Raw genomic sequence first — 55,921 nt, forward strand, 5'->3', positions numbered from 1 at the left:
GGGACACCCGGCGGATGAGCTCAGGGCCTTCGAGACGGATCCGGCGGACGGGGTAGCCGGGCCGGTCGGGCACGAGGTCCGGCACCAGAGCCACCCCCCACCCGAGCGACACCAGCCCCAGGGCGGCCTGCATGTCGCCGGTGTCCGCCACCACGTCCGGGGCGAACCCTGCCGCGGCGCAGGCGTGCAGCGCCAGCTTGCCGAGCCCCGAATCCCGGTCGAGGATCCAGGACCGGTCCGCGAATTCGCCGAGCTTCCGCTCCACGGCGCCGGACCCGCCGGCGGTCGGCGAGACGTCTTCCGGGGCGACCGCCAGCCGGACGCGGTCGTTCGCCAGCGGTTCCTCGTGCAGCCCCGGCACCCGGGGTTCCGGCACCTGGTCGTACTGGGCCGCCATGACCATGTCGAGCCGCCCCAGCCGGACCGCCTGCTGGCTCTCGGAGGCCGCGGCGCGGTGCAGGGTGATCCGCAGCTCCGGATGGGCGGCCCGGAGCCGGGTGAGCGCGGGGACGAGCAGCGCGGGGCCCTCGTGGTACGGCACGCCCACCCGCAGCTCCCCATGGACCCTGCCGGTCGCGGCGAGCAGTTCGGACTCGGCCGTCTCCAGGCCGTCCAGGATCCTCTCGGTGTGCTCGACGAGCGCCCTGCCCACCACCGTCAGCCCGGCCCGCCGGCTGCCCCGGTCGACCAGCGCGACGCCCGTCTCGGCCTCCAGCGCGGAGAGCTGCTGCGAGACCGCGGAACGCGTGTAGTTGAGGGCCTGGGCCGCCGCCGCGATCGAACCACGCGCCTCCACCTCGCGGAGCAGCACCAGTTTCCGTATGTCGAGCACGTATCTACCGTTTCTACCGTCACTCCGGCTTACGTCGACTGTCGTCGACCGTCACGCCAACATACGGGACACACAAAGGTGTTGACCGGTTGAATAGGAAGCCCTCCCAACAATCCTCCACAGAGGGGTTCAGAATGCCCACACTGCTCCACCTCGACGCCAGCGCCCGTCCCGAATCCGTCTCCCGTCAGGTATCCACCGAGTTCGCCGTGGCCTGGAAGGCGGCACATCCACAGGGCACCTATATTCACCGCGACCTGACGGCCCGTCCGATTCCGCATGTCGACGCGGCGCAGATCGAGATCGTGACCCGCCTGGAGACCGCGGGCATTCGCGATCTCTCCGAGGCGCGCAACGCCGCGCAGAGTGCCGAGGAGAAAGCCAGCTGGTCCCTCAGCTGGGAGCTGATCGAGGAGGTACTGGTCGCCGACACCCTGGTGATCGGCCTGCCCATGTACAACTTCTCCGTACCGTCCGCGTTCAAGGCCTGGTTCGACCGGATCGCCATTCCACCGCTGATCGTGGACCTCACCACCGGGAAGGGCCCGCTCTCCGGCAAGCGGACCATCGTGGCCACGGCCCGCGGCGGCGCGTACGGGCCCGGGACGCCCAGGCACGGCTCCGACTTCCAGGAGCCCTATCTGCGCGCCGCGTTCGGCATGGTGGCGCTCGCGGACAACCTGGAGTTCCTGCACTCCGAGATGACGAAGTCCGGCCATGTGCCGCGGCTGGTCCAGTTCCGGGACATCGCCGCCGGTTCCCTGAAGGAGTCGGTGGAGAGCGCCCGCGAGTCCGCCCGCCGCTGACGGGGCGGGACTCGATCTCGGGGCGGGCCCCCGGCACCCGCCCCTTCGGGCTCACCCGCCCGCGAGATCCCGAATGCTGATGTTGTCGTGCTGCACGACTCGCGTCGGAACGTCTCCGTTCTCGATGCTCTGGCCGGGCCGGTAGAGGCCCCACTTGATGTAGCCGAGATTCGTGGGGTTCTTGGGGTGGAAGGTCTGCACGTTCTCGTACGTCTTCCGCAGGGCGAAGTCCGATTCTCCGGGCATCCGGCTGGAGATCCTGTAGTAGCCGGTCTTGTCGTCCGTCCAGCGGACGTCCACGCGGAACGTCATCCACTGATTGACGTACGGACGGAAGTCGTCGACCACATCCGCCTGCAGTTCGAGCGTGGGTGACCGGAAGGCGATGCTGTTGCGTTTGGTCATCAGGTAGAAGGACGGCCGGTTCCCGCCGGCGTGCTTCCCCTGGAAGATGATGTCGCCGCTCTCCGAGTCCCCGGGCTCGTAGGTCTTCCAGTCCTTCAGGAGGACGCTGAACTCGTACCGGCGCACGTCGCCCACCTGGAACACCCCCTGGGGGACGTTGTTCGTGGCGCTCTCGCTGCGTGGTGCTCCGTCCGACTCGTAGCCGGTGTCTCCGAGCGTCACCCTGTGCGTGATGGCGTAGTCGTCGCCGGACTTGACGACGGACGAGGCGTCCTGCGCGGTGGCGTGCGTCGTCGTCAGTCCGGGAATTCCCGAATCGAGGCTGCCGTCCCGGTAGTCGATGCCGAGCAGTGTGGAATGCGCGCTGCTCCGGGACTGCTGCGCCGCGGACCGGTTCGGCCGGTCCTGACCTGCCTCAGCGGTGTTCAGGCACACCACGCAGAGAGTCCCCGCCAGTGCGAGGGCGGTCGAGGCCCGCACCATTGTCTTCCTGTGCATTTCCGCGTCCCTTCCTGTAGTCGTTCCCCATCGGTCGTACGGTCAGCGGCCCGGCCTGTCGGTGATCCGGATCAGGTTGCGGCCGCGCATGGTGTAGAGATGGCCGGCCTCGTCATTGGTGAGGTGGGAGCCGCTGTACCAACTGCCGTTGGCGGCGGGGACGACGGTGCTGACGGCGAAGGTTCGGGGGTCGAAGCGGAACACGGTCGTGTCGGAGACTCCGTACACCACACCGCGGTTGGTCACCAGGGCGGCGAACCCGTTGCAGACCTCCCTGATGTCCGCCCGGTGCACGAGGGTGCGCCGGCGGAGGTCGATGACGAAGAGGCCGCCCTTGCGTGACAGGCCGTGGAGGTGCCGTCCCCGGACCGCCAGAGCCGCTGTGCCTGCCGTCTGCTGCGGGTCGATCCGCCAGAGTTCCTTGCCGCGGACGGGATCGAACGCCACCACGGTGCTGCGCGGCCCGGTGGCGAGGGTGTTGTCACCGCCGAGGTGGCGTGACCCAATTCACTTCACTTCAATAGTTGCGCAATGCTTAAACTATCACCATGAACACAGGCAGCCCGGCGGGGCGGGAAGCGGCGGTACTGGTCGGAGGGCCCGCGGACGGGCTACGGATGCGGGTCGTCGACCGGCCACCGACGATCCAGGTGACCTGCCCCTGCGAGCCGGAAGCCCCGCCGAACGGCGTGCACGCGGAGGCGCTGCACATCTACCACCGCGACTTCCGGGTGAAGAGCGAGACGCTGCGGTACGGCTTCGACGGGGTCAGCCCCTGACGGGCGCGTTACGCGCGGCTCAACGGACGGCGTCACTCTCCGCGGCGGGGCGGGCCGACGCGGCATCCCCCGGCGCCGCCCGCATGATGCGCGGCGCGTCTTGCGCCGAGGCGTCGTCGGCAGGGGCCGCGGACGTCTCCGCGGCGCCGTCCTGCTTCATGGCCTTGGCCTCGCTCTTGAGGATGCGCATCGACTTGCCCAGCGACCGGGCGGCCTCGGGCAGTTTCTTCGAGCCGAACAGCACGATGACCACGATCGCCACGATCAGCAGGTGCCAGGGTTCCAGTCCGTTGCGGAGCATCTCGCCCACCCCATTCTCTTCGTTCGGCAGAGGCGGGCGCCGAGTGCACCACGCCGCCTGCAACACTTGCTACATTGCGCAACTGTACAACTATGAAGTGGGGTCGGACGTCCCCTTCGTACGAGGCAGACGGATGAGGGCGTACGCATGACAACCAGCCACTCGGCGGCTTCAGCACGGCGGCGGCGCACGGCACCTGCGCCGCGGGACGGCGGGCATCACAACGTCCGCGCAGGGCGGCGCCGTAGACGCAGTCGTCTGCGGATCACCCTCGTGACCGTGCTGTCCATACTCGTGCTCGGCGCAGCCGGGCTCGGCTGGATCTTCTTCGAACTGAACGGCAACATCGACACCTTCAGCGCAGACGGCATCTCCGGCGACCGTCCCGAAGCCGCGAAGGGCGAGAACGTCCTCGTCATCGGATCGGACGCGCGTACCGGCGGCAACAGCGCGCTGGGCGGCGGCGACAAGGACGACATCGGCCGTTCCGACACCGCCTTCCTGCTGCATGTCTACGCCGACCGCCGGCACGCCGTCGCCGTATCCATTCCGCGCGACACGCTGGTCACCATCCCGCCCTGCAAATTGCCGGACGGCTCCTGGACCAGCACGCGGACCAACACCATGTTCAACGCGGCCTACTCCGTGGGGCAGACAGCCAAGGGCAGTCCCGCCTGCACCCAGAACACCGTCGAGGAACTCACCGGGCTGCGCGTGGACCACACGGTGGTCGTCGACTTCAAGGGCTTCGCGGAGCTGACGGACGTGGTCGGTGGCGTGAAGGTGTGCCTGCCGCAGGACATCCATCAGAAGGACCTCAACCCCAACCGCGCCACCCGGGGGAAACTCCTCTTCGACAAGGGGGAACAGACGGTCTCCGGGCAGAAGGCTCTGGACTACGTACGCATCCGGCACGGCATCGGCGACGGCTCCGACATAGGACGCATCAAGCGCCAACAGGCGTTCGTGGCCAGCCTGATCACGAGAGTGAAGAGTGACGGCCTCACTCCCACCAAGCTGCTGCCGCTCGCCGACGCCGCCACCAGGTCGATGACGGTCGACCCCGGTCTCGGCTCGGCCGACAAACTGATCTCCTTCGCGATGTCCCTGAGGGACATCGACCTGCACAACACCAAGTTCGTCACCATCCCCTGGCGATACGAGGGTGCACGCGTGGCGATCGTCCAGCCGGCCGCCGACCAGCTCTGGGCCGCGTTGCGGGCCGACCGGACCATCGACGGCAAGGACGCCAGTGGCAAGAAGGGCGCGGCGGCCTCCGCCCCGCCGAGCACCGACGAGCCCCTCTCCGGGGACGGCGTCGACGTCACCGTCTACAACGGCACCACCACCAGAGGACTCGCCGCACGTGCCGCAGCCACCCTTGCCGACCACGACTTCACCGTCATCGGTACGGCGAACGCGAGCACCCAGGACCATGCCGACACCGTGATCGAGTACGGGCCGGGGCAGAAGAACCAGGCCCGGAACCTCGCCAGGCTCTTCCCCGGTGCCCAGTTGCATCCGGCGTCCAGCACGGGCATCAGTGTGACCCTGGGCAGGTCCTACACGGCCGGGGGCCCCGCAGCCGAGAGCCCGGCAGCCGAGGCAACCGGGGTTCCCACGGCCGTCGCCGACGACGCCCGCTCGGCCGACGACGACCTGTGCTCCAACCTGTCGTACGGGTAGCACCGCCCGGAAGCGGATGCACACACCACCCCAGAAGGACGGTGTGCCCGGACGTGGGCATCGGAGGCGTCCGGGAAAGGGCGGGGGCACGGCCTCGCCGGGCTCGGCCAACCGACGGCTCGTGGCCTTCGCGCGGCCGCCCCGGGAGGCATCGCCGGTCCGCCCGGCGGTCCACCGAGCAGACGTGGGCCTGACCCGGGGCCGGCCATCACGTACTACTTGCTGACGGCGAAGCGCATCAGGGCGTGCTCATTGCCTTGCTTGATCTTGCCCGTCGTATTGATCACTTCGAGCTTCCAGTTGTCGCCCACGCGAATGGCCTTGGCCACGGCGCAACCGTTGTCCTGGGTGAGCATGCTCGGCCAGATGTCGGCGACCTGCTGGGAGGTGCCCCCAGTCGCGTCGTACACCTTGAAGCTGATGTTGCGTGCCTTCTGGAAGGAACTGCCCTTCTTGTAGGCGGCGGCGACGAACACGATCGACGTGATGTGGGACGGGAGCCGCGCGAACTCGACGGTCACCGTCTCGTCGTCCCCGTCCCCGTGCCCGGTCTGGTTGTCGCCGCTGTGCACCAGTGAGCCGTTGCCCATCGGATCGAGGGAGTCGAGGCCGGCCAGGCGCACCGGGTCTCCGCCCTGCATCGCGACGGCGATCAGGTCGAGGTCGGTACCGGACTTGCGACGGAGTATCCCCATCACCCCGCCGCTGCTGCCGGCGGTGGGATCCCAGGACACTCCGATGGACAGATGAGTCACTCCGTCCAGATCCGCCGGGCCGTCTTCCTTCTTGAGCGTAATCATGTGTGGATCTTCCTTTTTGACGACGGGCTGCAACACCTAGAGTGTGCCTGGGAGCCTTCGGACCACCTTCGGCGCGGTTGCGCGGAGCGCGAGAACGGCAGCACGGGCGAGCCGAGCGACGTCGAAGCACAGGTTCGGCACCAGGACCTGTACGTAGCGATGTCGCCGCCGGCGAACCGGCTTCGCGGTGACGGTGTGGTCGATCGCGGCAACGTCGGCGGCGTGCAGAACGGGTTGCGGGCCCGGACATCTCCGGCCCGATCCTGCGGTCCCGGAAGTATCAGGCACCGGCCCCGCGCAGTCGGCCCCTTGGTCCCGCCGCTCCCTCGGCACGTGCGGCCAGCTGGCCGACCATGAGCCGGACCACGGTCACGACATCGGGATCGTCGACGTAGTAGACCTGACGTCGGCCATCACGGCGGGAGCGTACGAGTCCGGCAAGTCTCAGCTTTGTCAGGTGCTGACTGACCGCGGGCAGCGCCCCGCCCACCCGTACCGAGAGGTGGGTGACATCGCTCTCGCCCTGCGCCAGCGCCCACATGATGTGCAGCCGCGCCGACGACGCCAGCAACCCGAACTTGGCGGCCGCCTCGGCCAGCACCTCGGTGGGCGGATCTTCGGGGTCACCAACGTCTGCCGTCACAACCCGCTCTCTCCCATCCCGTTCGGTCCCGTTCCGTCCCGTTCCGTCCTGGGCAGTCCTCGCGCCGTGGGCCAGTTTAGGTGTCCGGCGTCCGTGCGAACGCTGCGGCGGCGGCACGGGCAGGACCCCTCACCCGGCACACACGGCTCTACGGCGCATCCCAGGAGCGGGACACCGAGCAGCCTGGGTGCAGGTGGGCGCAGTGTGCCCAGCCAAGTCAGGGGCTGCTGTGCCAGCTCAAGCCAGGCTCTCCAGCATGGCGGTCTCGTACGCGCGCAGGGTATGGACGAACAACTGCCGCTCACTGACGGAGAGTGGCGCAAGGGCGGTTCGCCACGAGGCGGCGCCGCGCGCCAGCCAGCCTTGGATCGCCGGCCGCTTCTCGGCGGCGATGCTCACGATGCGGCGCCGCCGGTCCGCCGGGTCCTCTTGTCGCTCCAGGAGCTCCTTCCGGCTCAGTTCGCCGACCAACAGACTGACGGTCGTCGGCGCGACTTCGAGCCTGGCTGCCAGTTCATTGACGGTCATGGGCCCATCGAAGAGCAGATACGACAACAGCGACAGGTGGCGGGGGGCCAGCTCAAGGGATTGGAGCTCCTCGGGGACCGGAATCCGCTTGGCCGCTCCGACCAGGCGCGGCATGAGTACCAGCAATGTGCGGACCGCGTCGTCGACGCCGGGGTCCGCACCTGCCCTCTGGGGCGGGGACTCCTCGGTTGACACTGCACCCTCTCGACTTTACGTTTGATGACAAAGATACATTGTGTGCAAAGTGAAGCTGTCTCCAGAGTAGGCGAGCAGTCCGACGGGAGAATCCGATGCCCCACTTCCAGGTACGTGTGCACGAGGAGGAACTCGACGGGAAGGTCGAGAGGCAGCTGGTCCGATCACTCACCGAGGCGCTGGTCCAGGTGTACGGCGAGCGGGCGCGCTCCATGGCCGTCGTCGAGATCTTCGGCATCCCTAGATGATCAATTCCAAGGGATGCCTGCGGAGGGTATGGGGTGGGCGGCGGCCGAAGCCACCGCGAGACGGTCAGGCGGCGGGCTGCCGGCCCTGGTTGTCGAGGTGGCAGCGGGCGGTCAGGCGTCAGGGTCGACTTCGGGGTGCGTGAACCGCACGGGCTTGCCCAGCGACCGGGCGTAGGCGATTTCGGCTCGGGTGCTGTCTCCGATGTAGTCGCCGACTACGAGCACCTCATCAGCGAGCCGGATCTTCGCCCGGTGCAGATCGTCGAGTCGAACGTTCAGCGCCTCGGCCTCGACAGGATCGGACCGAAGTTCGTGCGGCGACTTCATGTCACAGCCCGGTTTGACGACAATCTTTCCGGTTTTGGTCTCCCGCAGATCGGCCTCGTTCATCTCGGTCATGAAGCGGGTGGAGCCGCAGATCACGACGATACGCGGGAGGCTCAACAGCTTCTTCGCGTCGGCGAGCTTCTCCTCGGGGGTGAGCAGTTGCGGGTATGACACTGGTTCCTCCTGGTGGTGTGGTCCAAGGGGTGCCTGCGGAGACGAGAACGAGGGTGTCCAAGATCGTTTTGTGACGAACGACGTGGACACCCTCGCGACAGCACTCTATGCGGCGACCGACGACATGCTGAAGGACCATCCCGACCTGGCGCCGTGGCGCCCGCCGGTCAGCATTACGCCCCGCCTGAGCGATGCCGAACTGGTCACCCTCGCCACGATGCAGGCCATCCTCGGCTACACCTCCGAGGCCAAATGGCTCCGCCATGCCCGTGCCCACCTGCGCCACCTCTTCCTCTACCTGCCCCCGCAGCCCGGCTACAACAAGCGGCTGCGCAAGGCCGCCGGTCTGATGCGAAGCGTCAACCGGATCCTGGCCACCACCACCTCGGTGTGGAGCGACGACGTATGGGTCGTGGACTCCACCCCGGTGGAATGCGGCCGCTCCCGCGAGACCGTCAAACGCTCCGACCTGGCAGGTTGGGCCGAATACGGCTACTGCGCCAGCCACAGCCGCTTCTTCTGGGGCCTGCGCCTGCACCTGGTCTGCACCCTTCAGGGCCCTGCCCATCGCCTTCGCCCTGACCGGGGCCAAGGCCGACGAACGCGAGACCCTCCTTGACCTCCTGTCCGGGCGATCACCGACGCGGTCACCAGCGCTTTTGGCGAATCCATCCGGGATCACATGGGCGTTCAGCTCGCCGGGGTGCGAACCGGACGCTCCGGGGTCGGCGGCGAGGTCGACCCCCCGGCGCCCCACTGACCGGCAACGCCCACCAGAGGGAGAGCGAATCACTGCTTCCCTACGGACAGCGACTCACCAGCCGACCATACGTGAGGAATTCACGCTGGCCACTGTCAGCCGACCAGAAGACCTGTCGAATGCTGTCACGGCAAGCTCGCCAGGAGCAACGAACGCAAGAAGCCAGCCAGTCCTGGTCCCGCGCCTGGTCCACCTCCGTCCCGCACTCCTGATGCTCTCGACCAACGCGGCACCCCGCCCCCGAAGCCCCAATCTCGACCAGTCGATGTGTCTTCGACCCGACGACGAGGGCAGTTGAGACTGCCACAGTTCCGTCTCACTGATCGCGAAAGCGAAGGAAAGCAGTGCCCGAAGCTCACCCGGGCGCCATCGGGGCGAAAGTACACGGAAATAACGGCGAGTTCACCAATGCGGCGGTCAAGGCCCGCGCACGGCGCAAGCGCGGGCCGCCCTGTCAGTGGGCAAGGGCGAGAAACGATCTTCCGCATCCGTAGCCACAGGCCCAAGATGGTCGCATGGGGGTATCCAGCACACACGCAACGTTCCGCCTGACGTTCACCGACTATCAGCAGGACCCGAGCGATAGCGACGTTCTCCGCCGAGCAGTCACCGTCCAAGCAGACCGAATCACGTTCGAGGACAACCACCTGGACCTCTGGCTCACAGGAACCCTGGTCGGGAGCTTCTCGCTGGACGTGATCGAGTCACTCTGCCCACAAGGAGACCCCGGCAGGCGGCAGGAGTCATCAGACGAACTGCACTCCCGCTACCCACAGATGGGCCAACCATGGGCGCCACAGGACGACGCTCGACTCCTCGCGCTCTACCAGCAAGGAGAACGCGACTTCGGCACCCTCGGGAAGCAGTTCGGCCGGAAGCCCAGCGCCATTCGGTCACGGCTGGCAAAGCTCGGTCTGGAGAGTCTTACCTGAGCTTCAAATGCGCGCGCATGAATCCCCCAGTCAGGCGCCCTTCTCACGAGGCTCAAGGATCGCCACGCACTCCACATGATGCGTCATCGGAAACAGATCGAACGCCCGCAGCGTCCGCACCCGGTACCCGCCCTCCCTGAAGTAGGCCAGGTCCCGCGCCAGGGCCGCCGGGTCGCAGGCGACATACGCGATGCGGCGGGCGCCCAGGCCCGCCAGGTGCTTGACCGTCTGCTTGCCGGCGCCCGCGCGGGGCGGGTCGAGGACGATCAGGTCGCACTCGGTGATGCCGGTGCGCGGGAGGATCTGGTCGACCTTGCCGTGCTCGATGCGGACCCGGTCCAGGTCCTTCAGGTTGTGGCGGGCGTCCTCGACGGCGCGCTTGCCGGACTCGATGCCGAGGACCGCGCCCTTCTCGCCGATGCGCTGGCCGATGGCGCCGGCGAACAGGCCGACGCCGCAGTAGAGGTCGAGGGCCATGTCGTTCTTGCGGGGCAGGAGGCCCTGCATGACGGCGCGGACCAGGGTGTTGGCGGCCTGCGGGTGAACCTGCCAGAAGCCGCCGGAGCCGACCCGGTAGGTGCGGTCGTCGGCGCGCTCGCGGACGAAGGCGCGGCCGTGCACCCGGTGGACGCCGCCGTCGCGCTCGTCGACGCGCATCACCGAGACGGGCTTGTCGAGCTCGACCAGGGGCAGCCGGCCGCCGGGCCTCGGGGTGAGGATGACCTGACGGTCGTGGGAACCGGTGGCGGCGATGGCCTCCACCGAGGCCATGCCGGGCCATTCCCGCTTCTCGATGCCGAGCTCCGTGACGCCGGGTGCCGCGATCAGGCAGCGCTCCACGGGCTCCACGTCGTGCGAGCGGTGCTTGCGGAGGCCGACCTTGCCGTCCTCGTCGATGGCGTACTGGACGCGGGTGCGCCAGGCGGGTACCTCGCCCGGCGGGAGCTTGTCGCCCTCGGCCGGCATGACCGTGCCGTCCCAGCCCGCCTCCTCGGGGGTGAGGCCCGCGAGGCGCTGGAGCTGTTCGGCGATCACTTCGCCCTTGAGCCGGCGCTGGGCGCCGGGCTTGGCGTGCTGCCAGTCGCAGCCGCCGCACTTGCCGGGGCCGGCGTACGGGCAGGGTGCCTCGACGCGGTCCTTGGACGCCTCGATGATCCGTACCGCGTCGGCGCGCAGGAAGCGGGAGTCGCTCTCGCCGTCGGTGACCCTGGCGACGACCTTCTCGCCGGGGAGCGTGTGCCGTACGAAGAGGACCCGGCCCTCCGAGGTACGGGCGATGCAGTGGCCGCCGTGCGCGACGGGGCCGACCTCGACCTCGTACTCCTCCCCGACCAGCGACGACGTGGGTTCGTTCTGCATGAGGGGGTGGCTCCAGAGATCAAGGGAAGAACGGCCGGACAACAACCCACGAGTCTACGTGGGTGTCGTCCGGCCGCTTACCACGAGCGGGCGGGGGCGGTCAGCTCTTGCCGCTGGGTTCCTTGGGCCTGCGCTCCACGGGGCCGCGGCGCACCGATCCCGGCGCGTTCCATTCGGCGCGCTTCCTGGCGCGCTTCTTGGCCGCCTCGGAGGACTCCAGCTGATACGGCACGGAGGTCACCATGACGCCCGGGGTGAAGAGCAGCCGCCCCTTGAGGCGCAGGGCGCTCTGGTTGTGGAGGAGGTGCTCGTACCAGTGGCCGACCACGTACTCCGGGATGTACACGCTCACGACGTCGCGCGGGCTCTCCCGGCGCAGGCTCTTCACGTAGTCGATGACCGGCCGGGTCACCTCGCGGTACGGGGAGTCGAGGATCTTCAGCGGGATGTCGATGCCGCGCCGCTCCCAGTCGTCCTTGAGCGCCTTGGTCTCGGCCGGGTCGACGCTGATGGAGAGCGCCTCCAGCTGGTCGGAGCGGATCAGCTTGGCGTAGGCGAGGGCGCGCAGGGTGGGCCGGTGGAGCTTGGAGACCAGGACGATCGAGTGGACCCTGGAGGGTCGGATCGTCTCGTCGGACGGGGTCTCGTCGGCGGCGATCTCCTCGGCGACCCGGTCGTAGTGCCTGCGGATCGCGGTCATCGTCCCGTAGAAGATCACCATGCCGAGGAGTGCGACCCAGGCGCCGTGGGTGAATTTGGTCGCGAGCACGACGACGAGCACCAGGCCGGTGAAGAAGGCACCGAAGGTGTTGATCGCGCGGGAGCGCACCATGTGGCGGCGCTTCGCCGGGTCCTTCTCCGTCCTCAGGTGGCGGTTCCAGTGCCGGACCATGCCGGTCTGGCTGAGGGTGAAGGAGACGAAGACGCCGACGATGTAGAGCTGGATGAGCCGGGTCGAGTCCGCCCCGTAGATCCAGGTGAGCAGGATCGCCGCGCCCGCCAGGAGCACGATGCCGTTGGAGAAGGCGAGCCGGTCACCGCGGGTGTGGAGCTGGCGGGGCAGGTAGCGGTCCTGCGCGAGGATCGAGCCGAGCAGCGGGAAGCCGTTGTACGCGGTGTTGGCGGCGAGGAAGAGAACGAGTGCGGTGGCCGCCGCGAGGACGACGAAGAAGAACGTGCCGTCGCCGAAGACCGCGGCCGCGACCTGGGAGATCACCGGGTCCTGGACGAAGGAGGAGCCGACCGGGACACCGTGGTTGATCAGGTCCTTGGCCGGATTCTCGGCCATCTTCACATCGGTGGCCATGGCCAGGCCGATGATGCCGCAGAACATGGTGACGGCCAGCAGGCCCATCATCGCGAGGGTCGTCGCGGCATTCTTGCTCTTCGGCTTGCGGAAGGCGGGCACGCCATTACTGATCGCCTCGACTCCGGTGAGGGCCGCGCAGCCGGAGGAAAAGGCCCGCAGCAGCAGGAAGACCAGCGCGAAGCCGCTCAGCCCCGCGTGCTCGGCCTTGATCTCGTAGCCCGAGGTCGGGGCGTGCATGGTGTCGCCGAGGACCAGTCCGCGGAACGCACCCCAGATGATCATGATGAAGACGCCGGCCACGAAGAGGTACGTGGGAATGGCGAAGAGCTTGCCGGACTCCTTGACGCCGCGCAGATTCATCAGCGTCAGGAGCACGATGGCGGCGATGGCGCACACCGTCTTGTGCTCGACGACGAACGGGATCGCGGACCCGAGGTTCTCCACCCCGGAGGCGATCGACACGGCGACGGTCAGCACGTAGTCGACCAGCAGCGCGCTGGCCACGGTCAGCCCGGCCTTGGGGCCGAGGTTGGTGGTGGCGACCTCGTAGTCACCACCACCGCTCGGATACGCGTGCACGTTCTGCCGGTACGAGGCGACGACCGTGAACATCAGCACCACGACGGCGAGCGCGATCCAGGGGCTGAAGTGGTACGCCGACACGCCCGCGACGGAAAGCACCAGGAGGACTTCTCCAGGCGCGTAGGCCACCGAGGACAGCGGGTCGGATGCGAAGACGGGAAGTGCGATGCGCTTGGGGAGGAGCGTTTCTCCCAGCTTGTCGCTGCGCAACGCCCGTCCGATCAGAATCCGTTTGGGCACGTCGGTCAGTTTGGACACGCAGAGGATCGTAAGCGTTCCGTATGGAAGCCGCAGACGCACCACCCCCGTGGCCCCGCAATCTCCTGCGCCCGGCCGAAAAAGCCACGAAATCCTTAACGAAATCCTTGCACTCAGGCGTCCGCGAAAAGGGCGCTGTAACCATTCAATGCGGGCTGGCCGCCGAGATGCGCGTAAAGGACGGTGGAATCGCGGGCGATCTCGCCGCGCGCCACGAGGTCGGCCATTCCCGCCATCGACTTCCCCTCGTACACGGGGTCGGTGACCATGCCCTCGGTACGGGCGGCGAGCCGCATCGCGTCGAGGGTCGTGTCGTCGGGGATGCCGTAGGTGCCCGCGTGGTAGCGCTCGTCGAGTTCGATGTCGTCCACGGTGAGCTCCCGGCGCACGCCGATGAGCCGTGCGGTGGCGGCCGCGATCCGGGCGATCTGCTCGCGGGTACGAGCGGGCTCGGCGGAGGCGTCGATGCCCAGCACGCGTCGCGGGCGGGCGCCCGCCTGCTCCAGTGCGGCGAAGCCCGCGACCATGCCTGCCTGGGTGGAGCCGGTGACCGAGCAGACCACCACGGTGTCGAAGAACACGCCGAGTGCGCGTTCCTGCTCGGCGACCTCGTACGCCCAGTTGGCGAAGCCGAGCCCGCCCAGCGGGTGGTCGGACGCGCCCGCGGGGATGGCGTACGGCTTGCCGCCGCCCTCCTCCACCTCGTGCAGCGCCTGCTCCCAGCTCTCCTTGACGCCGATGCCGAACCCGGCGCGCACCAGGCGGACGTCGGCACCGGCCAAACGGCTGATCAGGATGTTGCCGACCTTGTCGTAGACGGCATCGGGCCACTCGACCCAGCTCTCCTGGATGAGTACGCACTTGAGACCGGCGCGGGCGGCGACCGCCGCGACCTGGCGGGTGTGGTTGGACTGGACGCCACCGATGGACACGAGTGTGTCGCAGCCCTTCGCGAGGGCGTCGGCGACGAGGTATTCGAGCTTGCGGGTCTTGTTGCCCCCGTAGGCGATGCCGGAGTTGCAGTCCTCCCGCTTGGCCCAGACCGCGGCGCCGCCGAGGTGCTCGGTGAGCCGGTCGAGCCGGTGCACGGGCGAGGGGCCGAAGAGGAGGGGGTAGCGGTCGTACGAGGAGATGGAAGGGGACGAGGAGGAGGACGGGGAGGTGGGCGTAGTGGTGGTCACGGGGACTCCCTGGCTCGGTGGTGGGGTGGGGGGCTGTGGGCCGTCGGGCTACTCGGGCGGTTCGTCGGCGAGCTCTTCGAGCGCCTGCCAGATCTCGGCGGTGATCCGGGCCGCGGCTTCGGCATCGCGTTCCGCGCACGCCTCGATCAGCCGCTCGTGCAGCTCCGCGGAGCCGTGCGCGGAGCCGGCCGTGCCGAACTGTCGCCATTCCAGGCGCCGGATCAGAGGGGTGTAGCGCTCGACGGTGGCGGCCACGGCGCGGTTGTCGCAGGCCGTGACGAGGACGTCGTGGAGCCGGTCGTCGGCGCGCAGTGCGTCCGCCACGTCGCCGCGGCGGGTCGCGTCGCGGAAGCGGTCGTTGGCCTCGCGCATCGCGGTGATGTCCGCGTCCGTGAGGCGGGGCACGGCGGTCCTGGCGGCCAGTTCCTGCATGGCCCGTACGACGGCCGCCGCGTCCCGGACGTCGCGCGGCACCAGACGGGTCACCCGGGTGTAGCTCTGCGGCTTTGACTCGACGAGACCCTCGCCACAGAGCCGGAACAGCGCGTCGCGGACCGGGGCCCGGGAGAGTCCGAGGCGTTCGGCGAGGTCGGCGTCGCGGACGGGGGCGCCGGGCGGAAGGTCACCGCGGACGATGGCGTCGCGGATCGCCTCGTAGGCGGTGTCCCGCAGCAGGGTCCTTCGGACGGGGCGCAGGGTCTCCATGAACTGACATGTTAGATGTCTGTGCGCTTCGCACTCAAGGGTCCGTCCGCCGGCAGCCGCGATCGGCGGCCTTCGGCGTCCGCCGGGAGGGGTACGGGGAAAGCGCACTCGGATGAGGCTTCGCACTCCGGGCCGCATAAGCTCATCCTGGGCAACGGGACAGACCGTTGCCCCGTTGTTTGCCCGGCAAGCTGAGAAAGTAGTGTGAGCAGGGTGTTTTCGCAGGTCAGCCGGACGACCAGGACTGCGAGGTAGGCGCAAGGTGCACATCGTCATCATGGGCTGCGGGCGAGTAGGAGCCGCTCTCGCGCAGACCCTGGAGCAGCAGGGGCACACGGTCGCCGTCATCGACCAGGACCCGACGGCGTTCCGTCGCCTCGGGTCCGGATTCGGCGGGCGGCGCGTCACGGGTGTCGGCTTCGACCAGGACACCCTCCGCGAGGCGGGTATCGAGGACGCCGGTGCGTTCGCCGCGGTGAGCAGCGGTGACAACTCGAACATCATCGCCGCCCGGGTGGCCCGCGAGATGTTCGGCATCGAAAATGTCGCGGCGCGGATCTACGACCCCCGCCGCGCCGAGGTCTACCAGCGTCTCGGCATCCCCACGGTCGCCACCGTGCGCTGGACCGCGGACCAGATGCTGCGGCGGCTGCTGCCTTCGGGCGCCGAGCCGCTGTGGCGGGATCCGAGCGGCGGTGTGCAGCTCGCGGAGGTGCACACCACACCGTCCTGGATCGGCCACAAGATCAGCACGCTGCAGGAGGAGACGGGCGTCCGCGTGGCGTTCCTCACCCGGCTGGGCGAAGCCATACTGCCCACCTCGCAGACGGTGCTGCAGGAGGGCGACCTGGTCCACGTGATGATGCGTACGGACGAGATCGCGAAGGTCGAGGCGGCCTTCGCCGAGGGTCCTGAGGAGGGCGGTCACTGATGCGTGTCGCGATTGCCGGGGCCGGTGCGGTGGGTCGTTCCATCGCGGGCGAGCTGCTGGAGAACGGGCACGAGGTGCTGCTCGTCGACAAGGCGCCGACGGCCATCTCGGTGGAGCGGGTGCCGATGGCCGAGTGGCTGCTGGCGGACGCCTGCGAGATCACCTCGCTCGACGAGGCGGCGCTCCAGCGCTGCAACGTCGTGATCGCCGCGACCGGCGACGACAAGGTGAATCTGGTCGTGTCTCTGCTCGCCAAGACCGAGTACGGCGTGCCAAGGGTCGTCGCCCGGGTCAACAACCCGAAGAACGAGTGGCTGTTCAACGAGGCCTGGGGCGTCGATGTGGCGGTCTCGACGCCGCGTCTGATGTCGGCCCTGGTGGAGGAGGCGGTGAGCGTCGGCGATCTGGTCCGGCTGCTGCGCTTCAGCCACGGCGACGCCAACCTGGTCGAGCTGACGCTGCCCCCGGAGTCGGCGCTGGCCGGCACCCAGGTCGGCGATGTGGCCTGGCCCGAGGACACCTCGCTGGTCACCATCATCCGCGGTCAGCGCGTGCTGACGCCGAGCACCGAGGAGACCCTGGAGGCCGGTGACGAGCTGCTGTTCGTGGCCGCGCAGGCGCGCGAGGAGCAGTTGGAGGACCTGTTGTCGGTGCGCCGGGGCGACTCGGACGAGTGAGCCGCAGGGCGGACCTGTGGAAGGGGCCCGGAACCGTGTGACACGGTTCCGGGCCCCTTGCACAGGTCGAGTGCTCTCAGAACTCCTGGTTGCGGACCGCGGCGGCCGCGGTCGCCTTGCGGTCCTTCTCGACCTGCTCCTCGGCCTCCATCTCGGCGAAGACATCGATGGGCGGCGGCGCCTTGGCGAGGAAGACCCAGGTCAGATAGACCGCGAGCAGGAACGGGGGGATCTTCAGGGCTACCAAGACCCAGCCCAACTGGGTGGTGTCGGCCCACCAGTACAGCGGGAAGAGGATCGCGCACTTGGCGAGCAGGATCAGCCCCCAGGCGTAGCTGGCCTTGGCGTACGCCTTCTTGCGGCCGGGGTTCCTGGTGCGCCAGGAGAGGTTCTCCTTGAACACCGGCCCCAGCATCAGGCCGATCAGGGGCACCCCCGCGAGGGTGGTGATCAGGTAGGCGAGGGCGAGGCCGAGCGTGTACAGCATGCCCGGCAGGTAGAAGTCCTTGGCATTGCCCGTCATCATCGCGAAGACCACGCCGAAGGCCACACCGAAGACACCGCTGAAGGCGTGCTTGACGGTGTCCCTTCGGATCAGCCGTACGGCGACAAGGACCAGCGACACCACCAGGGCCGCGATGGCCGAGAGGTGCAGATCCTTGTTGATCGTGAAGATGGTGACGAACAGCAGCCCGGGAAGGACTGTCTCCACCATGCCCCGGACACCGCCGAACGCCTCGAAGAGCGCGGCCTCGGTGACCGCCTTCGCGTCGGCCCCCTGCTGGTCGGTGCGGGTGGTGCGGTCCGTGTCGGACGTCGGCTTGTCGAGAGACGTCACCGGCTACTCCTTGCCGAGCGGTCGGAGTTCGTATTTGGGGTTGAACAGCACCCGGCGCCCGTGACTCATGGCGATCCGGCCCGAGGCGATGAGCTTGCGACCCGGTTCTATGCCCGCGATGGAGCGCCGGCCCAGCCAGACAACGTCCAGCGGAGCGGTGCCGTCGAAGAGCTCGGCCTCCAGGGCGGGCACTCCGGCGCGCGGCCGCAGGGTGACGGTCCGCAAGGTACCAGTCACCTTCACGATCTGGCGGTCGGTGCATTCGGAGATCCGCGTGCAACCCGAGGCCTGCGCGTCCTCCTGCAGCTCCTCGGACTCGAGGTCCTCCTGGGAGCTGGACAGCCGGTCGAGCATCCGCCGGAAGCGGCCCGACGGCTTCTCCGCCTTGCCGGGCTTGTCGGATCGTGGGACAGCACTCATACCCGAAGGGTACCGGTCCCGGCTGCTCCGGGCGGGTGTCCCCGGTCTCACTCGAACGGGTGACCGGGGTGCGTCACGGGAGAGGGCCCGGCGACCCGTCCGGCCTCGGGCCCGGTGACCTGTTCTCAGCCGCGCTCGAAGCGGTATCCCATGCCCGGCTCGGTCACGAAATGCCGGGGATGCGAGGGGTCGGCCTCCAGTTTGCGCCTCAGCTGGGCCATGTAGACCCGCAGATAGTTGGTCTCGGTTCCGTACGAGGGCCCCCAGACCTCCTGGAGCAGCTGCTTCTGGCTGACCAGCCGGCCGCTGTTGCGGACCAGGACCTCCAGCAGATGCCACTCGGTGGGCGTGAGGCGTACGTCGCGTCCCGCGCGGTGGACCTTCTTCGCCGCCAGGTCGACGGTGAACCCCTCGGTCTCGACGATCACGATGTCGTCGGAGCCGTGCTGCCCGACGGGTTCGGCGCGGCGGACCGAGGCGCGCAGCCGGGCCAGCAGCTCGTCCATGCCGAACGGCTTGGTGACGTAGTCGTCGGCTCCGGCGTCCAGGGCCTCCACCTTCTCGTCGGAGGTATGGCGGGCGGAGAGCACCAGGATCGGCACCCGGGTCCAGCCGCGCAGCCCCTTGATCACCTCGACGCCGTCCATGTCCGGCAGCCCGAGGTCGAGGACGACGACATCGGGGTGGCGGGCGGCGGCGAGCTGGAGGGCGGTCGCGCCGTCGGGCGCCGCGTCCACCTCGTACTTGCGCGCCTTCAGGTTGATCACGAGGGCGCGTACGATCTGCGGCTCGTCGTCGACCACAAGCACCCGGGTCATGGGGGCCCTGCCTTTCTGCTGTACGGCGATCTCCCGGGACGTACCGGTGATCATGAGGTGACCTGCGCGGTCATGGAGTGTCCCGCGTGGTCATGAGGTGTCCGCGCGGTCATGAGGTGACCCGCGCGGGCAGGTCGGGGCTGACCGGAACGTATCCCGAAGCCGCCTTGAGGGTCAGCACCATGGTGAGGCCGCCGCCGGGGGTGTCCTCGGCGTCCAGAGTGCCGCCCATGGACTCCACGAAACCGCGGGCCACGGCGAGCCCCAGGCCGACGCCCGCGCCGCGCGGGGCGTCGCCGTAGCGCTGGAAGGGCTCGAAGATGCGCTCCTTGGCGTCGTCGGGGACGCCGGGGCCGCGGTCGGCCACCCGTAGCTCGACGCGTTCGCCGAGCGCGCTGGCGGCCACGGTGACGCGTTCCGCGTAGCGGCTGTACTTCACGGCGTTCTCGACGATGTTGGCGACGGCCCGCTCCAGCAGCCCGGGGTCGACCGCGACCATCGGCAGGGTCTCGGGGATGTCCAGGTCGACGCTGTCCTCGGGGACACCGCCGAGCGCCATCGGGACCACCTCGTCGAGATCGATCTCGCGGATCAGCGGGGTGACGGTGCCCGTCTGGAGCCTGGACATGTCCAGGAGGTTGCCCACGAGGTGATCGAGGCGGTCGGCGCCGTTCTCGATGCCCTCCAGGAGTTCGGCCTGGTCCTCGTCGGACCAGGCGACGTCGTCGGAGCGCAGGGAGCTGACGGCGGCCTTGATGGCGGCGAGCGGGGTACGCAGATCGTGGCTGACGGCGGCGAGGAGCGCCGTCCTGATCCGGTTGCCCTCGGCGAGCCGCCGGGCCTCCTCCGCCTCGCCGACCAGGCGCTGCCGGTCCAGTACGACGGCCGCCTGGGCGGCGAACGCGCCGAGCACCCGGCGGTCCTCGGCGGGCAGCACCCGGCCGGAGAGCGCCAGCGCCATGTGGTCGCCGACGGGCATGTCCACATCGGCGTCCTCCGGCCGGGCCACCGGGCCCGGTCCGACGCTCCCGGCGCACGTCCACGGGTCGACGTCGCTCCTGCGCTCCAGGAGGGCGACGGATTCCATGCCGAAGGTCTCGCGGACCCGGTCGAGGAGCGCGTCCAGCGTCGTCTCGCCGCGCAGCACGCTGCCGGCCAGGAAGGAGAGGATCTCCGACTCGGCGCGCAGCCGGGCCGCCTGATGGGTGCGGCGGGCCGCCAGGTCGACGACCGAGGCGACCGAGACCGCCACCGCGAAGAAGATCACGATGGCGACGAAGTTCTCCGGGTCCTGGACGGTCAGGGTGTGGGTGGGCGGGGTGAACCAGTAGTTCAGCAGCATCGAGCCGACGGCGGCCGAGGCGAGGGCGGGCAGCAGTCCGCCGAGCAGCGCGGCGCCCACGGTCAGGAAGAGGAAGAGCAGGACGTCGTTGGCGAGTCCGGGGCCGCTGTCCAGTCCGGCCAGGAGCAGGGTGAGAAGGGCCGGGCCGCCGACCCCGACCAGCCAGCCCCAGATGATCCGGACCCGGCCGAGCCGGGCGCCGCGGGCGATGGGCAGACCGCGGCCCTTGGCGACCTCTTCGTGGGTGACGATGTGGACGTCGAGGTCGGGTCCGGACTCCCGGGCGACGGTGGCGCCCACGCCCGGCCCGTAGATGTACTGCCAGGCCTTGCGGCGGCTGGAACCGAGGACGATCTGCGTGGCGTTCACCCCACGGGCGAATTCGAGGAGCGCCGACGGTATGTCGTCGCCGATGACATGGTGGAACGTGCCGCCGAGGTCCTCCACGAGGGTGCGCTGGACGGTGAGTTCCTTGGGCGATGCGGAGGTCAGCCCGTCGCTGCGGGCGATGTAGACGGCGAGGATCTCGCTGCCCGACCCCTTGGCCGCCATCCGGGACGCGCGGCGGATGAGCGTACGGCCCTCGGGACCGCCGGTGAGGCCGACGACGATGCGTTCGCGGGCCTGCCAGGTGGTGCGGATGTTGTGTTCGCCGCGGTACTCCTGGAGATATTCGTCGACCCGGTCGGCGACCCAGAGGAGGGCCAGCTCGCGCAGGGCGGTCAGGTTGCCGGGGCGGAAGTAGTTGGACAGCGAGGCGTCGATCCGGTCCGGCTTGTAGATGTTGCCGTGGGCCATCCGGCGGCGCAGCGCCTGTGGCGACATGTCGACGAGTTCGAGCTGGTCGGCCCGGCGGACGACCTCGTCGGGGACGGTCTCGCGCTGTCGCACGCCGGTTATCGCCTCGACGACGTCACCGAGCGACTCCAGGTGCTGGATGTTGACGGTGGACACCACGTCGATGCCGGCCTGGAGGAGCTCTTCGACGTCCTGCCAGCGTTTGGCGTTGCGGGATCCCGGCACATTGGTGTGCGCCAGTTCGTCCACCAGGGCGACGGCGGGGGCACGCTCCAGGACCGCGTCGACGTCCATCTCGGTGAAGACGGCGGAGCGGTACTCGATCTCGCGGCGCCGGATCTGTTCCAGGCCGTGCAGCATGACCTCGGTGCGCGGCCGGTCGTGGTGCTCCACGAAGGCGACGACGCAGTCGGTGCCCCGCTCCACCCGTCGATGGGCCTCGGAGAGCATCGCGTACGTCTTGCCGACGCCGGGTGCCGCACCCAGGTAGATCCGAAGCTTGCCGCGTGCCATGGCCCCATTGTCTTCTCTTGAACCGGCTGCGTCCGATGCGGCAGCCGGTTCGAAGCTACCCCGCGCATTGTCGACAAATGGGACGGGGGGTGGGGTGAGGGACCGAATTGACAGGATTCTGACGCCCCGGACGAACCCCGGACGGATCGCGGGCGCCCTCCGCCGGATCGCGGGCGCCCTTCGGAGGCTCTCCCCCGTCCCTCCTACGCGTGCTCGACGATGTGTCCGTCGCTCAGTTCCAGCACCCGGTCCGCCAGCCCCAGCAGCTGTGCGTCGTGCGTGGCCACCAGCGCGGTGACGCCCTCGCTGCGCACCACTGCCCGCAGCAGCTCCATCACCGCGAGCCCGGTCTCCGCGTCCAGCTGCCCCGTCGGCTCGTCCGCGATCAGCAGCGCGGGCCGGTTGGCGAGTGCGCGGGCAATCGCGACTCGCTGCTGCTGGCCCCCGGAGAGCTCGCCGGGACGCTGGGCGGCGTGGTCGGCGAGGCCGACCAGGGAGAGCAGCAGCGCCACCCGGTCCTCGCGCTCGCGCGGGTCCGCCTTGCGCAGCCGCATGGGCACGCCGACGTTCTCCGCCGCGGTCAGGATCGGGATCAGGCCGAACGACTGGAAGATGAAGCCGATCCGGTCCCGGCGCAGTTCCAGGAGCCCGTCCTCGCCGAGCTCGGCGAGGTCCGTGCCGTCGACGGTGATCCGGCCGCCGTCGGGGCTGTCGAGCCCGCCGAGCAGGTTGAGGAGGGTGGTCTTGCCCGAGCCCGAGCGCCCCTTGAGCGCGACGAGCTCGCCGCGCGGCACCTCGAAGGACACCCCGCGCAGCGCGTGCACCGCTCCGGCGCCGGAGCCGGAGCCGGAGCCGTACGAGCGGTGCAGGTCCTCGACCCGGACCATCGGCCCGCCGGCCGGTTGCTCGGCGACTGCGGTACCGCCCCGCCCGGTGGTGTCCGCTCGTCCGGTGCTGTCGTCACTCATGCCACTCCCCCGCGTTCGCCTGTCCCGTACATGATGCTCCCCCGCGTGCCGGCGCCGGCCGCCCGGATCCGGGGCACGCCGAGGGCACCGGCCGCCAGTATGTGCGCCGGGCACACGGCCGGGCAACGGCCGAAGTCCATTGCCCGGCCGGACGATTCCTTCTGACGATTCCTTCGCCCCGACCGACGATCCCTTCACCCCGACCGGACGATGTCCATTCGGGCCGGACGATTCCTTCCCGGACGGATCCTTCATCGAAGGGCAACGGCTTCCCGACAACTTCCTGACATCGACTGATCAGCCTGGCCGACGTCAGCCGGTTCGCCGGTCCACCGGGGCGAGTGCCCCGTCCTCGAAGGCATGCGTATGACGATACGAAGGACCCTTCCCGGGCTCGCCGTCGGAGCCCTCGTGATGTCCCTCTCCCTGGCCCTGTCCGCCGGCCCCGCCACGACCGCGGTCGCGGAAGCCCGGGTCCCCGCCGCCCCCACCGTCTCCGAGCAGCAGGTGATGCCCCACCTGCGTGCCCTCCAGCGCATCGCGGACCGCAACGGCGGCAACCGCGCGCACGGCACGAAGGGGTACGCGCAGTCCGTGGCGTACGTGAAGAGCGCCCTGGACCGGGCGGGCTTCCGTACCCGGCTGGTCCCCTTCACCCACGACGGCGCCACCGGCAACAACCTGATCGCCGACTGGCCGGGCGGCGACCCGGACCATGTGCTGCTGACCGGCGCCCACCTCGACAGCGTGAAGGAGGGCCCGGGAATCAACGACAACGGCTCGGGTTCGGCCGCGGTCCTGGCCACCGCCCTCCAGGTGGCCGAGTCCGGTCTGAAGCCCGAACGGCATCTGCGGTTCGCGTGGTGGGGCGCGGAGGAGCAGGGGCTGATCGGCTCGGAGAGCTACGTCAGCAAGCTCTCGGGGGCCGACCGGCGCAGGATCGACGTCTACCTCAACTTCGACCAGGCGGGCAGCAGGAACACCCGTCAGTGGCTCGTGGTCCACGACGACGAGCACGGCGAGACCGAGGCCCAGCAGGCGTTCGAGGCGTGGTTCGCCGAACGGTCCATCCCCACCTTCGACATCGGCGTCGGCGGTTCGGACCACGAGTCGTTCGGAAACGCCGGCATCCCGTCGTCCGGCTTCAGCACCGGCATCTCTGACTGCATCCACGAGGCGTGCGACAACCTCGCCAACGTGGATCCGAAGACGGAGACGACCAGCACCGACGCCATCGTCGGGGTGCTGTGGAAGCTCGCCGCCACCGCGCCCCGGCACTGACCCCCACCCCCAGGAACGAGACATGTACAGACTCCTGAACCGACGCCGCAGGACCGTTGCCGCCCTGGTGGCCGCGGTCGTGAGCGGTTCCGTGCTGGCCACCGTCCCCGCCTCGGCCGCCATCGGCGGCCCCGGTCTCGGCGACCCGTACTTCCCCGACGACGGCAATTCCGGCTACGACGTCTCCCACTACGACGTCCGCATCTCCTACGACCCGGCGCACACCGACCGCCTCGACGGCGACACCACCGTCACCGCCCGCGCCCTGACCGGCCTGGACCGGTTCAGCCTGGACCTCAAGGGCTTCACCGTGGCATCGGTGAAGGTGAACGGCGCCCCGGCGAAGGCGTTCTCCCGGGCCGGCGCCCATGAGCTGGTCATCACCCCGGCCCGCCCGGTGGCGAAGGGCACGACGTTCGAGGTCCGGGTGGAGTACGCGGGCCGGCCCGACCCCGAGGGCTGGCACACCCTGGAGACCGGCGGCGCGAACGTGGCGGGCGAACCGCACTCCGCGACCTCCTGGTACCCCGCCAACGACCACCCGTCCGACAAGGCCACCTTCGCCCTCACCGCGACGGTCCCCGACGGCTGGACGGCCATCGGCAACGGCCTGCCCGGCCCCGAGAGCGTCAAGGACGGCCGAAGGACCTTCCGCTGGAACGAGGACAGTCCGATGGCCACATACCTCAGCACGGTCGCCATCGACCGGTTCACCGTCCACCGCGGCCGGACGGCCGCCGGAACGCCGGTCATCACGGCGTACAGCCCGGACGCCGTCATCGACCCCGAGGCGGAGGCCCAGCAGACGGAGATCCTGGACTTCCTGACCGCGAGGTTCGGCCCGTATCCCTTCTCCTCCGCGGGCGCCATCGTCGTCGGGGCCTCGAAGGAGCCCAACGACGGCCCACTCGCCCTGGAGACGCAGAGCCGCCCCACCTACGGCTCCATGCTCTTCGACGCCTCGATGGTCCATGAGAACACCCACCAGTGGTTCGGTGACAGCGTCTCGTTCAAGGACTGGCGGGACGGCTGCGTCGCCGAGTGCTTCGCCCAGTACGCGGGGCAGTTGTGGGAGGAGCACAAGGGCGCCGACCTGGACCAGGACTACTACCGGTCCGAGGTGGAGGAGTACAGGAACGATCCGTCGTTCTGGTCCGTCAAGCTCTACGACCCGGGACCGGGCAAGGAACTGGACGCGGCTCTGTACTTCAAGGGCTCGCTGATGCTGCACGCCCTGCGCCGCACGGTGGGCGACGAGGCGTTCTTCCGGACGCTCCGGACCTGGACCCGCGACCACGCCTACGGCAATGCCTCGTTCCGGCAGTTCGAGGCGCTGGCGGCGAAGGTCTCGGGCAAGGACCTCAAGGGCTTCTTCGCGGCGTGGGTGGACGGCACGGTGCTCCCGCCGCAGAAGTACCTCTACCCGGGCACCCTGGGCACACCGGCCCGGTGAACAGGTGAGAGGTGCGGGGGCCGGCCGAGGTGGCCGGCCCCCGCACCTCGCTGTTCGGGCTTCCTCAGACCCCGTTCACCAACTGCTTCAGGGCGATGTTGAGCTGGAGGACGTTGACCCTCGGCTCGCCGACGAAGCCGAGGATCCGGCCGTCCGTGTGCTGTTCGACGAGCTTCTCCACCCGGTCGACGGCGAGGTGGTTCCGCTCGGCCACCCGGCGCACCTGGAGCTCTGCGTACGCCGGGGAGATGGCCGGGTCGAGGCCGGAGCCGGAGGAGGTGACGGCGTCGGCCGGCACGTCCGAGGGGCTGACCGGGTGGCCGGGGACGGAGTTGTCCTTGACCACGGCGGCCTTGGCGGCGGTGACCCAGGCGATCAGTTCCTTGTTGTCGCCGGAGCGGTTGGTCGCGCCGGAGAGGATCAGCTTGTACTGGGCGTTGACGCTGTTGGCGCCCAGGCCGTTGGAGGGGCGCGGCTGGAACCACTTGAGGTCCGGGGCCGCGGTCTCCTGTCCCTTCTTCAGCGGCAGGTCGTAGCGCTGGCCGATGAGTTCGGAACCGACGACCTTGCCGTTCGCGGTGATCTCGGAGCCGTTGGCCTTGTCGGGGAAGATGCCCTGGGCGACGCCCGTGACGGCGAGCGGGTAGAGCACGCCGCAGACGACGGTGAGGACGAGCAGGGCACGCAGCCCGGCCCAGAGCAACCGGGCGGTGTTTCCTACGGAGTTGTTCATGGCAGGTCAGCCGATTCCTAGATTCAGTTCAGCCCGGGTACGAGGGAGATGACCATGTCGATGATCTTGATGCCGATGAACGGGGCGACCAGACCGCCGAGTCCGTAGATCCCGAGGTTGCGCCGGAGCATCGAGTCGGCGCTGCTGGGCCGGTAGCGCACGCCCTTCAGGGCGAGCGGCACCAGCGCGATGATGATCAGCGCGTTGAAGATCACGGCCGACAGGATCGCGGACTGGGGCGAGGACAGCTGCATGATGTTCAGCTTGTCCAGGCCGGGATAGACCACGGCGAACATCGCGGGGATGATCGCGAAGTACTTCGCGACGTCGTTGGCGATCGAGAACGTCGTCAGCGCACCGCGGGTGATGAGCAGCTGCTTGCCGATCTCGACGATCTCGATCAGCTTGGTGGGGTTGGAGTCCAGGTCCACCATGTTCCCGGCCTCCTTGGCGGCCGAGGTGCCGGTGTTCATGGCCACGCCGACATCCGCCTGGGCCAGCGCCGGCGCGTCGTTGGTGCCGTCGCCGGTCATCGCGACGAGCTTGCCGCCCGCCTGCTCCCGCTTGATGAGGGCCATCTTGTCCTCGGGCGTGGCCTCGGCCAGGAAGTCGTCCACCCCTGCCTCCTCGGCGATGGCGCGCGCGGTCAGCGGGTTGTCCCCGGTGATCATGACCGTCTTGATGCCCATGCGGCGCAGCTCGTCGAACCGCTCGCGCATGCCCTCCTTGACGACGTCCTTCAGGTGGATGACACCGAGGACCCGGGCGCCGTGCGCGTCCTCCAGGGCCACCAGCAGCGGTGTGCCGCCCGCCCCGGAGATCGTGTCGGTGAGCTTCTGCGCGTCCTGCGAGACGGTGCCGCCGCGCTCCTTGACCCAGGCGACGACCGAACCGGTGGCGCCCTTGCGGACCTTGCGTCCGTCCACGTCGACGCCGGACATGCGGGTCTGGGCGGTGAACGCCACCCACTCGGCGCCGGACAGTTCGCCCTGGTGTCGTTCGCGCAGCCCGTACTTCTCCTTGGCGAGCACGACGATCGAGCGGCCCTCGGGAGTCTCGTCGGCCAGTGAGGAGAGCTGGGCCGCGTCCGCCAGTTCGGCCTCGGTCGTGCCCTTCACGGGGACGAACTCGGCGGCCTGCCGGTTGCCGAGCGTGATGGTGCCGGTCTTGTCGAGCAGCAGGGTCGACACGTCTCCGGCGGCCTCGACGGCCCGCCCCGACATGGCGAGCACATTGCGCTGGACGAGGCGGTCCATGCCGGCGATGCCGATGGCGGAGAGCAGCGCGCCGATGGTCGTCGGGATCAGGCAGACCAGCAGGGCGGTCAGCACGATCATCGACTGCTTCTGCCCGGCGTAGATCGCGAAGGGCTGGAGGGTGACCACGGCGAGCAGGAAGACGATCGTGAGGGACGCGAGGAGGATGTTCAGCGCGATCTCGTTGGGCGTCTTCTGCCGGGCGGCGCCCTCGACCAGGGCGATCATCCGGTCGATGAAGGTCTCACCGGGCTTGGTGGTGATCTTGACGACGATGCGGTCGGAGAGCACCTTCGTGCCCCCGGTGACGGCACTCCGGTCACCGCCGGACTCCCGGATGACCGGGGCGGACTCGCCCGTGATCGCGGACTCGTCGACGCTCGCGACGCCCTCGACGACATCGCCGTCGCCGGGGATGATGTCACCGGCCTCGCAGACCACCAGATCACCGATGCGCAGCTCGGTGCCGGGCACCAGCTCCTCGCTCCCGCCGGTCAGCCGCCGGGCGACGGTGTCGGTCTTGGCCTTGCGCAGCGTGTCGGCCTGCGCCTTGCCGCGTCCCTCGGCGACCGCCTCCGCCAGGTTGGCGAAGATCGTGGTCAGCCACAGCCAGGCCGTGATCGCCCAGCCGAACCACTCGCCCGGGTCCAGGCACGCCAGCACGGTCGTGAACACCGAACCGATCAGCACCACGAACATCACCGGGGACTTGACCATCACCCGGGGGTCGAGCTTGCGTATCGCGTCGGGGAAGGACCGGATCAGCTGTGCGGGGTCGAACAGGCCCCCGCCGACACGTCCTTCGCTCTGGTGACCCGTGGGCGCGTCCTGGTGCGGTGCCCGGGTGGGGGTGACAGTGGACATCGAGTCCTCTTGCTCCGTACGAGTGGTCATGACGCCAGCCCCTCGGCCAACGGTCCCAGCGCCAGGGCCGGGAAGTAGGTCAGCCCGGTGATGATCAGGATCGTGCCGACCAGCAGTCCGCTGAACAGCGGCTTGTGCGTGCCCAGGGTGCCCACGGTCGCCGGTACGGGCTTCTGCTCGGCGAGCGAGCCGGCCAGCGCGAGGACGAACACCATGGGCAGGAACCGGCCGAGCAGCATCGCGAGACCGATCGTGGTGTTGAACCACTGCGTGTCCGCGTTGAGCCCGGCGAACGCCGAACCGTTGTTGTTCGCACCCGAGGTGTAGGCGTAGAGGATCTCGGAGAATCCGTGTGCGCCGGTGTTGGTCATCGAGTGGGGCGGGGTGGGCAGCGCCATCGCCGCGGCGGTGAAGCAGAGCACCAGCGCCGGGGTGATCAGGATGTAGCAGGCCGCGAGCTTGATCTCACGGGTGCCGATCTTCTTGCCGAGGTACTCCGGGGTGCGGCCGACCATCAGTCCGGCGATGAACACCGCGATGATCGCCATGACGAGCATGCCGTAGAGGCCGGACCCCACACCTCCGGGCGCGATCTCGCCGAGCTGCATGCCCAGCATTGTGATGCCCCCGCCGAAGCCCGTGTACGAGGAGTGGAAGGAGTTCACCGCACCGGTGGAGGTGAGCGTCGTGGCCACCGCGAAGATCGACGAGCCGGCGATCCCGAACCGGGTCTCCTTGCCCTCCATCGACCCGCCCGCGATGTCGAACGCGGGCCCGTGGTGGGCGAATTCGGTCCACATCATCAGGGTGGTGAAGCCCAGCCAGATGACGCCCATCGTCGCGAGGATCGCGTAACCCTGCTTGAGCGAGCCGACCATCCGGCCGAACGTCCGCGTCAGCGCGAACGGAATCACCAGGATCAGGAAGATCTCAAGAAGGTTGGACAGCCCGTTGGGGTTCTCGAACGGGTGGGACGAGTTGGCGTTGAAGTAACCGCCACCGTTCGTGCCCAGCTCCTTGATGGCCTCCTGGGAGGCCACGGCGCCACCGTTCCACTGCTGCGAACCGCCCATGAACTGCCCGACCTCATGGATGCCGGCGAAGTTCTGGATCGCGCCGCAGGCCACGAGCAACAGCGCGCCGACCACGGCGATCGGCAGCAGGATCCGTACGGTGCCGCGCACCAGGTCGGACCAGAAGTTGCCCAGCTCACCGGTGCGGGAGCGGGCGAAGCCCCGTACGAGGGCCACCGCCACGGCCATGCCGACGGCCGCCGAGACGAAGTTCTGCACCGCGAGGCCGCCGGTCTGCACGACGTGGCCCATGGCCTGTTCGCCGTAGTACGACTGCCAGTTGGTGTTGGCGACGAACGACGCCGCCGTGTTGAACGCCTGGTCCGGATCGATCGAGGCGAAACCGAGCGAACCGGGCAGCGCGCCCTGCAGCCGCTGCAGCAGATAGAGGAAGAGGACGCTCACCGCGGAGAAGGCGAGCACCCCACGCAGATACGCGGGCCAGCGCATCTCCGTGTTCGGATCGGCGCCGACGGCTTTGTACATCCACTTCTCGACGCGCAGGTGCTTCGTCGAGGAGTAGACGCCGGCCATGTAGTCACCGAGCGGTCGGTACGCCAGCCCCAGCGCCACGACGAGCGCGAGAACCTGGAGCACACCAGCGAGGACGGGGCTCATATCGGGCTCAGAACCTCTCCGGGTACAGAAGGGCGAGGACGAGGTAGCCCAGCAGGGCGACGGCCACGATCAGGCCGACGATGTTCTCGGCAGTCACAGCTTCGCCACCCCCTTGGCGACGAGAGCCACCAACGCGAACACCGCGATCGTGGTGACGACGAAGGCCACATCGGCCATCGTGTGCTCCTAGATGAGGTACGGATTCTCGGACCTCTTGAGCAAACCCCTCGCCATGGGCGTCCTGGCCTGCGTTGATGGCTTCCTTACGGGGAACGGCGGGCCCTTGACGGCGCACATACGTGCCCTATACGCGCCCCATACGCGCCCCTTTTACGCGCTGTCCGAAACTCGCCTTGCGGTACCGGTCCGGAGCCCTCCTGGAACCCACTCCGGACGCACAACGGCCGGTGGGCCGTACCCCCTCGACATGGGGATACGGCCCACCGGCCGAAGCTGTGCCGGGCGGCTGCCCGTGCCCGCTCAGCGCACCTCGGTGATCTCGGGTCCACGCTGGAGCTGGCCCATGCCACCGGAGAACTTCGAGCTCTCCTGGCTCTCCTGCTGGACGCCCTCGGGCACCATCTGGGCATCGTTGGGCAGCTTGAGGACGATCGGGTCGCGCGGAGCCATCGGGCCCTCGCCACGGACGACCACGGTGTCCCGGAAGATCGTCTCCAGCAGCCCGGCGGCCTCCGGCTGCACGGCACCCTGGCCGGAGATCACTCCGCGCAGGAACCAGCGCGGCCCGTCGACGCCGACGAAGCGCACCAGCTGTACGCCGTTCGTCCCGTCCGGGAGCTGTACGGGGACCTGGGCACGCAGCTCCCAGCCCAGCGGGCCCTCGACCTCGTCGATGATCCCGCCCTGCTGGGTGATGCCGGAGGCGATCTCCTCGCGGACCTCGCCCCAGATGCCTTCCTTCTTGGGCGCTGCGAAGGCCTGCAGCTGGATGGCGCTGTCGCGCAGCACCACGGTCGCGGCGACGATCGCGTCACCGGCCACCTCGACACGCAGCTCCATGCCCTCGACGCCGGGCACGAAGACACCGCCCAGGTCGACCCGGCCCTCGCCGGGCTGGGAGACCTCGGAGACGTCCCACGGCCCGTCCGGGCGCGGCGCCGGCGGGAGGTTCACCCGACGCGAGCCGCTGTCGGCACCGTCGGTGTCATCGAGCTCGTCGACGACCTGCTCGGCCTCGCGCGCTTCGTCCGCCACGTCCTCGGCGGAACCACTCTTCTTGCGACGTCCGAACACGTCACTGTCCTTCCCGGTCGGGTACGACCGAAGCGTAGCTGTTCCCGCCCTGGGTAATCCCGCCCCTGACGCCATCAACATCACCGGAAGCATGCCCTCCGGTGGATCCGAAGCCTCCCTCGCCGCGGGCCGAGCCGGGCAGCTCGGCCACCTCGTGGAAGCGCACCTTCTCGACCTGTTGGACGACCAGTTGGGCAATCCGGTCGAACCGCTCGAACCGCACGGGCTCACGCGGGTCGAGATTGATGACGATCACCTTGATCTCTCCACGGTACCCGGCATCAACCGTCCCCGGGGCATTCACCAGGGCGACTCCGCAGCGTGCGGCGAGACCGGAGCGCGGGTGCACGAACGCGGCGTATCCGTCGGGCAGCGCGATCGACACCCCGGTGGGCAGCACCGCCCGCTCGCCCGGGGCGAGCTCGACGGCCTCGGTGGTCACCAGATCGGCACCGGCGTCGCCCGGGTGCCCATAGGCCGGAATCGGCACGTCCGGGTCGACCCGGCGGATCAGTACGTCCACGGGCCGGCCCATCAGGGGTTCACCTCGAAGGCACGGGCCCGCCTGGCCTGGTCCGGGTCGGCCATCGCCGCCCGGATCTCGGCCGGACGGCCGTTCTCGATGAAGTGCTCGACCTTGACCTCGATGAAGAGGGCCTCGGCCCGGACCGCCACGGGCCCGTCCGGGCCGCCGATCCGGCCGGTGGCCCGGGAGTAGATCTTCCGGCCGTGCACCGCGGTGATCTCGGCGTCGAGGTGCAGCACGGTGTCCACCGGCACCGGACGCACGAAGTCGGTCTCCAGCCGTCCGGTCACGGCGATCACCCGCAGGAGCCAGTTCAGCGAGCCGAGCGTCTCGTCCAGCGCGGTGGTCAGAATGCCGCCGTGCGCCAGACCCGGGGCGCCCTGGTGGGCGGCCTTCACCGTGAACTCGGCGGTGACGCCGACGCCGTCACCGGCCCGCGCCTGGAGGTGCAGCCCGTGCTGCTGTCCTCCGCCGCAGCCGAAACAGTGTTCGTAGTGCGCGCCGAGGAGTTCGCCGGGGGCCGGGGCTTCGGGGTGCCGGACCGGTTTCACCGCGTCGGCCGGGGGCTTCAGAGCCGCAGATGTTCCACTCACAGGCGCAGACCTTACCCGCGCGGCTACCCGCGGGTCGCGCCGTGCCAAGCTTGGGTTCATGCAGCCTTCCACCCCGCCTTTCGACGAACGACTGACCGCACCCCGTTCGTGGTGGCTCATCGCCCTCCTGGTCGGCATCGCCTGCGCACTGATGCTGCTGCCGCTCGGCACCCTGCCCCTGCTGGCCGGCCTGGCGGGCGGCACGGCCCTGTCCGCGGTCGCGGTGAGCTCCTACGGCTCGGCCAGGATCCGGGTCGTGGCGGGCGCCCTGGTCGCCGGCGACGCGCGGATTCCGGTGACGGCACTCGGCGAGGCCGAGGTGCTGGACGAGGAGGAGGCGCGCGCGTGGCGCTCCTACAAGGCGGACACCCGCGCGTTCATGCTGCTGCGCAGCTACATCCCGACGGCCGTCCGGGTGGAGGTCACCGACCCGCAGGACCCGACTCCGTACGTCTATCTGTCGACGCGCGAGCCGCAGGCCCTGGTGGCGGCGCTCGCCGCCGTACGCGTCTAGGTTTCCTCCGCGCCGGCCTGATCCGAACGAAAGCCCCCTGGGCCCGGCAGGCCCTTGCGGGGGCCCACCTGCCGCTCCAGTGGGGGCAGCTCGGGGAGCCTGTCCCAGGGGATCTGGCGCTTGCGCAGGTCCTTCCTGACCCGTTCGGCGAGCTTTCTGGTGTCGCGCCGGTTCATCATCGCGCCGACGGCGGCGCCGACCATGAACGGGATCAGATTCGGCAGATCGCGCGCCATGCGCTTCATGATCTGCTGGCGCAGCTCGCGCTTCATCTGGCCGCCCAGCGCGGCGTTGACCGTCGTGGGGTGGGCGACGTCGATTCCGCGCTCCTCCGTCCAGGACGTGAGGTAGGCGGTGGAACGCTGACCGAGCCCGCCCGGCGGGCGGAGCCCGTAGACCTCGTGCAGCTCGGCGACGAGTTTCATCTCGATCGCGGCCACACCGGTGATCTCCGCCGCCAGCTCGGCGAGCATGGCGGGCGGTACGGGCATCATCGCCGCCGCGCCGATACCGGCGCCGACGGTGGCGGTGCCCTTGCTCGCACCTGCGATGAGCTTGTCGGCGAGCTCCTCCGGGCCGAGGCCGGGGAACTGCTTGCGCAGGGTGGCGAGATCGCGCACAGGGACGCGGGGAGCGTTCTCGATGATCAGGTCGGCGATATGACCGATCGCTGCCTTGGCGCTCACCCCGCCCTTGCGTACGCCCCGTTTCACTGAACTCAGACGGCCTGCCCCGGTCACGGGCTCCGTCCTGTCGACCTGTCCGGCCCCATCGGCCGTGTCGACTCCTTCAACTGCCGCGGCCACTGCTTCGAGCGAGGCCGGCCGGCCCCGCTCGTCGTCCCGCTCACCCGGGGAGGGCGGCAGGGCGGACCGCTCGGCAGGCGCTGCTACGCCTTCTGCCGGGCCTGTACCGCCCTGATACGCCTCCGACGACCTCTTGCGCCGCAAGCGTCGCTTCCGGAACGGTGTGTCGCCTGCCACGGTCGGCGCGACCTAGTCGCAGTCGCGGCAGATCGGCTGGCCGTTCTTCTCGCGTGCCAGCTGGCTCCTGTGGTGCACGAGGAAGCAGCTCATGCATGTGAACTCGTCGGCCTGCTTGGGCAGGACCCTGACGGCCAGCTCCTCGTTGGACAGGTCTGCGCCGGGCAGCTCCAGTCCTTCGGCCGCGTCGAATTCGTCGACGTCGACGGCGGACGCCGTCTTGTCGCTCCGGCGAGCCTTGAGTTCTTCGAGGCTGTCCTGGTCGACGTCGTCATCGGTCTTGCGTGGGGTGTCGTAATCCGTTGCCATGTCGCTCTCCCCCTCTGGGTGTCTGCGGTGTCTCAGCGCACGTAACGCGTGAGAGGCCGGACTTGTGCCCGACCCGAGGCGGAGATTTTGCCTCACATCAAGGTCTGTTACTCAATCGACACCCAATAGGACCGCTCGGGAGCGGCCGGCTTGGGTGGCGATGGGGACCGTACACGGTCCCGGTGTCGCGCTTCACGGGCGCCACCCCGTGTACTTCCCGTGATATCGGGCCCCGAAAACCCCGACTTTTGCGGGTTTTCCGGTGGCACCGCTGATCACGGAGCGTTGACGGTCGGAAATTCGCTTCTGTGATCGATCACACACGGACGATCCGGGCGCACGTCCCGAAAATTCCGCTCAAAGCGAACAAACTAATTCGTGCACGGATCGCTCCGTCCGGCCTCTCAGACCGGAAGTGAGACGCGCATCACGAGACCACCGCCTTCACGGGGCTCCGCGATGATACGGCCGCCGTGGGCGCGCGCCACGGACCGCGCGATCGACAGGCCGAGCCCGACCCCCTTGTCACTGCCCGTTCGCTCCGTACGCAGCCGTCTGAAGGGCTCGAAGAGGTTGTCGATCTCGTACGCGGGCACCACGGGCCCGGTGTTCGAGACCACCAGCAGGGCCTGGCCGCCCTGCAGCTCGGTGGTGACCTCCACCCAGCCCTCCTCGGGAACGTTGTACCGCACGGCGTTCTGTACGAGGTTCAGCGCGATCCGCTCCAGCAGGACGCCGTTGCCCTGGACGACGGCCGGGGCCCGCTCGCCGCGGATCGCCACACCGCGCTCCTCGGCCTCGCCGCGCGTCTGGTCGATCGCGCGCGAGGCGACCTCCGCGAGGTCGACCGGTTTGCGCTCGACGATCTGGTTGTCGCTGCGGGCCAGCAGCAGCAGGCCCTCGACCAGCTGCTCACTGCGCTCGTTGGTGGCCAGCAGGGTCTTGCCGAGCTGCTTCAGCTCCGGCGGGGCCTGGGGATCGGAGAGATGGACCTCCAGCAGCGTGCGGTTGATGGCGAGCGGCGTGCGCAGCTCGTGCGACGCGTTGCCGACGAACCGCTGCTGGGCGGTGAAGGCCCGCTCCAGGCGGTCGAGCATCTCGTCGAAGGTGTCGGCGAGCTCCTTCAGCTCGTCGTCCGGGCCGTCCAGCTCGATCCGGCGGGACAGGTCGGTTCCGGCCACCCGGCGGGCGGTGCGGGTGATCCGGCCCAGCGGCGAGAGCACGCGCCCGGCCATCGCGTAGCCGAAGGCGAAGGCGATGACGCTCAGGCCCACCAGGGCCAGCAGCGACCGGTTGAGGAGCGTGTCGAGCGCCTGCTGCCGCTGGTGGTTGACGCAGGAGTTCATCGCCGCGTTGAAGGACTCCGGCGACGCCTTCTCGGGCAGGTTGCAGACATTACTGGTGACCTGCCCGTTGACGATCTTGAACGGAAGCTCGCTGCCCACGTGCAGGGCCTGCGCGGCCAGCATGTAGATGATCGACAGCAGCAGGATGCCGGCGATCAGGAACATGCCGCCGTAGAGCAGCGTGAGCCGTATCCGGATGGTCGGGCGCAGCCAGTAGGGGGGCTCCTGCTGTTTGGGCTCCCAGGTGGGCTTCGGGGGCGCCGTCGGCGGCGCGGGGACGGTGGGCATCGGCCGTCAGATCCGGTAGCCGGAACCGGGCACGGTGACGATCACCGGCGGCTCGCCGAGTTTCCGCCGCAACGTCATCACGGTCACCCGAACGACGTTGGTGAACGGGTCGGTGTTCTCGTCCCAGGCCTTCTCCAGCAGCTGCTCGGCCGAGACGACCGCGCCCTCGCTGCGCATCAGGACCTCCAGCACGGCGAACTCCTTCGGCGCGAGCTGGACCTCCGTCTCGCCCCGGAAGACCTCGCGCCGGTTGGGGTCGAGCTTGATGCCGGCCCGCTCCAGGACGGGCGGCAGGGCCACCGTCGTACGCCGGCCGAGCGCCCGCACCCGCGCGGTGAGCTCGCTGAACGCGAACGGCTTGGGCAGATAGTCGTCGGCACCCAGCTCCAGGCCCTCGACCCGGTCGCTGACGTCACCGGACGCGGTGAGCATGAGCACCCGGGTGGGCATGCCCAGCTCGACGATCCGGCGGCAGACGTCGTCGCCGTGCACCAGGGGGAGGTCCCGGTCCAGCACCACGACGTCGTAGTCGTTGACCTCGATGCGCTCCAGGGCCGCCGCACCGTCGTACACGACATCGACAGCCATGGCCTCCCGGCGCAATCCGGTGGCCACCGCATCGGCGAGCAGTTGCTCGTCCTCCACGACGAGTACGCGCACGGCGCTGTCCTTCCTTAGATACTTCAGAACGTCTCGAAGTGCCCACGGTCCGTGATCCGGACACCCGTCGGCACTGGTCTGTGCGGCTCCATCCTGCCCGCAACGCGCATAAACCGGCGGTAAGACGATGCTGCCCGACCTGGGGCTCAGCGGAATTCACCGGATCTACCGGCCAGTTGAGGTTTCTCCGGTCCCCGGCCCGGGGAGGACGAATGCACACCCGAGATCGCGCCTTGAATGTGGCGTGCCACAGGCCACTCCGTCCCCGGAGAGCGCGTGATCACCCGCCCTACCGCCTCCGTGCGGAGGGAAACCCCGGGCACACCCCCGTGCCACCGACCCACGATGAGGGGGCGCATTATGGACGCTTTCACCGCAGGTCTGCTGCAGCGGATCAAGACCACCGAGTACGACCTCACGAGAGCTCGGGAGACGGGCGACGACTTCCTCGCGGATGTCGAGCAGAGCGAGCTGGAGGACCTTCACCGCCTCGCCGCCGAGCATGGCGTCGAGATCGGCGCCACCAGCGTCTGAGCACCTCGGCGAGAAGGGCCCCTGATGCCGTGACGGCGGATTCTCGGGGTCCTCGCAACACCTGATGGCCTATGCGGTCGTCAGTAGATCACGCAGGCGCTCGGCTGGGGTTCTCCAGCCGAGCGTTTTGCGTGGTCGGCCGTTGAGTTGCTGAGCGACGTGTTCGAGGTCTGCGGCGCTGTGCACGGACAGGTCGGTGCTCTTGGGGAAGTACTGCCGCAGCAGACCGTTGGTGTTCTCGTTCGATCCGCGCTGCCAGGGGGAGTGCGGATCGCAGAAGTAGACCGGTACTCCCGTGGCGACGGTGAACTGCTTGTGCGCGGCCATCTCGCAGCCCTGGTCCCAGGTCAGCGAGCCGCGCAGGTGCGCGGGCAGGGTCTGGATCAAGGGCACCAGCACGTCACGGACCTCCTCGGCGGTGTGTCCGCCGGGCAGATGCCCGAGCATGACGTAGCGGGTGGAACGCTCGACCAACGTCACGATCGCGCTCTCGCTGCGGGGGCCGACGATCAGATCGCCCTCCCAGTGGCCGGGCACCGCCCGGTCCTCGACCTCGGCAGGCCGCTCGGAGATCATCACCATCTCGTCGACGAACCGGCGAGTGCGCTGCTCCGGGCCACGGTGTGGCTTGCGGCGGGTGCGCCCGGTGCGCAGCGCGAGTGCGATCTCGCGCCGCAGCCCGCCACGGGCCTGGACATAGATCGCCTGGTAGACCGTCTCCGGACTCACCCGCATACCCTCGTCGTCGGGGAACTCCATGACCAGAGCGTGACAGATCTGCTCGGGTGACCACTGCTGCTGCAGTTTGCCCGCGACGTACTCGCGCAGCGGACCGTCGTGGGCGAGCTTGGACTGCTTGGGGCGTGCCCGGCTCTTCGCCCAGGCCCGCTGTGCCCGGTGGGGCTGATAGACGCCCTCGACGCAACGGGCATCGATCTCACGTTTGACGGTGGATGCCGGCCGGCCCAGTGCCCGTCCGATCGCCCGCAGTGAGCGGCCCTCACGACGCATGTCGGCGATCAACTCCCGCTCGGCCACCGTCAGGAACCGTGGGTGCAGCTCGGCTTCGACTGCCGCAAGAGAGGGCGCCGACGTGACGGCGACGGTGCTGGTCATGCCCGTTGTGTAGTCGATCCTTCGCCCATCGGGGTGCAGGCGCGCGTTGCCGATCTTCCGGATCCCGCGGTCCCAGTCCTTGGCTGTGCGCTCGTGGACCCCGACCTGCGCCGCGGCATCCCGTCGTCGCACCCCCGACGCGCGAAGCCGGTCGTACTCCGCCCGCCCCGGATGCCCACTGGTGCCCGTCTTCCCACGACCACGGACGCCGGCCTTCCGCGCCCAGCCCGCCGCCGTGTGTCGGCTCACCCCAACCGCCCGAGCAGCACCCGAGACACTCCCGTTCTCCCGGTCCAGCGCCTCGAAGAACCGCGCCTTCAACTCCTCAAAATCCACGATCCCCGCAACTCCCTGAAATCCAGGGTGTTGCGGGGATCGCTAGAACCCGCCGGGTTCGGTGTCAGGGGCCTTCCCGTGTCCCGGGCGGAGCCGGCCGGCTTCCTAGTCGTGCCAGGCGCCGAACTCCTCCAGGAGGGCCTGCAGAGGCTCGAAGACGCCCGGCGTCGCGGCGACGGTCAGGTCTCCGTCGGCGGGGAGTCCGGGACGCCCGCCGGTGTGCGCGCCCGCCTCGCGGGCGATGAGGTCGCCGGCCGCGAGGTCCCAGGGGTGGAGCCCCCGCTCGTAATAGCCGTCGAGGCGGCCCGAGGCCACATCGCAGAGGTCCACGGCGGCGGAACCGCTGCGCCGGATGTCACGAAGGCGCGGGATCAGCTTCTGAGCCACGTCCGCCTGGTGCGTACGGACATCGCTGACGTAGTTGAAACCGGTCGAGACGAGCGCCTGGTCGAGCGGCGGCGCGGGCCGGCAACGCAGCGCGGCACCCTCGCCGTACGCGCCGCCCCTGGCGTACGCACCACCGCCGAGCACCGCCCGGTAGGTCTCGCGGCGCATCGGGGCCTCCACCACGCCCACGACCCGCACGCCGTCCCGTTCGGCGGCGATGGAGACGGCCCAGGTGGGCAGTCCGTACAGGTAGTTCACGGTGCCGTCGAGCGGGTCGATGACCCAGCGGATACCGCTGCTGCCCTCGGCACTGGCCCCTTCCTCGCCGAGGAAGCCGTCCTGCGGGCGGCGTTCGCTCAGGAAGCCGGTGATCAGCTTCTCGGCGGCGATGTCCATCTCGGTGACGACATCGATCGGGCTGGACTTGGTCGCGGCCACGCCCAGATCGGCCGGGCGGCCGTCACGGAGCAGCGCGCCCGCGCGGCCGGCGGCCTCCAGGGCGAGGTCGAGCAGTTCGGACAGGTTCGGGTCGGTCACGGCTCTCCAGGGGTCTTCGGGGGTACGGCGGGACTCCTACGCGTACGGGCTGTCGGCACCCGCGGCGGCGGGCTTGGGGGCCCGTGCCGGGCAGCAGCCGACCGGACAGAGGTCGTGGCCCGGTCCGAGCGCGCCCAGCGCGCACCGCTCCCCGCCCTGTCCCCGCTCGGTGGCGGCACGCTCCAGCACCAGTTCGCGCACGGCCGCGGCGAACCGCGGGTCGGCGCCCACGGTCGCCGACCGGCGCACCGGCAGCCCCAGCTCGGCGGCCTTCGCGGTGGCCTCGGTGTCGAGGTCGTACAGGACTTCCATGTGGTCCGAGACGAATCCGATGGGGGCCATCACCACGGCGGGCACGCCGTCCGCGTGCAGCGCCTCCAGGTGGTCGCAGATGTCGGGCTCCAGCCAGGGGATGTGCGGGGCGCCGCTGCGCGACTGGTAGACGAGCTGCCAGGGGTACTCGACGCCGGTCTCCTCGCGCACCGCGTCGACGATCAGCCGTGCGACGTCGAGGTGCTCGGCGACATAGGCGCCGCCGTCGCCGTGCGCCTCCGCGGGACCGGAGGTGTCGGCGGCCGAGGTGGGGATGGAGTGCGTGGTGAAGGCGAGGTGCGCCCCGGCCCGTACGTCTTCGGGGAGGTCGGCCAGGGCGGCCAGGACGCCGTCCACCATGGGCCTCACGAACCCGGGATGGTTGAAGTAGTGCCGGAGCTTGTCCACCCGGGGCACCGGCAGCCCCTCCGCCTCCAGGGCGGCCAGGGACTCGGCGAGGTTCTCCCGGTACTGCCGGCAGCCCGAGTAGGAGGCGTAGGCGCTGGTGGCGAGGACGGCGATGCGGCGGTGCCCGTCGGCGGTCATCCCGCGCAGGGTGTCGGTGAGGTACGGCGCCCAGTTGCGGTTGCCCCAGTACACCGGCAGGTCCAGTCCGTGCTCGGCGAAGTCCTTGCGCAGGGCGTCCAGCAGGGCTCGGTTCTGGGCGTTGATCGGGCTGACGCCGCCGAACAGGAAGTAGTGCTTGCCGACCTCCTTCAGCCGCTCCTCGGGGATGCCTCGGCCACGGGTCACGTTCGCCAGGAACGGGACCACGTCGTCCGGGCCTTCGGGGCCGCCGAAGGAGAGCAGCAGCAGGGCGTCGTAGGGAGCGGGATCGCGCAGATCGGACATGACACCGATCCTGCCACCCTCCTCGGACAGCCCTCCCACCGACATCTGCCCCGGGCCCACCCCACTGTCGGACCGATCGCCCCGACCGTAAGCTGTATCGGTTACCTTCACGTATGACAGGCGTGTGCGATCACGCTGTTCCGGAGCCCTCCTTGCCCAGTCCCTACCGCGCGATATTCGCCGCCCCCGGCACCAAGGGGTTCTCGGCGGCCGGATTCCTCGGCCGGATGCCGCTGTCCATGATGGGCATCGGCGTGGTGACCATGATTTCCCAGCTCACCGGCCGTTACGGACTCGCCGGCGCGCTCTCCGCGACGCTGGCGATGTCGGCGGCGGTGCTCGGGCCGCTGATCTCCAGGCTCGTCGACCGGCACGGGCAGCGCCGCGTCCTGCGTCCCGCCACCCTCGTCGCGCTGGCCGCGGTGGCCGGACTCCTGATCTGCGCGCAGCAGCGACTGTCCGACTGGACGCTCTTCGTCTTCGCGGCGGGCGCCGGATGCGTCCCCAGCGTGGGTTCGATGATCCGGGCCCGCTGGGCGGAGATCTACCGCGGTTCGCCGCGCGAGCTGCACACCGCGTACTCGTGGGAATCGATCGTCGACGAGGTGTGCTTCATCTTCGGGCCGATCATCTCGATCGGTCTGTCCACCGCCTGGTTCCCGGAGGCGGGACCGCTCCTGGCCGCCGGGTTCCTGCTGGTCGGTGTCCTCTGGCTGACCGCGCAGCGGGCCACCGAGCCGGTTCCGCATCCGCGCCGGCAGCACACCGGCGGCTCCGCGCTGCGCTCCCGGGGTCTCCAGGTGCTCGTGGTGACGTTCGTGGCCACCGGTGCGATCTTCGGGTCCGTCGACGTGGTGACGGTGGCCTTCGCCGAGGAGCGCGGCCACAAGGCCGCGGCGAGCCTGGTGCTGGCCGTGTACGCGCTGGGGTCCTGCCTGGCCGGCGCGGTCTTCGGCCTGCTCCACCTCAGGGGGAAGCCATCCACCCGGTGGCTGGTGGGCGTGTGCGCGATGGCCGTGAGTATGATCCCCCTCCAACTGGCCGGGAACCTGCCGTTCCTGGCCGTGGCGCTCTTTGTCGCGGGTCTCGCCATCGCACCGACGATGGTCACCACCATGGCCCTCGTCGAACAGCACGTACCGCGCACCGAACTGACCGAGGGCATGACCTGGACCAGCACCGGGCTCGCCGTCGGGGTGGCGCTCGGCTCCTCGGCCGCCGGCTGGGTGGTCGACGCGTCGGGGGCCGAGGCGGGGTACGCGGTACCCGTCGTGGCGGGAGCGCTCGCGGCCGCGGTGGCGTTCCTGGGGTATCGCCGGCTCAGCGGGCCGGTTCCTGAGAAAGGGCGCGCGGAAGATGACCGACACCGACGCACGGACGACGACGAACGCGTGGCGTAACTGGGCGGGGAATGTCAGCGCCCGCCCGGTACGGGCCGTGTCCCCCGCCTCCGTGCCGGAGCTCGCCGAGGTGCTGCGCCGGGCGTCCGAGGACGGCCTGCGGGTGAAGCCGGTCGGCACCGGGCACTCCTTCACCGCGACGGCGGCCACCGACGGCGTGCTGATCCGCCCGGACCTGCTCACCGGCATCCGGAACATCGACCGCGAGGCGATGACGGTGACCGTCGAGGCCGGCACCCCGCTGAAGCGGCTGAACACCGCCCTGGCCCGCGAGGGCCTCTCGCTCACCAACATGGGCGACATCATGGAGCAGACGGTCGCGGGCGCCACCTCGACCGGCACCCATGGCACCGGCCGTGACTCGGCGTCCATATCCGCGCAGATCCGCGCCCTCGAACTGGTCACCGCCGACGGCACGGTGCTGACGTGCTCGGAGAAGGAGAACGCCGACATCTTCGCCGTCGCCCGGATCGGGCTCGGCGCGCTGGGTGTCATCACGGCGATCACCTTTGCCGTGGAGCCGGTCTTCCTGCTGACGGCACGCGAGGAGCCGATGACCTTCGACCGGGTCACGGGCGACTTCGACGAGCTGGTCGCCGAGAACGAGCACTTCGAGTTCTACTGGTTCCCGCACACCGGCAACTGCAACACCAAGCGCAACAACCGCAGCGCGGGCCCCGCCGCCCCGCCCGGAAAGGTCAGCGGCTGGATCGAGGACGAACTCCTCTCCAACGGGATCTTCCAGGTGGCCTGTTCGCTCGGCCGGGCGGTCCCCGCCACCATTCCGTCGATCGCCAAGCTCTCCAGCCGCGCCCTGTCGGCCCGTACGTACACCGACATCCCGTACAAGGTCTTCACCAGCCCGCGCCGGGTCCGCTTCGTGGAGATGGAGTACGCGCTGCCGCGCGAGGCCGCCGTGGAGGCACTGCGCGAGGTGAAGGCGATGGTCGAGCGTTCGCCGCTGCGGGTCAGCTTCCCGGTGGAGGTCCGTACCGCCCCCGCGGACGACATCGCGCTCTCCACGGCCTCGGGCCGCGAGAGCGCGTACATCGCCGTCCATCTCTACAAGGGCACGCCCTACCAGGCGTACTTCACGGCGGTCGAGCGCATCATGACCGCCCACGGCGGGCGCCCGCACTGGGGCAAGGTCAACACCCGCGATGCCGAGTACCTCGCCGGGGTGTACCCGCGCTTCGGCGAGTTCACCGCCGTACGCGACCGGCTGGACCCGGACCGGCTCTTCGGCAACGACTACCTGCGCCGGGTCCTGGGCGAGTAGGGCTTCCCGGCCCGCTACGGCCCCCCGCGCGCCCCGGGCGCGCGGGGCTGTTCACTGACCGGTGTCCGTGCCGGCGGTGGCGCCGTCGCCCTGTGCCGGGGCCGCGCCCCCGCCCGCGGGGTCCGTGCCGGTGGTGGCGCCGTCGCCGGGCGCCGACGGGGAGGGAGTGGCCGCCGGGGACGGGCTCGTACGGTCACCGGTGTTGCCGGACTGCGTGGGACCGGGCGTCGGATCGGCCGCGGAGCCGTCGCCCTGACCGGCGTCCGGGTTCTGGCTCCGGCCGCCCTGCGGGTCCGTACCGGGCGTCGTGCCGCTCTCCTGGCCAGGCGTCCGCTCCTGGCCGGGGTCGGTGCCCGTCGACGGCGCCGGATCGTCCGACCCGGAACTCCGCTCCCCGCCGCGCACGACGGAGCCGACGGTCGTGCCCTGGCCACCGCTCAGGTCGTTGCCGGAGATCAGCTCGTACGTGGTAATTCCGGCCATCGTGAGGGCGAAGACCACGGCCGCCCCGAGCGCCGACCGCTTCCAGCCGCGGATCCGGGTGCCGTGCGTGGTCGCGTCGGAGAACTCCTCGTCCGGGTCCGGGCGCCCCGTGGTGAGCAGCTGGGTCGCGTCCAGGGGCCGCAGCATCCGCGTACGGTCCGGATCGTCCGCCGCGTCACTCGGCGCGGTCGCGGCGTCCGCCCTGCGCAGCACGGTCGTGGCGTCCACGGCGGGCATCATCGTGGTGGCGTCCGTGGCTCCGTCGGGAGTTCCGGCCGGCGGCCGTCGCGTCCCCTTCGCCGCACGCGCACCGCTCGTCTCACGCGTATGCACGGTCACCTCACGGTCCTGGTGCTTCACCTGGACCGTGACCTCGCGGATCTGCTCCCCCGTACGCCGGAAGAAGTGCTGGAAGACCGAACCGCCGCAGGTGGCGACGACGCTCATCACTCCGGCGCCGAGGATCGTTCCGTACACACCCAGCTGGGAGGCCGCCACCGCTGCCGCGACCGCCGCCACGGCACTGCCCGCCACCTGCGGCAGGCTCAGATCGATACGCCTTTCCTTGGGTTCTATGTCACTTTCCGGCTTCTGCACCATTTCCAGCCCTTGATTGACATCTCTCCCACCATGCAACAGGAAGGGACATTTGAGCGAAGTGATTAGTTCCGCTTCCGGGGATTCTGTGAAGCAGGACACGCGCGAGGGGCGCACCACCCAGGGCCGGGCGACTCAACTCCCGCACCTCACGAGAACTTCGGCGGCGCGGTGGTCCACCCTCGTGGCCCGAATGGAGTACTGTGGCGAGCCCTGGGGCCGGACTCCCGAGCGGGTGTCCGGGATCTTCGGGAGGGGGCCGAAGGAGGCACTCGATCCGGCGGCGCCACGGCATCGCACGGGGACTGGCTACATGAGGTGACCAACGGTCACTTTCTGTTGCAGAATAGGTCACCGTGTCATACCGGCGATCAAGGGCTCACGCCCGACACGCCGGGCAACACGGCAATGTTGTGGCAGGCTGCACCCGGGCAGGCCACACTCGACTAGCGGAAGCAGCGACGCACGTGACGTCGGCAGGCACCACCCGGGAGGTCCCCATGCCCGAACTGCGTGTCGTGGCCGTCTCCAACGACGGCACACGACTGGTGCTCAAGGCTGCGGACAGCACGGAGTACACGCTTCCCATCGACGAGCGGCTGCGAGCCGCCGTGCGCAACGACCGCGCGCGGCTCGGCCAGATCGAGATCGAGGTGGAGAGCCACCTCCGCCCCCGCGACATCCAGGCACGGATACGAGCCGGTGCCTCCGCGGAGGAGGTCGCCCAGTTCGCCGGGATCCCCGTCGACCGTGTCCGCCGCTTCGAGGGCCCCGTGCTCGCGGAGCGCGCCTTCATGGCCGAGCGGGCCCGGAAGACTCCCGTGCGCCGTCCCGGCGAGAACACCGGCCCCCAGCTCGGCGAGGCGGTGCAGGAGCGGCTGCTGCTGCGCGGCGCCGACAAGGAGACCGTCCAGTGGGATTCCTGGCGCCGGGACGACGGCACCTGGGAGGTCCTGCTGGTCTACCGCGTCGCGGGCGAGCCGCACTCGGCGAGCTGGACGTACGACCCGCCGCGCCGGCTGGTCCAGGCCGTGGACGACGAGGCGCGTTCGCTGATCGGCGAGACCGACGATGTCGCCGCGCCCGAGCCGAGCTTCCCGTTCGTGCCCCGGATCGCCCGGCTGCCGCGCGACCGGCCGCTGGACCGCGCCCTGGACCGCCAGATGGAGCGGCCCACGGCCCCGCCGCCCCCGCCCGAGCCCGAGGAGCACATCGCGTCCGTCTCGGCCGGTGAGCGCGACTCACTGACCAGCCTGCTGGAGGCGGTGCCGAGTTTCCGCGGCGACATGGTGGTGCCGGAGCGGCCGGCTCCGCCCGAGCCGCCCGCGATCGAGCCCGCCGCGCAGGAGCCGGGGGCCGACGAACCGCCGGCCGCGGCAGCCTCCGCGGGCGCCGGTTCCGCCTATGCGGATGTGCTGATGCCGCGGGCGGTGGCCGGTCATCGCGACCGGCTGACCGGTACGACGGACCGCCAGGCCGAGGCGGACGGCGTCCGGCCGGGCCGCCGGGCCGCCGTACCGACCTGGGACGAGATCGTCTTCGGCACACGCCGCAAGAAACAGGACTGAGCGGGGTGACCACGGCATGACGAGGGCCCGTACGCCACTGCGTGCGGGCCCTCGTGCCGTGCGCGCCCGCCGCGCCTCGCGCTTACGGGGCCGGGGGCCGCGATGCCGGTCGGTGCGGTCGGCGCGCGTTCCGTTACTGGGGCTCGGGCCCCGTGGCGACCGGGCGGGACTCGTCGCCGGACCACTCGGACCAGGAGCCCGCGTACAGCGCCGCGGGGATGCCGGCGACGGCCAGGGCCAGCACCTCATGGGCGCCGGAGACCCCGGAGCCGCAGTAGACGCCGATCTCAGCCGCCCGGTCGGCGCCGAGCCCCCTGAAGCGCTCCGCCAGCACCTCCGCGGCCAGGAACCGGCCGTCGTCACCCGTGTTCTCGGAGGTCGGGGCCGAGACGGCGCCCGGGATGTGGCCGCCCACCCGGTCGATCGGCTCCACATCGCCCCGGTAGCGCTCGGCGGCACGGGCATCGAGCAGCAGACCCGAGCGGGCCAGCGCCGCCGCCCCGTCCGCGTCCAGCAGAGCCAGCGCACCGGGAACGGGCCGGAAGTCGCCCTCGGCCGGGGCCGGGGCCTCCTTCTGGAGTTCACCCCGCCAGGCGGCGAGACCACCGTCCAGGACCCGGACGTCCGGGTGCCCCGTCCAGCGCAGCAGCCACCAGGCGCGCGCGGCCGCCCAGCCCAGGCCACCGTCGTACACGACCACCGGGGTTTCCCGGGAGACGCCGGCCCGGCGCATCACCGCCCCGAACACCTCCGGATCGGGCAGTGGGTGACGGCCGCCGCTGCCTGCCGGACCTGCGAGTTCCGCGTCCAGATCGACAAATACCGCACCAGGAATGTGCCCGGTCTCGTAGTCGGGTCGCCCGTGCGGGCCACCCAGTTGCCAACGTACGTCGAGGAGCACCGGCGGACGTGGCCCCGCCGACTCGCTCGCGTATTCGGATGCGGTGATGATGGGCTTCATGGGTGCCATCCTCGCGCAGGAGCCACCCCACCCGTAACACCGTCGCAACGGACATACCACACTAAACCGGTCTCCCATGGTCGAGATCCCGGAAAGTGCGGCGCGGCCGGAGCACTTCGTGCGCCGGGTGGTGCAAACATCTGCACGGGGCGTACACATCCCGTACCGCATGGCGGCACGCCGGCCCCGTTCCCCCCGTACGGCCACCCCGATGGTCCGAGGAGAGAGTGACGATGACCGAGGCTGCCGCCCCGCGTACGCCCGGAACACCTTGCTGGGTGAGTCTGATCGTGCACGGCCTGAGCGCGACCCAGGACTTCTATGCCGACCTGTTCGGCTGGGAATTCGTGCCGGGTCCGGACCAGCTGGGTCCGTACGTCCGGGCGCTGATCGACGGGAAAGTGGTGGCGGGCATCGGACAGCTGCCGCCCGACCGGCACCTGCCGGTCGCCTGGACGACCTATCTGGCCACCGACGACGCGGATCTCACGGCGGAGACCATCCGGTCCTGCGGCGGCACGGTCGCCGTGGGGCCGCTCGACGCGGGCGAGGCGGGCCGGCTCGCCCTCGCCTCCGACCCCAGCGGTGCGGTCTTCGGGGTCTGGCAGGCCGCCGCGCATGTCGGCACGGCGCTCGCCGGGGCTCCCGGCACACCGGTCTGGAACGAGCTGGTGACCCGCGAGACCGCGACGGTCTGCAAGTTCTACCAGACGGTTTTCGGCTACGAGGCGGAGGCGGTCGTCTCGGCCGACTTCGACTACCAGACCCTGCATCTGGCGGGCCGCCCGGTGGCCTCGCTGCACGGCGTCGGCCACGCCCTGCCGCGCGACCGCGGTCCGCACTGGATGACGTACTTCGAGGTCGCCGACACCGACGAGGCGGCCCGGCGCGTGGTGGAGCTCGGCGGTTACATCCTGCAGCCGCCCCGGGAGGGGGCGAGCGGCCGGGTGGCGACCGTGGCGGACCCGGAGGGCGCGGTGTTCACGATCGTCCGGTCGGACCCTCGCTGAGCGGCCCGGCAGCGGCGAACGTCAGCGTGCCCGGACCCGTTCGACATGCCGGTGGGCGGGGCCGGCCAGCCGGGCATGCATCTCGTCGAAGAGCTCGGAGGCGTGCGTTCCGCTCCATTCGCCGGGCAACAGTTCACGCGCGACACCGGGATCGAGGTAGACGAGCCGGCGCCAGTCGGTGAGGACCCCGATGTACGCCGTGAACGCCTGGCGGTCCGTCACCGCGGTGCCGTTCGCGATCCGCTCGGCCACCGGACGGTGCGCTGCGAGGAATTCGACGTACAGCCGCTGGAGCCGGGCGGTGTCCCACCAGGAGCGGACCTTCGCGGCGAGTTCGTCTCCGTCGCCCCCGCCGGCCGACAGGTAGTCGGCCCGGAAGAGGTCGGCGTACGAGCGCAGTCCGTGCCTGGCCAGCATGGACTCCGCCTCGTCGTGCACATGCCCCGGAGCGATCCACACCCCGGCCGACACGGAACCGAAGCCGAGCCGGGTGAGCTGGGTGCGCAGGGTGTGCCGCTTGGCGCGTTCGGACTCGGGCACCGAGAAGACGACCAGCACCCAGCCCTCGTCCACGGTGGCCCGCCGGGCCGCGAAGATGCGCGGATCGCCGTCGCGCAGTATCCGCTCGGTCTCGGGTGAGATCCGGTATCCCGCCGCTCCGGACACCGACTGGGCCTCCAGCAGTCCGGCCCGCTTCAGCCGCGACACGCAGGAGCGGACGGTCGGTGCCTCGACGTCGAGGTCGGCGAGCAGCTGGATCAGCGCGGCCACCGACATCCAGCCGTCGGTGTCGCGTGCGTACAGCCCGTAGACGGTCACGATCAGCTGTCTGGGCTGCACCTTGCCCAGCGGGCCCGGTCCGGACCCGGTCTCTTCCCCGCTCACCGTGTTCACAGCGTCATCCTAAGCAGCCTCGCGAGGGCGCCGACGGGGCGGGTTCAGACGGAGGTGACGGGCAGCACGTCCGGCGACAGCGCGCCCGCACGGGCGCTCGCGCTGGTCGTCCTGCGCTGGTGGTGGCGCCGGCACAGCACCTCGTAACCGACCTCGCCCGCCTGCTGGTTGACGTCTCCCACGACCACCTGGGCGCCCTCGACGACCATCTCGCCGCCGACCGTCCGGGCGTTGTGCGTGGCCCGTGCGCCGCACCAGCAGAGCGCTTCGACCTGGAGCGTCTCGACCCGGTCGGCGAGCTCGATCAGCCGCTGGGATCCGGGGAACAGCTTGGTCCGGAAGTCGGTGGTGATGCCGAACGCGAAGACATCCATGTCGAGGTCGTCGACGATGCGTGCGAGCTGGTCGATCTGGACGGGAGCCAGGAACTGCGCCTCGTCCACGATCACGTAGTCCGCCCGGCCGCCCCGGCTTATCCGGTCGACGAGATGGGCGTACAGATCCATGCCCTCATCGGCTTCGACGGCCTCGGTGACCAGTCCCAGACGCGAGGAGAGCTTGCCCTCCCCCGCCCGGTCGTCACGGGTGAAGATCACGCCTTGCAGGCCGCGTGCCGAACGGTTGTGGCCGATCTGCAGCGCCAGCGTGCTCTTTCCGCAGTCCATCGTTCCGGAGAAGAACACAAGCTCGGGCATGAGGAACTGAGCACCTTTCGGGCGGGGAAGCGACTGTTGGCGGAAAAACGCGGTTACGAGCGTACTTCGAGGAGCGGGACGAGCTGCTCGACGGGGGTCATCGAGCCGTGCATGCCGACCATCGCGGACTCGTGCGGCTCATTGACGGAGGCGGTGATCACCACGTCGTCGTGGGCCGCCGCGACGACGTCGCCGATCCTGCCGTGCACGCGTTCGTCGATCTTCGGGCCGAACCAGCCGGCCGTGATCGCCTCGTCCCTGCTCGCCACCCAGAACTGCTCGCCGAGCACTTCCTGCCAGACGGTCAGCACGTCGTTCTCGGCTCCCGGGACGGCGTACACATGGCGGGCCCGGCCCTCGCCGCCGAGCAGGGCGACGCCCGCGCGCAGCTCCCAGTCCTCGTCGAAGTCGATCCGGGACTGCTCGTCGAACGGGATGTCGATCATGCCGTGGTCGGCGGTGATGTACAGCGCCGAGCGGGGCGGGAGCTGTTCGGCCAGGCGCCGTGCCAGTCCGTCCACGTACATCAGCTGTCCGCGCCAGGCGTCGGAGTCCACACCGAAGCGATGCCCCTTGCCGTCGACCTCGCTGTAGTACGTGTAGACGAGCGACCGGTCACCCGCGGCGAGCCGTTCGGCGGCGGTGTCCATCCGCTCCTCGCCGGACAGCCGGCCCAGGAACGAGCCGCCGCTGAGCGCGACCTTGGTGAGCGGGGTCTGCTCGAAGGCGGGGGCGGAGACCTGGGCGGTACGCACGCCCGCCGCGTCGGCGAGCTGGAAGACGGTGGGGTACGGCTGCCAGACCTTCGGGGAGGTCCAGGGCTTCCAGCGGAGCTGGTTCATCAGCTCGCCGGTCTCCGGATTGCGTGCCATGTAGCCGGGCAGGCCGTGCTCCCCGGGCGGAAGCCCCGTCCCCACGGAGGCCAGCGAGGTGGCCGTGGTGGCCGGGAAGCCCGCCGTTATCGGACGGCCGGTGCCGCCGCGCGAGGTGGGGAGCAGGGAGTGCAGAAACGGTGCCTCGTCGGGGTGGGCCTTGATCTGCTCCCAGCCGAGGCCGTCGATCAGGAACACGCAGTTCCGGTCGGCGGGGGTGAGTTCGGGGATCGCCGCGGTGAAGCCCGGCACGCCCTGTCCGGCGACGAGCGTGGGCAGCAGGTCGGCGAGCGATCCGCTGCCGTACTCCGGGACCGGGGCGCTGTCGACGGCGAGCAGATCGGGCTCCTGCCAGGCCGGCTGAACCATCAGCGGCCGGTCGCCGCGGTCGCGGCCGTGGCCTCGGAGAGCGCCTGGGCGAAGGCGAGGGTCTGGCGCACGGTGTCCGGGCCGTCGCCGGCCTCACTGACCCGCAGGCTCAGGTCGTCGGCGGTGGAGTTGCCGGTGTAGCCGTGGTCGGCCTCGCAGTTGGGGTCGCCGCAGGCGGCCGGCTCCAGGTCGATCCGGGAGACCGCGCCCCAGCCGATGGTGAGGACGACCTCGCGGGGCAGCGTGCCCGGCACGTACTTCTCGGGGTTGGCCACGACACGGCTGACCACGACCGACGAGATCCGGTCGAGCTTGACCGACTCCGTGGAGGTGGTGGCGTACGGGGTCGGGGAGCTGGTGTCGGCGTTCTGCTCGTCGGTGTGGCTGACGATGAAACGGTTGTCCGTCAGGACCAGGACCGTGACGTGGCGGCGCACCTCGTTGGAGTCGAACGTGGTCTCCTGGTGCACCAGGTACGAAGCGACCGGCTCACCGCCCACGGCGGCCTCCACCGCCTCGGCCACGAGGGCCGGGTAGTAGCCACTGCGCTCGATCGCCGCGCGCAGCCCCTGGGTCGTCGTACCGGTCTTAGCCATGAGGACCATCCTACGGGGGGCGGATGACTGCCGGGGACGTTGCGCGGCAGGGCGGACCGGGACCCTCGGGCGGGACGGCGTCCGGGCCGGGGCGGACACCGCCGGGGTCAGTAGTTGGGGAGGCGGCGGGGGCCGAGATCGGTGCGGGCCGGGGGCGGCGAGAGGCGGACGCTCGCGCCGAGGACGGTCAGCCCCTGGGTGGCGACCACGACCGGTTCCAGGGCGATGGAGACCACCTCGGGGTGGTCGTCGACCAGCCGGGAGACCCGTAGCAGCAGCTCTTCGAGCGACGCGGTGTCCACGGGCGCCGCGCCGCGCCAGCCGAACAGCACCGGGGCCGCCCGGATGGACCGGATCAGCTCGGCGGCGTCGCGGTCGGTGGCCGGAACCAGGCGGTGGGCGGTGTCGCCGAGGAGTTCGGAGGGCGCGCCCGCGAGCCCGAAGGAGAGGACGGCGCCCGCCGCCGGGTCGATCGAGGCCCGTACGACGGTGTCGACGCCGCGCGGCGCCATGGCCTGGACGACGGGCTGGAGTTCGGCGGGCTTGCCGAGCAGGCCGGTCAGCTCGCCGTACGCCCGGCGCAGCGCGGTCTCGTTGGCGAGGTCCAGCCGGACACCGCCGAGATCGGCCCGGTGGCGCAGATGCGGCGCGGTGGTCTTGAGCGCCACGGGGTAGCCGAGCGACTGCGCCGCGGCGACGGCGGCGTCCGGGTCGGGCGCCGGGAGCGTCGGCCGTACGGTGATGCCGTAGCGGCCCAGGAGTTCGCGGGCCTCCTCGTGTGCGAGCGGCCGGCCCCGCGGGTCGGGGTCGGGGCCGAGGAGGGTGTCGATGAGCTCGGCGGCGCCCGGCTCGTCGATGGTGTCGTCGAGGAACTCGGGCACCTTGCCGGGCACGGCGGCCTGGCGTCGCCACTGCGCGTACCGCACCGCCTCGGCCAGGGCCCGCACCGCCCGTTCGGCGGCGGGATAGGCGGGGATCCGGCCGATGCGGGTGCCCGGGGCGCCATCGCCCGCGAGGGGGGCTGCGGATGCCGGGGAGGCGGGCGCCGGGCCGGGGTCGGCCGGATTGGCGGCTCCGGTGCGTGCGGGGGGCGCGGCCGGGGCCGAGGAAGGCTGCGCCGAGGGGCGCGGCTGCGCGACCGTGCTGGTGGCCGCGGCGAGGGCCTCCGCCAGCCCGCCGATCTCGACGTGCACGACGGCCACCGGCTTGGCCGGACCTGCGGCAGCGGCCGTGTGGAGCGCGGCCGCGAGCACTTCTCCGTCGCCCGCCTCCGCCTCGCCGTCCTCGCCCACCCACGGGATCGCCGTCACGACCACCGAGTCGCAGCCGTCGTCGGCGAGGGCCTCGGCCAGGGCGTTCCTGAAGTCCTGCGGGGTGGCGGCGGTGGTGAGGTCGAGGGGCGGGCGCGGGCGCAGCCCCTCGGCGAGGCAGGCGTCGTACGTGAGGAGGCCGAGCGATTCGGAGTTGCCGAGGATCGCGACCCGGGGGCCGGCCGGCAGCGGCTGATCGGCGAGGAGGAGACCCGCGTCGACCATCTCCGTCACCGTGTCGACCCGGATCACGCCCGCCTGCCGCATGAGCGCCGAGACCGTCGCGTCCGGGATCCGGCTGATCGGCACCGCGTGGCCGGGCGGAGTGGAGCCGCTGTGCCGGGCGCCCTTCACCACGACCACGGGCTTCACCGCCGCGGTGCGCCGCGCGAGGCGGGTGAACTTGCGGGGGTTGCCGAGCGATTCGAGGTACAGCAGGGCGACATCGGTGTCGGGGTCCTCGTACCAGTACTGGAGGAAGTCGTTGCCCGAGATGTCGGCGCGGTTGCCCGCGGAGATGAAGGTGGACAGGCCCGCGCCGCGCCGGTAGAGCCCGGAGAGCAGCGCGATGCCGATCGCTCCGGACTGGGTGAAGAGGCCGATGCGCCCGGGGGCGGGCGGCTCGGGGGCGAGCGAGGCGTTCAGCCGAACCGTTTCCGCGTTGTTGATGAGGCCGAAGGCGTTCGGGCCGATGATCCGCATTCCGTACGAGCGGGCCTGACGGACCAGTTCACGCTGCCGTTCCCGGCCCTCGGCGCCCCATTCGGCGTATCCGGCGGAGAGGACGACCAGACCCTGGACGCCGTGCTCGCCGCAGTCCGCGACGGCTTCCGGAACCCGGTCGGCGGGGACGGCGACGACCGCGAGGTCGACCGGTTCGCCGATCTCGCCGATCGAGCGGTGGGCGGGGACGCCGTCGACCGTGGCCCGGTCGGCGGCGAAGGCGCGGTTCACGGCGTACGTACGTCCGGTGAAGCCGGCCCCGAGGAGGTTGCGCAGGACCGTGCGGCCGACACCGCCGGGGGTCCGGCCGACACCGATGACGGCGACGGAGCCGGGGGCCAGCAGACGTTGCACGGACCGCGCCTCCGCCCGCTGCTCACGGCCGCGCTGGACGGCGAGGGACTCGGCGGTCGGTTCGAGGTCCAGGGTGAGATGGACGGAGCCGTCCTCGAAGCTGCGCTGCTGGGTGTATCCGGCATCCCGGAACACCTTGATCATCTTGTTGTTGGCGGGCAGCACCTCGGCGGCGAAGCGGCGGATGCCGCGCTCGCGGGCGACGGCCGCGATGTGTTCGAGGAGCGCCGAGGCGACGCCCCGGCCCTGGTGCGCGTCCTGGACGAGGAAGGCGACCTCGGCCTCGTCGGCGGGTGCGGAGGCGGGCCTGCCGCGCTCGTCGATCCGGTCGTAGCGGACGGTCGCGATGAACTCGCCGCCGACCGTGACGGCGAGACCCACCCGGTCGACGTAGTCGTGATGGGTGAAGCGGTGCACATCCCGGTCGGACAGCCGGGGGTACGGGGTGAAGAACCGGTAGTACTTCGACTCGTCGGAGACCTGCTCGTAGAAGCTGACCAGCCGTTCGGCGTCGTCCGTGGTGATGGGCCGGATGCGCGCGGTGCCTCCGTCGCGGAGCACCACGTCCGCTTCCCAGTGGTCGGGATAGGCGTGATGCGGACTCTGCTCCGGCGCGGGCTGCATGGGCAAAGACTACGGCTCCGCCAGCGGTCGCGTAGGTCTCGGGGCCGGGGCAGTCTGAGAGGGCCGATCGGCGGTTCACCAGGCGTTGTGGGCGTTCCCCGGGTCGGCCGGAGCACTGCGCACCGCGTGAGAGACTGGTCTAGACAACTGTTGATTCGTGAAGGGCAGAACCATGGCTGAGCGCCGCGTCAACGTCGGTTGGGCCGAGGGCCTGCACGCCCGCCCCGCTTCCATCTTCGTCCGCGCCGCCACGGCTTCCGGCGTCCCCGTGACGATCTCCAAGGCCGACGGCAACCCGGTGAACGCGGCCTCCATGCTCGCGGTCCTCGGCCTCGGCGCGCAGGGTGGCGAGGAGATCGTGCTCGCCTCCGAGGCCGCCGACTCCGAAGCCGCCCTGGACCGTCTTGCGAAGCTGGTCACCGAGGGGCTCGAGGAGCTCCCGGAGACCGTCTGAAACAATTTCCCCGAGAGAGCCGCGGCACCCTGAACCGGAGCCGTGGCTCTTTCGTTTTCCCGGAACGGGCCGCCCGGGGGAGCACACGGAATTCCGGCACGCCAATTTCAGGCAGGACGGAATGGCCTCGCGAAATCACACCTCTTTGTATACGGCGTAATTGTTAATGCCGGACACCTGCGGTGTTTACGGAATGTTGCGAGGTCCTCACGCGCCCGGTGCGGGGAGCGGCGGGCCGTCGGCCCGGCCGGTCGGTCCGGCGCAGCCGGTGCGCGGCGGCGGCCCGTTCCGCGTGATGGGCGGCCAGCGCCCTGGCCCGCTCCGCGTCGCCGCGCGCCACCGCGTCCACGATGGCACCGTGCTCGGCCCAGGAATCCACCGGCCCGGCCGGCTGCTCGACCGCGTACATCCAGGCGATCTTGTGTCGCAGCTGGGTGAGCAGCGCGATCAGGCCGGGGCTGCCGGAAGCCTGCGCCAGCGTCTCGTGGAACCAGCCGCCCAGCGAGCGCAGATCCCCGCTCTCGCCCCGCCTGGCCCGGTCCTGGCCGAGCCGCACGAGACCGCGCAGCACCTTGAGGTGCGCCTCGGTGCGGCGTTGCGCGGCACGTGCGGCGCCCAGCGGCTCCAGCAGCATCCGGACTTCCAACAGGTCGGCCGCCTCCAGCTCGGTGGGCTCGGCGACGCAGGCACCCGCGTGCCGGCGGGTGACCACGAAGCCCTCGGACTCCAGGGTGCGCAGCGCTTCCCGTACCGGAACGCGAGAGACCCCGTAACGGCGTGCCAGCAACTCCTCCGTGAGACGGCTGCCGCGTTCGAAGACACCGGAGACGATCTCGTCACGGATTGCCGTACATACCGAATGCGCCGGAATGCGCATGTCCGAACCTCCGCCTCAATCCCCGCGAAACGCGGCCGGTCGACGCCTGTTCTGCGACTCTATTGCAATGCGGCCGCATTTCCGACGCCGGGCAGAAATTCATGAATATCTTTTGGCCACGGGGCGGTTCGACGGGCGGTCGCCGTCCGCGGGCAGACGGCGGGCATGCCGAAGGCCCCGGCATGCGGGGCCTTCGACGAGGTGCTGCGGTGGGGCGCCGGTCAGACGCCGACGCCGTGGGCGCGCAGATACGCGACCGGGTCCATGTCGGAGCCGTACGACGGCGTCGTCCGGGCCTCGAAGTGGAGGTGCGGTCCGGTGGAGTTGCCGGTCGAGCCGGAGAGCCCGATCTGCTGGCCCGCGCCGACGCTCTGGCCGACGGAGACGCCGATCGAGGAGAGGTGGCCGTACTGCGTG

56 protein-coding genes and 1 pseudogene (2 of these 57 cut by a window edge) are annotated in these 55,921 nt (G+C 70.2%); 17 read left to right on the forward strand and 40 right to left on the reverse strand.

Features of this window, described 5'->3' with window-relative positions; all coding sequences use genetic code 11:
* Positions 1-832: the 5' portion of a LysR family transcriptional regulator gene (locus tag OG520_RS09535; protein ID WP_406012888.1), read on the reverse strand. 116 nt of this gene lie to the left of the window's left edge; only the first 832 of its 948 coding nucleotides appear in the window; its start codon is at positions 830-832; the stop codon falls past the left edge of the window.
* A 134-nt stretch (positions 833-966) separates the two neighbouring features.
* On the opposite strand from OG520_RS09535, the gene OG520_RS09540 reads away from it, so the two are divergent.
* The gene (locus OG520_RS09540) at positions 967-1,638 is read left to right on the forward strand and encodes an FMN-dependent NADH-azoreductase (protein ID WP_399330537.1); all 672 of its coding nucleotides are present in this window, start codon (positions 967-969) and stop codon (positions 1,636-1,638) included.
* A gap of 51 nt (positions 1,639-1,689) precedes the next feature.
* Here OG520_RS09540 and OG520_RS09545 read toward each other — a convergent pair whose 3' ends face one another.
* Both OG520_RS09545 and OG520_RS09550 read right to left on the reverse strand, forming a co-directional pair.
* Positions 1,690-2,541, reverse strand: coding sequence for a heparin lyase I family protein (locus OG520_RS09545; RefSeq protein WP_406012889.1), 852 nt, complete (start codon positions 2,539-2,541; stop codon positions 1,690-1,692).
* Between the two features lie 42 nt (positions 2,542-2,583).
* Complete coding sequence (locus tag OG520_RS09550) at positions 2,584-2,988, reverse strand: hypothetical protein (RefSeq protein WP_406012890.1); 405 nt, start codon at positions 2,986-2,988, stop codon at positions 2,584-2,586.
* A gap of 101 nt (positions 2,989-3,089) precedes the next feature.
* Here OG520_RS09550 and OG520_RS09555 point away from each other — a divergent pair, with 101 nt between their 5' ends.
* Positions 3,090-3,320, forward strand: coding sequence for a hypothetical protein (locus tag OG520_RS09555; RefSeq protein WP_406012891.1), 231 nt, complete (start codon positions 3,090-3,092; stop codon positions 3,318-3,320).
* A gap of 19 nt (positions 3,321-3,339) precedes the next feature.
* Here the strand turns inward: OG520_RS09555 and tatA are convergent, their stop codons facing one another.
* Entirely contained in the window at positions 3,340-3,621 is a 282-nt protein-coding gene (gene tatA / locus OG520_RS09560; RefSeq protein ID WP_385328347.1) for a Sec-independent protein translocase subunit TatA, read from the reverse strand.
* Between the two features lie 147 nt (positions 3,622-3,768).
* Between tatA and OG520_RS09565 the strand changes: the two genes are divergently transcribed.
* Positions 3,769-5,307: an LCP family protein gene (locus tag OG520_RS09565; RefSeq protein ID WP_406012892.1), complete on the forward strand. Its 1,539-nt coding sequence runs from the start codon at positions 3,769-3,771 to the stop codon at positions 5,305-5,307.
* 215 nt (positions 5,308-5,522) lie between these two features.
* On the opposite strand, the gene OG520_RS09570 is transcribed toward OG520_RS09565, so the two are convergent.
* The 3 genes from OG520_RS09570 to OG520_RS09580 all read right to left on the reverse strand — a co-directional run bounded on the left by OG520_RS09570 (position 5,523) and on the right by OG520_RS09580 (position 7,392).
* Positions 5,523-6,107: a TerD family protein gene (locus OG520_RS09570; RefSeq protein ID WP_406012893.1), complete on the reverse strand. Its 585-nt coding sequence runs from the start codon at positions 6,105-6,107 to the stop codon at positions 5,523-5,525.
* A 280-nt stretch (positions 6,108-6,387) separates the two neighbouring features.
* On the reverse strand, positions 6,388-6,750 hold the full coding sequence (locus OG520_RS09575) for a metalloregulator ArsR/SmtB family transcription factor (RefSeq protein ID WP_266428021.1): 363 nt from the start codon (positions 6,748-6,750) through the stop codon (positions 6,388-6,390).
* A 237-nt stretch (positions 6,751-6,987) separates the two neighbouring features.
* Positions 6,988-7,392, reverse strand: coding sequence for a MarR family winged helix-turn-helix transcriptional regulator (locus tag OG520_RS09580; protein WP_406012894.1), 405 nt, complete (start codon positions 7,390-7,392; stop codon positions 6,988-6,990).
* A gap of 176 nt (positions 7,393-7,568) precedes the next feature.
* On the opposite strand from OG520_RS09580, the gene OG520_RS09585 reads away from it, so the two are divergent.
* The gene (locus OG520_RS09585) at positions 7,569-7,721 is read left to right on the forward strand and encodes a hypothetical protein (protein WP_406012895.1); all 153 of its coding nucleotides are present in this window, start codon (positions 7,569-7,571) and stop codon (positions 7,719-7,721) included.
* A gap of 111 nt (positions 7,722-7,832) precedes the next feature.
* Here OG520_RS09585 and OG520_RS09590 read toward each other — a convergent pair whose 3' ends face one another.
* Entirely contained in the window at positions 7,833-8,222 is a 390-nt protein-coding gene (locus OG520_RS09590) for a hypothetical protein (RefSeq protein ID WP_406012896.1), read from the reverse strand.
* Positions 8,223-8,292: 70 nt separating this feature from the next.
* On the opposite strand from OG520_RS09590, the pseudogene OG520_RS09595 reads away from it, so the two are divergent.
* Both OG520_RS09595 and OG520_RS09600 read left to right on the forward strand, forming a co-directional pair.
* Positions 8,293-8,851: pseudogene (locus OG520_RS09595) on the forward strand (transposase); the annotation flags it as partial.
* A 646-nt stretch (positions 8,852-9,497) separates the two neighbouring features.
* A complete protein-coding gene (locus OG520_RS09600) occupies positions 9,498-9,914 on the forward strand; it encodes a hypothetical protein (RefSeq protein ID WP_406012897.1) in 417 nt (138 codons plus the stop codon).
* Positions 9,915-9,944: 30 nt separating this feature from the next.
* Here OG520_RS09600 and OG520_RS09605 read toward each other — a convergent pair whose 3' ends face one another.
* From OG520_RS09605 to OG520_RS09620, 4 genes are all read right to left on the reverse strand, one after another.
* A complete protein-coding gene (locus OG520_RS09605; protein ID WP_406012898.1) occupies positions 9,945-11,273 on the reverse strand; it encodes a class I SAM-dependent RNA methyltransferase in 1,329 nt (442 codons plus the stop codon).
* A 100-nt stretch (positions 11,274-11,373) separates the two neighbouring features.
* Positions 11,374-13,422, reverse strand: a complete 2,049-nt coding sequence (locus OG520_RS09610) for an APC family permease (RefSeq protein ID WP_399330509.1) — start codon at positions 13,420-13,422, stop codon at positions 11,374-11,376.
* Between the two features lie 113 nt (positions 13,423-13,535).
* The gene (locus OG520_RS09615) at positions 13,536-14,603 is read right to left on the reverse strand and encodes a 1-aminocyclopropane-1-carboxylate deaminase (RefSeq protein ID WP_406012899.1); all 1,068 of its coding nucleotides are present in this window, start codon (positions 14,601-14,603) and stop codon (positions 13,536-13,538) included.
* Positions 14,604-14,651: 48 nt separating this feature from the next.
* Positions 14,652-15,308 (reverse strand): GntR family transcriptional regulator, encoded by a 657-nt coding sequence (locus OG520_RS09620; RefSeq protein ID WP_406012900.1) that lies wholly within the window; start codon positions 15,306-15,308, stop codon positions 14,652-14,654.
* 262 nt (positions 15,309-15,570) lie between these two features.
* Here OG520_RS09620 and OG520_RS09625 point away from each other — a divergent pair, with 262 nt between their 5' ends.
* Positions 15,571-16,239 (forward strand): TrkA family potassium uptake protein, encoded by a 669-nt coding sequence (locus OG520_RS09625; protein ID WP_266427865.1) that lies wholly within the window; start codon positions 15,571-15,573, stop codon positions 16,237-16,239.
* Positions 16,239-16,916 (forward strand): potassium channel family protein, encoded by a 678-nt coding sequence (locus OG520_RS09630; protein WP_399330503.1) that lies wholly within the window; start codon positions 16,239-16,241, stop codon positions 16,914-16,916. The genes OG520_RS09625 and OG520_RS09630 overlap by 1 nt, the downstream gene beginning before the upstream one ends.
* A 76-nt stretch (positions 16,917-16,992) precedes the next feature.
* Here OG520_RS09630 and OG520_RS09635 read toward each other — a convergent pair whose 3' ends face one another.
* The 5 genes from OG520_RS09635 to OG520_RS09655 form a co-directional block, all read right to left on the reverse strand.
* Positions 16,993-17,754: a DUF3159 domain-containing protein gene (locus OG520_RS09635; RefSeq protein ID WP_406012901.1), complete on the reverse strand. Its 762-nt coding sequence runs from the start codon at positions 17,752-17,754 to the stop codon at positions 16,993-16,995.
* A 3-nt stretch (positions 17,755-17,757) separates the two neighbouring features.
* Positions 17,758-18,174 (reverse strand): OB-fold nucleic acid binding domain-containing protein, encoded by a 417-nt coding sequence (locus tag OG520_RS09640; RefSeq protein WP_399330499.1) that lies wholly within the window; start codon positions 18,172-18,174, stop codon positions 17,758-17,760.
* A 125-nt stretch (positions 18,175-18,299) separates the two neighbouring features.
* Positions 18,300-18,992 (reverse strand): response regulator, encoded by a 693-nt coding sequence (locus OG520_RS09645; protein ID WP_266431337.1) that lies wholly within the window; start codon positions 18,990-18,992, stop codon positions 18,300-18,302.
* Positions 18,993-19,101: 109 nt separating this feature from the next.
* Positions 19,102-21,645, reverse strand: coding sequence for an ATP-binding protein (locus tag OG520_RS09650; protein ID WP_399330497.1), 2,544 nt, complete (start codon positions 21,643-21,645; stop codon positions 19,102-19,104).
* Positions 21,646-21,848: 203 nt separating this feature from the next.
* Entirely contained in the window at positions 21,849-22,613 is a 765-nt protein-coding gene (locus tag OG520_RS09655; protein ID WP_406012902.1) for an ABC transporter ATP-binding protein, read from the reverse strand.
* Positions 22,614-22,979: 366 nt separating this feature from the next.
* Here OG520_RS09655 and OG520_RS09660 point away from each other — a divergent pair, with 366 nt between their 5' ends.
* Both OG520_RS09660 and OG520_RS09665 read left to right on the forward strand, forming a co-directional pair.
* Positions 22,980-23,894 (forward strand): M20/M25/M40 family metallo-hydrolase, encoded by a 915-nt coding sequence (locus OG520_RS09660; RefSeq protein WP_399330493.1) that lies wholly within the window; start codon positions 22,980-22,982, stop codon positions 23,892-23,894.
* Positions 23,895-23,916: 22 nt separating this feature from the next.
* The gene (locus OG520_RS09665; RefSeq protein WP_406012903.1) at positions 23,917-25,347 is read left to right on the forward strand and encodes a M1 family metallopeptidase; all 1,431 of its coding nucleotides are present in this window, start codon (positions 23,917-23,919) and stop codon (positions 25,345-25,347) included.
* A 64-nt stretch (positions 25,348-25,411) separates the two neighbouring features.
* On the opposite strand, the gene OG520_RS09670 is transcribed toward OG520_RS09665, so the two are convergent.
* The 7 genes from OG520_RS09670 to OG520_RS09700 form a co-directional block, all read right to left on the reverse strand.
* Complete coding sequence (locus tag OG520_RS09670; protein ID WP_406012904.1) at positions 25,412-26,080, reverse strand: potassium-transporting ATPase subunit C; 669 nt, start codon at positions 26,078-26,080, stop codon at positions 25,412-25,414.
* A gap of 23 nt (positions 26,081-26,103) precedes the next feature.
* Positions 26,104-28,200, reverse strand: coding sequence for a potassium-transporting ATPase subunit KdpB (gene kdpB, locus OG520_RS09675; protein ID WP_406016451.1), 2,097 nt, complete (start codon positions 28,198-28,200; stop codon positions 26,104-26,106).
* A 26-nt stretch (positions 28,201-28,226) separates the two neighbouring features.
* Entirely contained in the window at positions 28,227-29,891 is a 1,665-nt protein-coding gene (gene kdpA / locus OG520_RS09680) for a potassium-transporting ATPase subunit KdpA (RefSeq protein ID WP_399330487.1), read from the reverse strand.
* 7 nt (positions 29,892-29,898) lie between these two features.
* Complete coding sequence (gene kdpF / locus OG520_RS09685; protein ID WP_037701211.1) at positions 29,899-29,988, reverse strand: K(+)-transporting ATPase subunit F; 90 nt, start codon at positions 29,986-29,988, stop codon at positions 29,899-29,901.
* Positions 29,989-30,371: 383 nt separating this feature from the next.
* The gene (locus tag OG520_RS09690; RefSeq protein WP_266427830.1) at positions 30,372-31,145 is read right to left on the reverse strand and encodes a DUF3710 domain-containing protein; all 774 of its coding nucleotides are present in this window, start codon (positions 31,143-31,145) and stop codon (positions 30,372-30,374) included.
* A 1-nt stretch (position 31,146) separates the two neighbouring features.
* Positions 31,147-31,680 (reverse strand): dUTP diphosphatase, encoded by a 534-nt coding sequence (gene dut, locus OG520_RS09695; protein WP_266427826.1) that lies wholly within the window; start codon positions 31,678-31,680, stop codon positions 31,147-31,149.
* Positions 31,680-32,264 carry a PaaI family thioesterase gene (locus tag OG520_RS09700; RefSeq protein WP_385328633.1) on the reverse strand — a complete coding sequence of 195 codons (585 nt, stop codon included), beginning with the start codon at positions 32,262-32,264 and terminating at the stop codon, positions 31,680-31,682. Before OG520_RS09700 ends, dut begins: the two co-directional genes overlap by 1 nt.
* Before the next feature lie 58 nt (positions 32,265-32,322).
* On the opposite strand from OG520_RS09700, the gene OG520_RS09705 reads away from it, so the two are divergent.
* Complete coding sequence (locus tag OG520_RS09705; protein ID WP_266427820.1) at positions 32,323-32,778, forward strand: DUF3093 domain-containing protein; 456 nt, start codon at positions 32,323-32,325, stop codon at positions 32,776-32,778.
* On the opposite strand, the gene OG520_RS09710 is transcribed toward OG520_RS09705, so the two are convergent.
* The 4 genes from OG520_RS09710 to OG520_RS09725 form a co-directional block, all read right to left on the reverse strand.
* Positions 32,775-33,761 carry a hypothetical protein gene (locus tag OG520_RS09710; RefSeq protein WP_399330483.1) on the reverse strand — a complete coding sequence of 329 codons (987 nt, stop codon included), beginning with the start codon at positions 33,759-33,761 and terminating at the stop codon, positions 32,775-32,777. The two genes, OG520_RS09705 and OG520_RS09710, sit on opposite strands and share 4 nt — an antisense overlap.
* Before the next feature lie 12 nt (positions 33,762-33,773).
* Positions 33,774-34,070: a DUF4193 domain-containing protein gene (locus OG520_RS09715; protein WP_003965732.1), complete on the reverse strand. Its 297-nt coding sequence runs from the start codon at positions 34,068-34,070 to the stop codon at positions 33,774-33,776.
* Positions 34,071-34,474: 404 nt separating this feature from the next.
* The gene (locus OG520_RS09720; protein WP_406012905.1) at positions 34,475-35,704 is read right to left on the reverse strand and encodes a sensor histidine kinase; all 1,230 of its coding nucleotides are present in this window, start codon (positions 35,702-35,704) and stop codon (positions 34,475-34,477) included.
* 6 nt (positions 35,705-35,710) lie between these two features.
* Positions 35,711-36,364 (reverse strand): response regulator transcription factor, encoded by a 654-nt coding sequence (locus tag OG520_RS09725; RefSeq protein ID WP_072485872.1) that lies wholly within the window; start codon positions 36,362-36,364, stop codon positions 35,711-35,713.
* 360 nt (positions 36,365-36,724) lie between these two features.
* Here OG520_RS09725 and OG520_RS09730 point away from each other — a divergent pair, with 360 nt between their 5' ends.
* Complete coding sequence (locus tag OG520_RS09730) at positions 36,725-36,898, forward strand: hypothetical protein (protein ID WP_266427810.1); 174 nt, start codon at positions 36,725-36,727, stop codon at positions 36,896-36,898.
* Positions 36,899-36,967: 69 nt separating this feature from the next.
* Here the strand turns inward: OG520_RS09730 and OG520_RS09735 are convergent, their stop codons facing one another.
* The 3 genes from OG520_RS09735 to OG520_RS09745 all read right to left on the reverse strand — a co-directional run bounded on the left by OG520_RS09735 (position 36,968) and on the right by OG520_RS09745 (position 40,438).
* Complete coding sequence (locus OG520_RS09735) at positions 36,968-38,146, reverse strand: IS30 family transposase (RefSeq protein WP_406016452.1); 1,179 nt, start codon at positions 38,144-38,146, stop codon at positions 36,968-36,970.
* A 309-nt stretch (positions 38,147-38,455) separates the two neighbouring features.
* Complete coding sequence (locus OG520_RS09740) at positions 38,456-39,274, reverse strand: inositol monophosphatase family protein (RefSeq protein WP_266427807.1); 819 nt, start codon at positions 39,272-39,274, stop codon at positions 38,456-38,458.
* Positions 39,275-39,310: 36 nt separating this feature from the next.
* Complete coding sequence (locus OG520_RS09745; protein ID WP_406012906.1) at positions 39,311-40,438, reverse strand: ferrochelatase; 1,128 nt, start codon at positions 40,436-40,438, stop codon at positions 39,311-39,313.
* Between the two features lie 152 nt (positions 40,439-40,590).
* Between OG520_RS09745 and OG520_RS09750 the strand changes: the two genes are divergently transcribed.
* Together OG520_RS09750 and OG520_RS09755 are read left to right on the forward strand one after the other, a co-directional pair.
* Positions 40,591-41,838 (forward strand): MFS transporter, encoded by a 1,248-nt coding sequence (locus tag OG520_RS09750; protein WP_406012907.1) that lies wholly within the window; start codon positions 40,591-40,593, stop codon positions 41,836-41,838.
* On the forward strand, positions 41,795-43,117 hold the full coding sequence (locus OG520_RS09755; RefSeq protein ID WP_406012908.1) for a D-arabinono-1,4-lactone oxidase: 1,323 nt from the start codon (positions 41,795-41,797) through the stop codon (positions 43,115-43,117). The genes OG520_RS09750 and OG520_RS09755 overlap by 44 nt, the downstream gene beginning before the upstream one ends.
* 51 nt (positions 43,118-43,168) lie before the next feature.
* Here OG520_RS09755 and OG520_RS09760 read toward each other — a convergent pair whose 3' ends face one another.
* Positions 43,169-44,200: a hypothetical protein gene (locus OG520_RS09760; protein WP_406012909.1), complete on the reverse strand. Its 1,032-nt coding sequence runs from the start codon at positions 44,198-44,200 to the stop codon at positions 43,169-43,171.
* A 497-nt stretch (positions 44,201-44,697) separates the two neighbouring features.
* Here OG520_RS09760 and sepH point away from each other — a divergent pair, with 497 nt between their 5' ends.
* Positions 44,698-45,765, forward strand: a complete 1,068-nt coding sequence (sepH, locus tag OG520_RS09765; RefSeq protein ID WP_266427795.1) for a septation protein SepH — start codon at positions 44,698-44,700, stop codon at positions 45,763-45,765.
* A gap of 133 nt (positions 45,766-45,898) precedes the next feature.
* Here the strand turns inward: sepH and OG520_RS09770 are convergent, their stop codons facing one another.
* Positions 45,899-46,726 carry a sulfurtransferase gene (locus OG520_RS09770; RefSeq protein ID WP_399330468.1) on the reverse strand — a complete coding sequence of 276 codons (828 nt, stop codon included), beginning with the start codon at positions 46,724-46,726 and terminating at the stop codon, positions 45,899-45,901.
* 233 nt (positions 46,727-46,959) lie between these two features.
* Between OG520_RS09770 and OG520_RS09775 the strand changes: the two genes are divergently transcribed.
* Positions 46,960-47,736: a VOC family protein gene (locus OG520_RS09775; protein ID WP_406012910.1), complete on the forward strand. Its 777-nt coding sequence runs from the start codon at positions 46,960-46,962 to the stop codon at positions 47,734-47,736.
* Positions 47,737-47,757: 21 nt separating this feature from the next.
* Here the strand turns inward: OG520_RS09775 and OG520_RS09780 are convergent, their stop codons facing one another.
* From OG520_RS09780 to OG520_RS09800, 5 genes are all read right to left on the reverse strand, one after another.
* Positions 47,758-48,630, reverse strand: coding sequence for a PaaX family transcriptional regulator C-terminal domain-containing protein (locus OG520_RS09780; RefSeq protein WP_399330464.1), 873 nt, complete (start codon positions 48,628-48,630; stop codon positions 47,758-47,760).
* A gap of 44 nt (positions 48,631-48,674) precedes the next feature.
* The gene (locus tag OG520_RS09785) at positions 48,675-49,325 is read right to left on the reverse strand and encodes a thymidine kinase (RefSeq protein WP_266427783.1); all 651 of its coding nucleotides are present in this window, start codon (positions 49,323-49,325) and stop codon (positions 48,675-48,677) included.
* Positions 49,326-49,378: 53 nt separating this feature from the next.
* Positions 49,379-50,566, reverse strand: a complete 1,188-nt coding sequence (locus tag OG520_RS09790) for an alkaline phosphatase family protein (RefSeq protein WP_406012911.1) — start codon at positions 50,564-50,566, stop codon at positions 49,379-49,381.
* Positions 50,566-51,162 carry a DUF5998 family protein gene (locus tag OG520_RS09795; RefSeq protein ID WP_266427777.1) on the reverse strand — a complete coding sequence of 199 codons (597 nt, stop codon included), beginning with the start codon at positions 51,160-51,162 and terminating at the stop codon, positions 50,566-50,568. The genes OG520_RS09790 and OG520_RS09795 overlap by 1 nt, the downstream gene beginning before the upstream one ends.
* A 107-nt stretch (positions 51,163-51,269) precedes the next feature.
* Positions 51,270-54,173 carry a GNAT family N-acetyltransferase gene (locus OG520_RS09800; protein WP_406012912.1) on the reverse strand — a complete coding sequence of 968 codons (2,904 nt, stop codon included), beginning with the start codon at positions 54,171-54,173 and terminating at the stop codon, positions 51,270-51,272.
* A gap of 172 nt (positions 54,174-54,345) precedes the next feature.
* Between OG520_RS09800 and OG520_RS09805 the strand changes: the two genes are divergently transcribed.
* On the forward strand, positions 54,346-54,627 hold the full coding sequence (locus OG520_RS09805; protein WP_399330458.1) for an HPr family phosphocarrier protein: 282 nt from the start codon (positions 54,346-54,348) through the stop codon (positions 54,625-54,627).
* A 163-nt stretch (positions 54,628-54,790) separates the two neighbouring features.
* Here the strand turns inward: OG520_RS09805 and OG520_RS09810 are convergent, their stop codons facing one another.
* Complete coding sequence (locus OG520_RS09810; protein WP_406012913.1) at positions 54,791-55,504, reverse strand: GntR family transcriptional regulator; 714 nt, start codon at positions 55,502-55,504, stop codon at positions 54,791-54,793.
* A gap of 221 nt (positions 55,505-55,725) precedes the next feature.
* Positions 55,726-55,921: the 3' end of a M23 family metallopeptidase gene (locus OG520_RS09815; RefSeq protein ID WP_406012914.1), read on the reverse strand. It continues 626 nt past the right edge of the window; only the last 196 of its 822 coding nucleotides appear in the window; its start codon lies off the right edge, out of view; it ends in the stop codon at positions 55,726-55,728.

Origin of the sequence: Streptomyces sp. NBC_00984 (genome assembly GCF_045162475.1) — a bacterium.
GTDB lineage: Bacteria > Actinomycetota > Actinomycetes > Streptomycetales > Streptomycetaceae > Streptomyces.

Coding starts and splice junctions, on each gene's coding strand:
- OG520_RS09540 (WP_399330537.1), top strand. CDS start 967: ATGCCCACACTGCTCCACCTCGACGCCAGCGCCCGTCCCGAATCCGTC.
- OG520_RS09545 (WP_406012889.1), bottom strand. CDS start 2,541: ATGCACAGGAAGACAATGGTGCGGGCCTCGACCGCCCTCGCACTGGCG.
- OG520_RS09555 (WP_406012891.1), top strand. CDS start 3,090: ATGAACACAGGCAGCCCGGCGGGGCGGGAAGCGGCGGTACTGGTCGGA.
- tatA (WP_385328347.1), bottom strand. CDS start 3,621: ATGCTCCGCAACGGACTGGAACCCTGGCACCTGCTGATCGTGGCGATC.
- OG520_RS09565 (WP_406012892.1), top strand. CDS start 3,769: ATGACAACCAGCCACTCGGCGGCTTCAGCACGGCGGCGGCGCACGGCA.
- OG520_RS09570 (WP_406012893.1), bottom strand. CDS start 6,107: ATGATTACGCTCAAGAAGGAAGACGGCCCGGCGGATCTGGACGGAGTG.
- OG520_RS09580 (WP_406012894.1), bottom strand. CDS start 7,392: ATGCCGCGCCTGGTCGGAGCGGCCAAGCGGATTCCGGTCCCCGAGGAG.
- OG520_RS09585 (WP_406012895.1), top strand. CDS start 7,569: ATGCCCCACTTCCAGGTACGTGTGCACGAGGAGGAACTCGACGGGAAG.
- OG520_RS09600 (WP_406012897.1), top strand. CDS start 9,498: ATGGGGGTATCCAGCACACACGCAACGTTCCGCCTGACGTTCACCGAC.
- OG520_RS09605 (WP_406012898.1), bottom strand. CDS start 11,273: ATGCAGAACGAACCCACGTCGTCGCTGGTCGGGGAGGAGTACGAGGTC.
- OG520_RS09620 (WP_406012900.1), bottom strand. CDS start 15,308: ATGGAGACCCTGCGCCCCGTCCGAAGGACCCTGCTGCGGGACACCGCC.
- OG520_RS09630 (WP_399330503.1), top strand. CDS start 16,239: ATGCGTGTCGCGATTGCCGGGGCCGGTGCGGTGGGTCGTTCCATCGCG.
- OG520_RS09640 (WP_399330499.1), bottom strand. CDS start 18,174: ATGAGTGCTGTCCCACGATCCGACAAGCCCGGCAAGGCGGAGAAGCCG.
- OG520_RS09645 (WP_266431337.1), bottom strand. CDS start 18,992: ATGACCCGGGTGCTTGTGGTCGACGACGAGCCGCAGATCGTACGCGCC.
- OG520_RS09650 (WP_399330497.1), bottom strand. CDS start 21,645: ATGGCACGCGGCAAGCTTCGGATCTACCTGGGTGCGGCACCCGGCGTC.
- OG520_RS09655 (WP_406012902.1), bottom strand. CDS start 22,613: ATGAGTGACGACAGCACCGGACGAGCGGACACCACCGGGCGGGGCGGT.
- OG520_RS09660 (WP_399330493.1), top strand. CDS start 22,980: ATGACGATACGAAGGACCCTTCCCGGGCTCGCCGTCGGAGCCCTCGTG.
- OG520_RS09665 (WP_406012903.1), top strand. CDS start 23,917: ATGTACAGACTCCTGAACCGACGCCGCAGGACCGTTGCCGCCCTGGTG.
- OG520_RS09670 (WP_406012904.1), bottom strand. CDS start 26,080: ATGAACAACTCCGTAGGAAACACCGCCCGGTTGCTCTGGGCCGGGCTG.
- kdpB (WP_406016451.1), bottom strand. CDS start 28,200: ATGTCCACTGTCACCCCCACCCGGGCACCGCACCAGGACGCGCCCACG.
- kdpA (WP_399330487.1), bottom strand. CDS start 29,891: ATGAGCCCCGTCCTCGCTGGTGTGCTCCAGGTTCTCGCGCTCGTCGTG.
- dut (WP_266427826.1), bottom strand. CDS start 31,680: ATGGGCCGGCCCGTGGACGTACTGATCCGCCGGGTCGACCCGGACGTG.
- OG520_RS09705 (WP_266427820.1), top strand. CDS start 32,323: ATGCAGCCTTCCACCCCGCCTTTCGACGAACGACTGACCGCACCCCGT.
- OG520_RS09715 (WP_003965732.1), bottom strand. CDS start 34,070: ATGGCAACGGATTACGACACCCCACGCAAGACCGATGACGACGTCGAC.
- OG520_RS09720 (WP_406012905.1), bottom strand. CDS start 35,704: ATGCCCACCGTCCCCGCGCCGCCGACGGCGCCCCCGAAGCCCACCTGG.
- OG520_RS09730 (WP_266427810.1), top strand. CDS start 36,725: ATGGACGCTTTCACCGCAGGTCTGCTGCAGCGGATCAAGACCACCGAG.
- OG520_RS09745 (WP_406012906.1), bottom strand. CDS start 40,438: ATGTCCGATCTGCGCGATCCCGCTCCCTACGACGCCCTGCTGCTGCTC.
- OG520_RS09755 (WP_406012908.1), top strand. CDS start 41,795: ATGACCGACACCGACGCACGGACGACGACGAACGCGTGGCGTAACTGG.
- OG520_RS09760 (WP_406012909.1), bottom strand. CDS start 44,200: ATGGTGCAGAAGCCGGAAAGTGACATAGAACCCAAGGAAAGGCGTATC.
- sepH (WP_266427795.1), top strand. CDS start 44,698: ATGCCCGAACTGCGTGTCGTGGCCGTCTCCAACGACGGCACACGACTG.
- OG520_RS09770 (WP_399330468.1), bottom strand. CDS start 46,726: ATGAAGCCCATCATCACCGCATCCGAATACGCGAGCGAGTCGGCGGGG.
- OG520_RS09775 (WP_406012910.1), top strand. CDS start 46,960: ATGACCGAGGCTGCCGCCCCGCGTACGCCCGGAACACCTTGCTGGGTG.
- OG520_RS09785 (WP_266427783.1), bottom strand. CDS start 49,325: ATGCCCGAGCTTGTGTTCTTCTCCGGAACGATGGACTGCGGAAAGAGC.
- OG520_RS09790 (WP_406012911.1), bottom strand. CDS start 50,566: ATGGTTCAGCCGGCCTGGCAGGAGCCCGATCTGCTCGCCGTCGACAGC.
- OG520_RS09795 (WP_266427777.1), bottom strand. CDS start 51,162: ATGGCTAAGACCGGTACGACGACCCAGGGGCTGCGCGCGGCGATCGAG.
- OG520_RS09800 (WP_406012912.1), bottom strand. CDS start 54,173: ATGCAGCCCGCGCCGGAGCAGAGTCCGCATCACGCCTATCCCGACCAC.
- OG520_RS09805 (WP_399330458.1), top strand. CDS start 54,346: ATGGCTGAGCGCCGCGTCAACGTCGGTTGGGCCGAGGGCCTGCACGCC.
- OG520_RS09810 (WP_406012913.1), bottom strand. CDS start 55,504: ATGCGCATTCCGGCGCATTCGGTATGTACGGCAATCCGTGACGAGATC.